Genomic DNA, 57,536 nt, shown 5'->3' on the forward strand with positions numbered 1-57,536 from the left:
CTGTATCATTGGTGATCGAATCAAAGGTCACGGTTTGACCGTCATTATCGGTGTCGATCTTGGTGTCAATCACCACGTTCTGGCTGGTGGTACTTTTGCTGTTGCCCGCTGTATCCTTAACCGTTGCAACAACAGGATAAGTACCATCTGCCAAAGCGCTGCCTGTGAGATTCAGGGTCCAGTTACCTGAACCATCTACTGTTAATTTTGAATTGAGGTCACTGGTGCTATAGGTCTTGTCACCGACTTTCACACTGAGGCTGTTGCCCTCAGCTAGATCTACCGTGCCTTTAAATAACAAGGTATTGTCATTGGTAATGAAATCACTACTGGAACTGCCAGTGTCATTGGTAATCGAATCAAAGGTTATTGTGTAGCTTGAAACATCTGCTTTGGCTGTATCACTATCATTCGCAGTATTGTCAAATTGATCTGAACCCACTGAAGTGACGGTGCTTCCATCTTTTACAGCCTCCATTCCAATAGTAACAACGCCTGTCACAGGATTAATAATCACGCCAGTTGGTGTACTGTCTAAACTCCAAATTCCACTTGCATCCTTAGTTGCCGTTAGAATCATAGGATTATTGGATTCATCCGTGTAGCTGATCACTTCTTTAACATTGTCCGCGCCAGGCGTGACTGTTACAGAACCACCTACCAGCGCCAATACATCAGGTTTATCTGCAATTAAATCTGTACCTTGAGGATCGGTCTCATCTGCTTTGGCCGTATCACTGTCTGTCGCAGTGTTGTTATACGCATCGCTACCGACTGACTTAACAATTGAGCCGTCTTTGACTGAATCTGGACCAAGCGCAATCAAGCCCGTTGCAGGATCAATTGCAACATTGCTAGGCGTTTTATCTAGACTCCATTTACCATCAGTCCCTTTTGTCGCTGTTAAAGTCACAGCATTATTGGTTTCATCTATATAGGTAACAACTTGCTTAACATTATCTGCACCAGGTTTTATAGCAACAGCACCTGTCGCTAAAGCAACAACATCGGGTGCATCTGCTGAAGTTGGAGTACTATCATCCACCTTAGCCGTATCACTATCAGTCGCGGTATTATTACTTGAGTTAGTCCCCGTAGAAGTCACTGTGCTGCCATCTTTCACAGCATCCATACCAATAGTCACCAAACCTGTTGTGGAATTGATGCTTACACCTGTTGGGGTTTTATCTAGACTCCATTTACCATCAACCCCTTTTGTTGCTGTTAAGGACACTGAATTATTAGATTCATCGGTATAGGTAATGACTTGTTTAACATTATTTGAGCCAGGTTTAACCGTAACTACACCACCATTTAAAGCCACTACATCAGGTTTGTCCGCAGATGGAGCTGGTGTACCACCTCCACCTCCGCCGCCACCTCCAGCAGCGGCTAAACCGACTAGAGGAATTAAAGCAAGCAACCAATATGGATTAAATTCATATGATGCAGAGGTTAATGGCTCACCGCCCAAGGCTTGTGCAACACTCACTTGATCAGCGAGCATACTGACTGCATGTTGCTGAGCACCTGTTTCAGGTACATAAGCGTAATAACTGCCATTTTCATGCAGACCAATCAGTAAATTGGTTGTCGTCCCATCAGTACCGTAATAACCCTGAATAACCAGATCAGGATCCAGCGCATTCGTACCATCATCTTCAAAGCTTATATATAGATCATTACCTACACGCTGAATTTTGATATTTTCTGGTGCAAATTGAGTTGCATCATCAATCAACTCATAATTAATCCCTTTTTGCGCCTGAATCGTTACAGGCTGATCGTGGCCTTTAGTAACTTGCAAAGCCGAAATAATGGTTTTCGCATCATGTAATTTTATAGTGACTGTTTGATTTGGCATTTTATTTATCCTTTTCTTATGACTCGATTGTTAAAATTGTGAATAAATACAGAGAGCAATGTTTATTCAACTTTTATTCCATAGGTGATAATTTCTACCCGTCTATTTGGAAAATCACATTGCTCACGTGCTGCCTTATCATTGGCATACTTCTGATCACAATCACTCACCACAAGTTCCTGCTCACCACGCCCTTCAACTAAAATATTCTTTTTCATTACTCCATTTTGAACCAACAGTGCTCGTACTGTTTCTGCTCTACGTTGTGCGAGTTGTTGATTCGAATTATCTGACCCAACAGGATCTGTATATCCAATAACAGCAATATGGCTAATAGCTTCTTGATCCTGAGTAATTTCAGAAGCGATTTCAGCAACTTCTTTACGACCTTGAGAAGTCAAATCATTTGGACCAGACTTCGCGTAATTAAATAATGTACTGGCTTGTAAAGTGTATTTTTTAAGTACTGTTTTGACTGGTACTTGAACATATACAGGCTGTGTACATTCTTCGGTCTCTTTGACACGCGATTTAGTCGCAACAGCTTCTTTAAGATCTGGCAACAACGCTTGCGCCTGAGTCTCTGTTAACTCTTGCACTTGTATTGCTTGATTGTTGCCTCCAACCAATCTGAAATATTGTGTAGTACCTTCTGTAAGCGATTGCGTAGAATTCAATCGACGGGCATTGGCATAGTTAAACGCACTTTGCGTATAAATTGCATTTATGTGGGTAGGACGTGAACATAACTGTAATGCTTTAAATGAACCAGGTAGTAATGACGTTAAATAATGTCCTTCAATGAAAACATTTGCTGCTGGCCCTTTTAATCCGTCTTTATCACGAATAAATACAACCTGAGTATGACCTTCCTTAATAACTTTAGGCTGTAAATAAGGTTTTGAACCAAATTGATTCCAATGTTCAAAAGGGGGCTTCTTATTCGTAGTTGAACATCCAATCCAGAATAATGAGCACCCAACCACCAATATTAATCTTTTAACATCCATAATACCCACCTCTTTTATTACTATTTCATTTTCCTAACCCTTAAATGAAACAAGGGAATTTATTTTTATTCCACAAAAGCCTTAAAAAAATTAAGAGTTTATGTGATGATTTTTTATAATGCTTTTTTAAAAGAATATAAAAAAAAGAAAAAAAAACAATAGCATTAATTATAAATTTTAAAATAACATGAACCAGTTCACATATTTTTCAGATAGATGAATTATATTTTTATATTAATTATTTTTGAATAAAAAATAGACAACAAAACTTTATAAACATGACATAAAAATCAATACCATATAATATACATCTAAAATATATATTAACTTATTAAAATAATAGAAGATTAACCCAATTCTGGTTCATTTATTCTAATAACAAAAACCCTATTAAAATATAGAGTTTCTGCCGAAAGAATACCTTTATCTCTCTTGTAAAGCCTGCTTCATTCGAGTGATTGGTTTTATTAAATATTGAAATATAGTTTTTTCTCCAGTCTTGACGTCTACACTGGCAATCATGCCGGGAATAATTGGCATGGTTTTACCATTTTTATCAGTTAGTGAATTCTGATTCGTTTCCACTAAAATACGGTAGTACGCCTCATCTGGATTTAGGTTTAGTTCACTTGGCCGTGTTTTATCTCTTAATGTGTCAGGACTAATTAAAGTTACCTTACCCTCTAAACCACCATACAAGGCATAGTCATAAGCAGTAATTTTGACAATCGCACCAAGCCCCGGATGTACGAATGCAACATCTTGAGGACGGATATAAGCCTCAACCAATAATTTGTCATTCAGTGGAACTATTTCCATAATGTCTTGTCCAGCCTGTACCACACCACCGACTGTATTAATCTTGATATTTTTAACAATACCTCTTAGGGGTGCGCGAATCAGTGAACGATCTACAGGATCAGCACGCATTGCCATATTTTCTTTGGCTTGTGCCAATTCTGACTCAACCCGTACCAATTCATTATTGGCATCCGCTGCATATTGATTGCGCTTTTCATTAATTTGCAAAGCCAAATCTGAAGATTGACGTCGCATACGTAGCAACTCAACTTCAGACATTACCCCTTCTGCGACCATAGGTGACGTAATCGAAATTTCACGATCCAACATGGCTTTACTGGTTTGCAAGCCTGCAACCGCTTCATCCACTGCACGACGACGTGCAACATATGCTGCGCGTTCACGATGTTTTAAAGATTCACTAATTCCATTAGGAAATTTGATTTCTGTTCCATAAGATTCAGCTCTTAAACGGGCGGACATTGCTTCAAGATTGGCAACTTTTGCCTCACTTTCCCTTAAGATTGCCGAACTTCGAGTATCATCTAACCGAAGTAAGATTTGTCCTTTTTCAACAATATCCCCTTCTTTCACCAGCATCTCTTTGATTGTTCCAGGGTCTAAACTTTGCAAAATCTGCTCACGACTGGTTGGAATAACACTACCTTGACCACGTGTCACTTCCTCTACATGACTGTGATAAGCCCAAAAAACAAACACAACCATAAATACAAATAACAACCCAATTGTCCAAAACAAGCCCGTATGCCTTTCCGTTTGTAAGGCAGCATTCAAGTCATTCAACAATTCCAAGTCTTTCGACTGAACCCGTTCTGCGGGTGGGTTTCGATATTCTTCCATATGCCTCACTTACGTTGATGTCGATTTGTTTGACACGACTACTCAACATTTATTTTTTCTAATTGCGTATTATTCGTATGATTTTGTACAGATGATGCATGATCTGGTTTGATCACGATGGTACGACCTTCTTTTTGCCCCGTGGTTACTGTCGAACTTGGTTGTCCTGTCGTAACCGTTGAGTTTTGTGTTGTTGCTGATTTCGCCTGCTCATTTAAAGCGAGTTTCTTCAGAACTTCATCTCGCGGGCCATCCATGACCACCTGACCTTGGTCAATCACCACAACACGACTCACAATACTCAGAACTTGAGTCCGATGCGTCACCACCAACAAAGTTTTGTCTTTACACCACTGATGCAATGCTGTCAGTGTTTGTCGTTCAGTTAACTGATCTAAACCATTGGTTGGCTCATCTAATAACACTACACGTGGGGAACGTAATGTTAATCGAGCCAAGGCTATAATTTGTTTCTGACCACCCGAAAGTCCTAAACCATCCTCACCTAAAGGCATATCCAAACCACGCGGATGATTTTGAATTAAACTGTCCAGACCAAATCGTTTCAATGCCAATAACAACTCTTGATCTGTAGAAAAACCATCTTGTCGTGACAAATCCAAGTTTTCACGTAATGTCCCCAGAAACAAACGGGGTGCTTGCCCTAAAAATGCGACCTGATTGCGTAAATAATTTGGATCTAACTGTCGTAAATCCACACCATCTAACGTGACATTCCCCTCTAGTGGCTCAAACATACCGCTGGCGAGTTTTAACGTAGTAGTCTTACCACTGCCAATTTTCCCTAGTATTCCTACCTTTTCTCCAGGCGCAATATTTAAATTCAATCCCTTAAGTACTGGAGGAATATCCTGTTGATATTTAAAACTCACGTTTTGAAATTTAAGTTCGCCATTCACTTGATCTAAGCTGATATATTGCCGATCTGGATGACGTTCAATTTTACGTTCAATAATGCTTTGCAGGCCTTGTAAACCAATTTTAGCTTGCTGAAAACGAATGGCTAAGCTTGAGATTTGCGCCAAGGGTGCCAAAGCACGCCCCGACAAAATCACTGAAGCCATTAAAGCCCCCATCGTAATTTTATGATTTGGGTCTGGACTATGAATTAAATAAGTTCCGACAATCACCAATATCACTGTGTTTAATTGCTGAATGGCAACAGAAAAATTAACCACAAAATTACTCAAATCTCGAGTTTTAGTACTCGAAGCAGCAGTCTTAGCCGTGTAATAATCCCACTTTTGCTGTGCCCAACTGGTTGCATTATTGGCTTTTAATGTTTCAATCCCTTCAATTGCCTCTACCGCCAAACCTTGACGTTGTGACGACTCTTTCATTGATTCGTTGATATATCGCGCTAAAGGTCTTTGTGAAAGCAGACCAACCAACATCACGATTGGAATTAAAATTAAAGGAACCATTGCCAACGTTCCACCAATCATCCAAATCACGGTAATAAAGAGCAAAAGGAAAGGTAAATCGACTAATACCAACAAACTTGCACTGGTCATGAACTCTCTGACAGATTCAAATTCACGTAGGTTATTGGCATAAGAACCCGATGAAACAGGACGCTCCGCCAAATCCAAACTCATCACACGACGAAAAATGGCTGAACTGATAATTAAATCAGCTTTTTTACCCGCTATATCTGTCAAATGCCCACGGATCATTTTTGCGGCAAACTCAAAGCTAATCGCCAAAATTACCCCAATACTGAGCACCCAAAGCGTTTCATAAGATTTGTTTGGAATAACTCGGTCATAAACATTCATGACATACAGAGAACTGACCAATGCCAAAAAGTTAATAACAAATGTCGCTAAAATCACTTGCGAATAGTAAGCTCGAAAACGCCAAATGACTTTCCAAAACCATGCTTTAGGCAAGTGATACTCCGGTAACTCAGAACGTAAGTCACTGGTCAGTTTTGGTTTAATAAACCAACTGTATCCCAAGTACAATGCTGATAGCTGCGAATGATCAATTCTTTGCTTTAAACCATCAATTTGTTGTAACTCATAAACCCGATCTGCTCCGCAGCCATGAATTTGAGTAATAACAGCAGCTTCATTTTGCTGCAAAACTATAACTACAGGCACAGCCAATGCAGGAATTTCATGTAGTGCTTTTTTACTTAGCGTATTTTCAAAACCATGGCTTTTTAATACTTCAATCAAAGAAGGATAGTTGACATTTAAATTTTGGTCATGCGTCACCTGCGCCATCAAGGTAGCTACAGGTAAAGGGCTTCCCAATAGTCGGGTTGCCAAAGCAATATGCTCTATTATGGATTTCATTCTCTTTATGTCATCCTATTCTAATAACTTGACCTTTAGGTCAATTACGCATGATCCACATCCGCTTTGGATCAGCAGTCTTTATTATTACTGCCTTGCCCAATTACTAATGTTGGCTTGAGCACGCAAATAAGCCAACGCTGCCATTCGATAATCATTCTGTGCAGTCACATAAGCCATTTCGACCCCAGCCAATTCGTTATAGGCATTGAGCACATCTATCAGGCTTTTACGTGCAATTTTAAATTGCTTTTCATTGTCACTGACCACCTTACGTGAAGCGAGAATTTGCTCTTGCGAAATATTCATTTTTAGCCGACTCTGAAACATATCAATTTCTGCAGTACGTGCCCGTTCTTCAATATCCCTTTGAATTTGATCAAGCCGTGCTTTTGCTGCTACAGCAGATTGCCCACTTTGTTCGACAGAATATTTCGCTCCCCGATTCAACAAATCCCATGACATATTCAGATACACTTGACGGTCTTCAGTAGTCACGTTCCCCTCCAAGTTAACACTTGGATAACGTTTTGCTTTACGGTACTTCACCTCAGAACGAATACTCTCAAGCTCGGCTTCCTGAGCCAAATAAGATGGGTGCTGTGTAACTTCGGTCAATTGATAACGCGATATAAATTCAGACGGCGCCAGACCAATAAATGGATCACTCAGCGTATCCTGATCAATCACTTCAGATGAATATTTTTTTAGATGACTCAGTGCAAAACCCAATTCACGCTGCAAGCTACTAATCGTGTGTTCTACCTGCATTTGACGAGCACGTGCTTGTGTGAGTTCAGAGCGGCGTCCTGCATCATATTGCACAATCACACTAATATCTTGCGTAAATTTATTGTGACGTTCCAAACTTCGCATCTGTACAGCAAGTGCTTCATGGACATTGAGTGCTTTCAAATATTCAGAACCGATGTTGTAGCCTAGCTCTTCCGCAGTCTCATCAATTTTCTGCTCAAAATACTCAGATTTTTTTTTATCACGATCTACCTGAGCAGTAATTGCACCAAATGAATAAAGGTTCAGACTGCCCTTAACCCCTGGTGTAAAATCTTCACTCACATAATCATATTGACTCTTATGAGATTGACCCAAAATTTGGTTGGCAGTCAAAGCTAAGGTTGGATAATGTAATGATTTTGACTCTTTTACTCTGCTTAATGCTGCTTCTTCATTTGCTTGTGCTTCCAACATCATTGGGTCTTGCTCCAAAGCTGTCTTTAACAACGTTTTTAATTGAACCGCATAAACTGAACTACTACATAATAATGTGACTAGTAAAGCAATTCTTTTATGCCAAGTCATTTCTTGCACTTTCTTATTTCGCATTCTCATATTTTTACTTTAGATATTTCTTATATCCACAGAACACTGTGGCTTATCTCTCACAGAGAATTTTAGCAATTAAATTCAATAATTTAACTACATTATTTCAAAGTACAATATAAATAAAATTATTAAGAAAATATTAATAATTAAAAAAATTTACAGAGATTTCTATGAGTAAATAAAATTTTAAAATCGATTTTGATTAATATTTTTAAATTAATCAGTATAAAAATGCGTACTGGTTAACTAAAATTAATATTTATTTATTTCATTATACATATATATATTCATTATTATTTATTTCCATCAATATCATTTTCCACAATTATTAAATAAAACTTAAAAACACATAAAACTGTACTTTAATATCTACATTATTTGTTACAAACAAACCAACTACAGCGCTCAACTTTAATACTAAGTACATCTCTGCTCTAGTCTTAAGTCTTTTCATTATCTTATACTCATAAATTAAAATTAAATTTTAAGAAGTACGACCTCTATTTGTAAGTATATTCACTTACCTAAAAATGCTTATAACATTACTTCCAAAAACTCAGTATATACAGACATTAAAAAAGCCACCTAAAAGGTGGCTTTTCTTTCAGCAGCGCTGAACATCAACAATTAACCAAGTTTCTTAGAAACATAGTCAATTGCAGATTGAACTGTAGTGATTTCGTTAGAATCTTCATCAGGAATAGTGATGTCAAAATCATTTTCGAAAGACATTACAAGTTCAACTAGGTCTAGAGAGTCCGCACCCAAGTCATCCATGAAAGATGCTTCGTTTTTGATCTCTTCTACTTTAAGACCCAATTGTTCTGCAACCGCTTGTTTAACGCGTTGTTCGATATCGCTCACAGGAATTCTCCTCATTGCTTGTGGCGTTTTTAAATGCCGTTAGTTTAATTGAAACTCTAATTTTTTGAAAGTTTATCCATCAGCTAATTAGCTCATGTATAAACCACCATTTACGTGTAAAACCGTACCTGTAATATAACTTGCCTTCTCAGAAGCCAAGAAACTTACAGCATTCGCGATATCTTGTGGTTCACCTAAGCGCTGAAGTGCCACTTGTTCGCTCATTTTTTTACGAATTTCTTCGCTTAACTGTTCTGTCATTTCTGTTGCAATAAAACCTGGTGCAACTGAATTCACAGTAATTTGGCGGCTACCCATTTCTTTTGCAAGGCTACGGCTGAACGCCTCAATGCCTGCTTTAGCAGCTGAATAGTTTGCCTGACCTGGGTTTGCGAAATGCGCAACCACAGAACTAATATTAATAATTCGTCCAAAACGCGCTTTGGTCATGCCTTTAAGAACACGTTTTGATAAACGGTAAACTGCTTTTAGATGAATGTTCAGAATATCATCCCAGTCATCTTCAGACATACGCAACAACAAATTATCACGAGTAATCCCTGCATTATTTACAAGTGCAAGAACTGGACCATAATTTTGTTCGATATCTGTAACCAAAGCATCAATTGCTGTGCCATCACGCACGTCAAGCACTTTACCTGCACCATTTTCGCCAAATGCTGCTGATAATTTTTCCGCACCCGACTCAGAAGTCGCAGTACCCACTACAAAATAACCGTCTTGAATCAATTGTTGAGCGATGGCAGCACCAATCCCTCGACTTGCGCCTGTCACTAAAGCGACTTTGCGTTCTTGTGTCATGCAATTTTTCCTTCTGCCACTAAAATGGCATTCAGTGCATCCTCCATACGACCTTTCGTATCGATTGGGAATGCTTTTTCTATATTTGGCAAACGTTTCGCAAGATTGGCCAGCACATTACCAGGACCACACTCAACAATAAATTGAATACCCTGATCTTGCACAGACTGCATCGTCTTGGTCCATTGCACAGATTGGTACAATTGTGCAGTCAATGCCTGACGTAATTGCGCCACATCTGTCGCGATTTCCGCGTTGACATTTTGTATTACAGGAATGCCAGGTAGCTCAATGGCAGTTTGTTCCAAAGCAAGTGCGAATTGCTCGGCAGCTGGTTTCATCAACGAACAATGTGATGGTACAGACACAGGAAGTGCAATCGCTTTGCCTGATTGTTCCTTTGCAATTGCCATCACCGCTTCTACAGCAGCTTTTTCACCCGCAATAACCACTTGGCCTTGCGCATTGTAGTTTGCTGCTTCTACCGAACCCTGACCTTGTGCTGTGACTTCAGCACACAACTCAAGAACTTTGGCATCTTCTAGACCCAAAATCGCTGCCATTGCACCTTTACCTTGAGGTACTGCATTTTGCATAAGCTTGCCACGCAAGTTTACCAACTTAACAGCATCGCCTAATGACATTGCACCAGCAGCAACCAAAGCACTGTATTCACCCAATGAATGACCTGCGAGGTATTTAGGCGCAACACCACCCAACTCCAACCACACACGCCATAAAGCGATACTGGCTGTAAGCAATACAGGTTGTGTAAATTCAGTTTGGTCTAAGCCTTCACCGCTTTGGGCAATATGCCATAAATCAAAACCAAGGGCTTCAGAAGCTTCCGCGAACGTGTCACGAATACCACTAAACTGTTCAGCAAGTTCAGCTAGCATGCCAGCTTTTTGCGAACCTTGACCTGGAAACACAAATGCAGTTTTTGTTGCTTGAGCTGCTTGTTCGAGTGGTCTAGCAGACATATAAAAAATCCTTTATGTAGTCACTGCTCATTCATGGAGCGGAAATTTAACACTTAATTTTGTTTTTGGTAATTGCGAAATACAACAAAAATCGAAGGCAAAAAAAAGGGAGCTTACGCTCCCAATTTTTTCATTAAGCTCATCACTTAATGCTTCATCAATTATTCAGCAGATACTTTAGCGAATAATTGACGACCACGGTAGATACCATCTTTAGATACGTGGTGACGACGGTGAGTCTCACCAGTAGCTTGGTCTACAGTTAATGCATTCTCAGTTAAAGCGTCATGTGAACGGCGCATGTCACGGCGAGAGCGACTTTTACGGTTTTGCTGAACGGCCATGATGGCTCCTTACAAATCGAAAAATATGGATCAGAACAAATTCAGTTGTCTTATACGGAAGAGTATAACACAAAAATTAGTTAAGTTTACCCTTCAAACTTGCCAAAACATCAAACGGGTTATCCCGTTTTTCTTCAACAAGCTCTTCAATGGCAGGTTGGTGCTTATGTTCACAAGCATCATGCTTAGGAGACAAAGGCATCAACAATAACAATTCATCTTCTATCAGAGACAGTAAATCAGCCGTCGCAGGCGCATCATAGCTACCTTTCGTCGTTGCTTCACTTTCACCTAAGACGATGAAATCAGCATCCTCATCCAAGCGCTCTATCAGTGACTCATCATCCACTAGAGCTAGATGAAAATCTGAAACGAGTTCAATACTAACCGCGTCTAAACAACGCTGACATTCCATTGGAACAGTCGTTTCAACGTGACCATCTAACCATACAATGCGATGATACGCATCCATTGATAGCTTACAGTCTATGTTAATCAATTGATCATCAATTGATCCAACAGCTTCACGAGCGATACGAGCAAAGCGAGACAATGGCAGGGTACCTGACCATGTAAAGCCTTGTTCAGCCCATTTAAACGGCTCAATCTGTGCCGGAAAGGTATTTGCTGACATAATTAAGGCGGCAATTCTACAAATTCATCAGTACTCTGTCAAAGATTAAGATACAATTTTGTACTTATTTAGACAGACCATTTTGGGTAACACAGTCATGCATCTGTTGCAGCCGCAAACAGAAGTGAATAAAAAATCACTTGTTAGCACACTTTCAACTGTTCATTTTGACATTTCACCAGACCAAGTGCAACGTTTGGAATGGGCGAATTTACAGTCAGAAACTGAACAAGTTGACTGGCTCATCTTACACTTTAATTACTGGTTTTCCCACCTTAATGTGAATTTGATTCGCGGCGAAGACGAACCTGAATATTTTCCAGCGACAGAGCAACAGCCCGCGCGTATTCAATTTGCTCATGGTTTCTTTAATAGTGCTTTACATGAAATTAGCCATTGGACGATTGCTGGTGAACAACGTCGCTTACTCCCAGATTTAGGCTATTGGTATGCTCCCGATGGTCGTACACAAGAACAGCAAGCTTTATTTGAACAAGTAGAAATTAAACCACAAGCAATTGAATGGATGTTTGCCAAAGCCTTTGGTCGAAAATTCCGGGTCTCGCTCGATAACCTGACTGGTGAAGGGGGTGATGGTTCGACTTTTAAAGATAATGTATATGCACAAGTACAACGTTATTGTTCTGGAGAAGTGGCGCTACCACGAGATGCAAAATACTTTATTGACTGTATCTGTGCGTGTACAAGAAGTGGCAAAACATTACAAAGTGACGAGTTTCAACGCGAAATGCTGGACTAATTACAGAAATTCATCAAAGTTACATGACAACATGTTGTAATTTCAGCAGATAATATCTAAAAAATCAGGAGAAAAATATGTTGCACTTAAGAATACATCCTGATAATCCACAACCGCGCTTAATCAGTCAGGCAGTGGAACGTATTCGCGCGGGTGATGTGGTGGTTTATCCAACGGATGCTGCTTATGCGATTGGATGCCAGATCGGAAATAAGAATGCAATGGAACGAATTTCACAGATTCGTGGCTTAGGGCCAAAGCATCAGTACGCGATTATTTGTTCAGATTTATCCGACATTGCTACCTATGCCAAAGTCGATAATGCCATGTATCGTTTACTCAAAAATAATACCCCTGCTGTGACCACTTTCATTTTACCAGCCACCAGCGAAGTACCTAAACGCTTGATGCACCCCAAAAAGAAAACGATTGGTCTGCGCATTCCAAGCAACCCAATTTGTCAAATGCTACTGAAAGAATTAGGTGAACCTTTACTCACCAGTACCTTAATCTTACCTGGGAGTGCTGACCCACTCGATGATCCCTATGAAATTGAGATGCAACTGGAAAAACGCATTGATGTATTTATTGATAGCGGCTTAGGTACCTTAAGCACCACCAGTATTGTGGATTTATCTGGAGACAGTCCTGTTGTCATTCGTAAAGGCGTAGGCGATGTCAGCGCTTTTGAATAAGTTGAACCATCAGGTGGCGAGTCTCAACTCAAGGCTCTCCCCTTGATCGAGTGATTCTGTTTTAAGCCTAATTATCTTATTTTATTGTTCTTTCATAAGCTTGCTCTCATCAATGCGAATAAAAGATAGCCTTGACGTTCATCACAAAAATAAATACTCAGTATTTATTTACCGCTTTTTTTGTTATTTGATTGGTCAAGTAATGTATTCATCACCGAATATGCATTACACTAAGGCCTATTAAAATTATGTATTTTTTAATCACCTCTACTTTCTCCCCTAAGTACTGATTCAAAAAGCACATAATCATGCCTTTGAAAATTCGCGTGGCCAATAACTGTAATGAATCAATCCGTCCATAATGCTATGGAAGAAACGCCGCACATCCGTGTTCTGGATGAATGGCAAGACTCCATCCCTGAGGATTTATATATTCCTCCTGCCGCATTTGAAATTCTCTTGGAGCATTTCGAAGGACCACTCGACTTTTTAATTTACCTGATTCAAAAAAATGGCTTCGACTTATTACAGTTAGACATTGCACCCATTGCAGCCCAATATCTTTCTTATATGGATGCCATGAAGTCATTAAATATTGAGCTGACTGCTGACTATATGGTGATGGCCGCTTTATTGGCAGATTTAAAATCTCGCTTGTTGCTCCCGAAACCCACCAGTATTGCTGTTGAAAAAGACCCAAAACAAGCGTTGATTGATCGCTTAGAAACTTATCTTCGTGTCAAACAAGCAGCTGAACGCTTGGGGCAAATGAGCGTGCTTGAGCGTGATACATTCGAGACGAATGTGAGTCTGGGCGATGTCGCAGTCCGTCATGAAGGCTTTTCCGTCAATCTTTTGCATGATGCTTTGTTTTGCGTGTTTAACCGCCCAGAACCAGTAACCCACAAAATTGAGCAAGAACCCGTATTGCTTGAAGAGCGAATTGCATTTATTGAAGAAAAGCTGCAAGCAGGTGAAGTTCTCGATTTTATTGAACTACTCAAACCTAGTCAGGGGCGTATGGGTGTGGTTGTGACGTTTATGGCTGTACTGGAACTGACCCGTCAACAACGTATTCAAATTGTGGGTTCAGGCATAGAGGCGCCTCTTAGTGTCCAAGGAGCACACGTATGAGTGAAGCTGATCTATTTTCTCAATCCGAAATTCAACATGAAGTGTTGATGCAACTGGAAGCTATTATTTTTGCGAGTGATGCACCAGTTTCTTTGGCACGTCTAAAAGAAGCCTTTCAAGATCAATACTCCAAGTCTGAACTTCGTCAACTGATACAACAATTAATGGTCTTACAACATGGTCGCTCTATTGAGTTGGTAGAAACTGCACAAGGTTTCCGCTTTCAAGTACGCGCCAAGTATCGTCAAATTATTAGTCAAACTTGGCCTGAGCGTCCAACCCGCTTGTCGCCTTCTCTGCTCGAAATCTTGGCGGTGGTGGCTTACCACCAACCCGTGACTCGTGCGGACATTGAACAAATTCGTGGAGTTTCTAATAATAGTCAAATATTAAGAACCCTATTTGACTGGAACTGGATTAAAGAATCTGGTTTTAGGGAACTCCCAGGAAGACCCGCGTTGTTGGTTACAACGCCACAGTTTTTAAATGCATTTGGCCTAACATCGATTGGTCAATTGCCTCCCCTACAGGATGCCAAGGAAGCTTTTATGGCTCTCGATGCGCAAGCACCGAAGTCGTAAATAGGTGAACTGTTGATGATAATTTCTAAGGTTATGCTGTCATGAGTGAAAAATTGCAAAAGGTACTCGCACGAGTTGGTCTCGGCTCTCGCCGTTATATGGAAGAGGTCATTGCTGCTGGTCGTGTGAGTGTCAACGGTCGTGTTGCTCAAGTGGGCGAACGTATTGAGCCAGGCGATGAGCTTCGCATCGATGGTCGTAAAGTGCAGTTCCAAATTGAAGATGAAATTCGTCGTCGTGTTCTGATTTACTACAAGCCAGAAGGTGAAATTTGTTCACGTAACGACCCTGAACAACGCCCAACCGTATTTGATAACTTGCCTAGCATTACCAATGATCGTTGGGTTATGGTGGGTCGTCTAGATATTAACTCTACAGGCTTGTTGCTGTTCACAAATGATGGTGAACTTGCAAACCGCTTAATGCACCCATCGAATGAAATTGAGCGTGAATACGCTGTACGTGTTATGGGCGAAGTTACTCCACAAATCCGTAACAACATGCTGCGTGGCGTGGTGTTAGACGATGGCCCTGCAAAATTTGAATCATTCTCTGAAATTGGTGGTGACGGGATTAACCGTTGGTATCAAGTGGTGGTGAAAGAAGGGCGTAACCGTGAAGTTCGTCGTATTTTTGAATCTCAAGGCTTGAAAGTTAGCCGTCTATTACGTACTCGTTATGGCACTGTCATTTTACCACGTGAATTACGTACAGGCCGTTGGATGGAACTCGATAGAGCTGACATCGACAATTTAACTAAATCAGTTGAACTTAAGCCACGCCAAGGTACAGGTCTATTCGGTATGGCAAAACGCCGTACTGAACGTATGCAAGAAAAACCAATGGCAGCACGTCGTGGCGGTTTCTTACGTCAGCAACGTCGTGACAATGAAGATGAAGGCCAACAAGCAAAGCCAGCATTCAACCGTGAACGTCGTGAAAACCCAAATGGTCATACGCACCGCCGTCAGGACAATGCACAAACAGGTTATGCTCAACGTGAACCACGCCATAACTCTGGTTATGCACAACGTGATAGCCGCCCAGAAAACTTTGGCAACAAAGGTTCATATGGCCAACGTGATACTCGTGATGAACAAGCTCCACGTAAGCCATTTGGCGTAAACAAAGGCTTTAAAAAGTTTTAATCATTCAAGTTAAAATTTGAGCCACTTTCGAGTGGCTCTTTTTATAGGTGATGTATGCAGTGTAATAAGACCGCTTTCAGTTATGGCGCACGAAGAATCTCCCAATCGCCCATAAAAAACGCCCAATCTAGTGAGCGTTTTAGTTATCCAAACTCAGTGATTGATTAAACACCCTTGGGTATAGCACTGAGCAAGCGTTGAGTATATTCATGTTGTGGCGACTGATACAAATCATCTGAATTGGCAATTTCGACGATATCCCCATGATTCATGACCATGATTTGATCAGAAATATATTTTACCACTGACAAATCATGTGAGATAAAAATATAACTCAAGCCAAATTCATCCTGTAAATCTTGCAGCAAATTCAAGACCTGTGCTTGTACAGAAACATCCAATGCCGACACCGATTCATCACAGATCAAAATTTCAGGCTTTAAGGTTAGGCAGCGTGCAATCGCAATGCGCTGTCGCTGTCCACCCGAAAACTCATGTGGATAACGATGATATGCCGATGCGGGCAAACTGACTCGCTCCAGCAGATCCAAGGCGATTTTTTTACGCTCAGCATCATTGGTGCCAATGCCATGCACCTGCATCGGCTCCAGTAGAATTTGTCCTACCGTAAAGCGCGGGTTGAGCGATGCATAAGGATTTTGGAAAATGATCTGGATTTTACGTTGAAACTGAGCAAACTGCTTGTCTGACATTGCCAAGATATCTTGACCATAAATTCGAGCCGTTCCACCTGTTGCTTGTTGCAACCGCATAAGTAATAGCCCAATGGTAGTTTTACCTGAACCTGACTCACCCACCAAGCCTAAAGTTTTGCCTTTCGCCAATTGAAACGAAACACCTTTGACGGCTTGAAACTCATCTTTTCCAAACAACCCTTTTCGACTATAAAATGATTTTTTTAAGTCTCGAACATCCAGAATGATTTCTTCATTGCCCTTTAAGCCCCGTTGTCGCTGTACAGGAGGCTTTTCAGTCACCACTTTTTCTATCCAATCCTGACCTTGTTGCTGCATAAAGTCACTGATCATCGGCAAGCGGAACGGGCGTTGTGACAGTTGCGGACGACATTGTAGTAAAGCACGAGTATAAATATCTTGTGGCTGCTCCAAGACTGATTTTACTGCGCCTTGCTCACGAATTTCCCCATGTCGCATTACAATCACTTGATCGGCAATTTCACCCACCAATGCCAAGTCATGGGTAATAAACAACATCGACATATTACGACGTTGCTGTAAGTCTTGTAATAAATCTAAAATTTGCTTTTGAATGGTCACATCGAGTGCTGTGGTGGGTTCATCCGCAATCAACAATTTCGGTTCACAGGCAATTGCCATCGCAATCATCACACGTTGTTGCTGCCCACCTGAAAGCTGACTGGGATAAGCATCTATTTTGGTTTCAGGAGAAGGAATACCCACTTCTTTCAGCAACTCCAAAGTACGTGCTCTGGCTTGCTTACGCCCCATTGCCAAATGTAGCCTGAGCACTTCTGCAATCTGATCGCCCACAGTAAACACAGGATTCAGCGAAGACATCGGTTCCTGAAAAATCATGGCGATGTCTTTGCCACAAATTTTTCGCATCTCTGCACGTGATAAGGTCAGTAAATTCACGCCTTCAAACACAATTTTACTTTCTGCCGAAATACGGCTTTGCTCTGGTGGCAGTAAACCCATAGTCGCGAGAGATGTTACCGATTTACCACTGCCCGACTCACCCACTAAGGCAACCGTGGTATGCGCTGGAATTTCAAAAGATATTCCCTTCACCGTTTCGGTGTACTGTTTATTTTCTCCCTTAAAACTGACCTGAAGATTTTCAACTTTTAATAAGATTGAATTTAGTTTTGATTCAGTCATGTTCATACACCTCTTATTTTAGTTTTGGGTCCAGTGCATCACGTAATGCATCGGTAAACATGGAAAATGCGGTGACCAAAACGGCCATCGCGATGGAAGCTGCCGCCAGTTGCCACCATTTACCTAAAATCAATTCACTTTGTGCCTCATTCAGCATACTGCCCCATGACACAACGCCCACAGGCACCCCAAAACCCAAGAAGCTGAGAATGACTTCGGACTTAATAAATGCCACCACAAGAATCGAGATTTGCACCAAAGCAATATGACTAACATTCGGGAAAATATGGACAAACATACGTCTAAAATGACTGACCCCAATGGCTTTGGCAGCCAGTACATATTCACGCGAGGTATGTTTCATATACTCAGCACGAATTAAACGATAAACCCCCGTCCAACCTGTTAAACCCAGAATCAATACTATCGAGACAATCCCTTTTTGCTGTAGTACCGCTGCGATGGCCAAAATCAGCAACAGATAAGGAATAGAAGTAAAGATGTTATAAAACCAGTTCAAGACATCATCGACCCAGCCACCAAAGTAACCTGAAATTGCCCCAAGCACCGTCCCAATCAGCACCGCCAATAACGCAGCCACAACCCCGACAATAATGGATGTTTCAGCACCTTTAATGGTTTTTTGTAATACATCCTGCCCCCATTTGTCCGCACCCAAAGGAAGAGTTTGTTTTAATTCAGCCTGTTGATCGAGCAAATGCCCATCCAATTGCTGATCGATCGCTTTCATGTCCTCTGCTAAGGGATCAACCACGCCGTAATAATCTATCGCGCCACCAGTACTTTGCTCTTTGGCAATTTCGGTATTGAGTTCACGAATCACATCTTTTAAAGGATCAACGGGATTTTCAGGCAAAGCCTGTGATTGAGTAGCGACTTTTTCGGTTGTATCACGGACAGCATCTGCCCCCATAAAGGTGGGTGGCGCATAGCTGACAGCGACTTCTTTATTCCAGTTGGAGGCAATTACCCCTGTCATGGACAGCAGTAACATCACGAAATAACATAGCACCACAAACAATGAGATCATGGCGATACGATCTGCCTTTAAACGGCGCATCGCCAGTTGCCAAAGTCCAGAAGAAGTGGTTTCTGCTGTATCCAGTGCTTTTCTTTTAAATATCACACTTAACATAGTCCACCTACTTCAACTGTACGCGAGGATCGACCAACTTATACACCAGATCGGCAATCAGGTTAAAAATCATGGTCGCTGCTGCCACATAAACCGTGATGGCTTTAATCACAGGAAAATCACTACGTTCGACTGCAATAATCACTTCTCGCCCAATGCCCGGAATACCAAAAAAGCGCTCAATCAAAAATGCCCCAATCAATAATGCAGGTAAGGTCGCCATAACATCGGTAATAATCGGGATAGAGGCATTCCGCAGGACATGTACGCCAAGAATACGACGTTCTCCAACCCCTTTGGCACGTGCGGTGCGCACATAGTCCTGATTCACTTCATCAAGAACAAAACTGCGGTAGAGTCTTAAGGTCGGTGCAATACTGACCACCAGCATGATTAAAATCGGCAGCAAGGCGTATTTAAATAGGTTTTCACTAAAACGATCACTCCAACCTTGCACGGGGAACCAACTGAGTTGATAAGCAAATACATACTGAAAAACAATGATATACACCAAAATACTGATCGACATGCCAATCGTACACATCATCATGACCATACGATCCGTTAGCGTGCCACGTACCGCAGACACCGCCAGTGCCAGAATGATCGAGATCACGGTTTGTAAAATGGTGAGTGGAATGAGCAGCGTCAACGATGGACCTAACCGTGTGGTGATAATCTGTGAAACCGACTCTCCTGTACTCCAACTTAGACCATAATCAAAAGTCAGAATCTGTTTAATGAAAATCCATAACTGTACATAGTAGGGTTGATCCACCCCCAACTGTTGGCGAATATTTTCAATCTGTTCTGGATTGGACATTTTACCCGCCAGAATATAGGCAGGATCGCCTCCGACCCAGTTAAACAGAAAGAAAATTAGCAGCACGACTCCAAGCATGGTCGGAATCATTTGCCATAGGCGACGTATGATATATGCCAGCATCTTGATGCCCCCCTATTTAACCCGTTGACCGGTAATTTCATCAAAAAAGGCTTTGTTGTCGGGTTTGCGACCCAAGAAATCTTTCACCAAGTCTTCCGCAGGTTTCTGGCCGCCTTGAGATAAGATGGTTTGGCGATAACGTTGCCCCACTTCTGGATTATTCAAATTCTTGCCAAAAGCAGAAAGCATGTCTAAAGCAAGCACTTCAGACCACATATAGCCGTAATACCCCACTTGATAGCCGCCCATGATGTGCCCAAACTGCCCAGGAAATTCCGTGTTGGGTACATAGCCGAATGCGGTTGAGCCTTCCATTTTCTTCCAGACATCTAAGGGCTGTACCTTCAAAGCATTACTGCCATGTAGTGCCATATCATATTGGGCGTACAAAGTTTGACGGGCATAATGCAGGCCACGACCATAACTGTGTACTGCATTCAGTTTGGCAATCAACTTATCGTCAACTCGTGGACATGCAGGTTGGCAATAATCTGCCACTTTCGACAATGTTTCTTTGCGTCTCGCCCACTCCTCATACATTTGCGAAGGGGCTTCAACAAAATCACGTTCTACCGATGTGCCTGATTGGGCTGAATAGCGAGTAGTCGACAAAATGCCATGCAAGGCATGTCCGAACTCATGCACAAAGGTTTCCAGTTCATCACTATTTAAGCCTTTGCGGTTAAAGTTGGTGACCAAGGCTGAAATCGGTTTACGCCCCGTTAAGCTGCTACCCCCATATACCCCCCATACAGCAGCATGTCCGTATTTTCCTTCACGTGGGAATTTATCGACATACAATCCGCCTAAGAGTTGCCCAGTTTTCTGATCGGTCACATCGTAATATTCAACTTCGTTTTGCCAGACATCAACTTTGGCAGGTTTAAATTCAATACCATAGAGATTGGATGAAATAGCGAATAACCAGTCCTGTGCGGCTTGAGTTGGGAAATATTCCCGCATTTTTTCTTGGTCGATCTGATACTTAGCTTTACGCAGCTTTTCACTCCAATATGCCTCACTCCAACGCTCTATTTTGGCTTGCGCTAAGGGGATATTTAAGGTTTTCGCTTGAAACTCGCGCAGTGTATTCACTTCTTTTTGTTCTAAAGGTGCAACCGTCGCATGTACATCTGAGAGAAACTTGTTCACAGCTTCCGGCGTTTCTGCCATACGTTTATGTAACGCCCACTCCGCATAACTGGATTTACCAAACAATTGTGCCAATTCATAACGCAAGTCCATGGCTTGTTTCAGCAAGATCAAATTACGCTCACCCCCACGGCGAGTATAGGCAATTTGATAACGCTTACGAGCAGCATCGTTGTCTGCCAATTCCATGAAAGGACGATATTCTGGATATTCAAAACCGAGTAAATAATTGCCTTGGTCATTTTTCTTTAAGGCATCGATATAGCTTTGCGGCAATCCTTTTAATTCGGCAGGTGTAAACTCTAGCTTTTGCGGATTATCACGCACATTACGCGCATATTCCTGCTCAATCTTCGTCAGTTCTGCCAAAATAACTTTTAAACGTGTTTGCTTTTCGGCACTTAACTGAATCCCTGTTTTTTCAAAATCATTGAGTAAATCTTCCCGAAACTTGCTATCAATCGCATCCTTAGCTTGGGTGTTTTTAATTTGTTGATACAGTTTCGGATTTTGATAAATATCGGTCTGGAACTGACTAATCTTGATTTCACAATCTTCAGCCGCTTTACGCAAAGCTGCATCTGGAGAAACATTGCTGTATAAGCCAATAGGCCCATAAAAATCTTCAAACGAAGCAAAAATACGATCCCATTCTGCCAGTACAGGTGCGGCATTGTTCTGTGCTGACATCGGCTTAGCTTCAAAGTTTTTCAACTGCTTTTGAATGTCTTTAATTTTGGCATCACACAGGGCAGGAATATCTTGGGCTTGAAATTGCGGCAAGGTCTGACGCGTGGAAGAGTCTGCAAAAGTGAACTGCTGTACAGCGAGGGTCAAAACACTGAGTGCGGTCAATTTAAAGATCGGGTGATTCATCATTACTCCAGTTTTATTTAATTTCTATTTCTTCATGTCAATATCGATGTACATCCATTCCGCAGGCAAAATCGGATGCTTTTTAAAACCAATCACGCGGGGCTGAGCCAAGACATTACGATAACGCGCACCAATAATTTGTACGGGCATATACACTTCGAGCAACCGTGACATTTTCCGATACAATGCATCTCGTTCTGGACCAGGCGGCATTGTTTGAGTTTGTTCATACAAACGGTCATATTCAGGAATTTTGACGCAAGCATTGTTGGTCACGTTGATATTTTTGCCATAGAACAACTGCATAAAGTTGTCGGCATCTGGATAATCAGCAATCCAAGCCGAACTTTTAAACATGGTCTTGCATTGCTTTTCTAACTTCAATGCTTCTGCAAATGGTAAGGACTGGGTGCTCATTTTAATTTTGATACTATCCAGCGTTTTCTTCCAAAATTCTGCCTGTTGTTGACTCCGCGCACTATTACCCGAGATCGTCATATTAATTTGCAAAGGTTTACCATTCGGCAAAGTGCGCCAACCATCTGCACCGACTTTATAGTGATAGCGGTCTAACAGTAGATTGGCGGCTTTAACCGAATAAGGAATACTGCTTTTATAGTTCGGATCATAGCCCACCACGCCATTCGGAATGGGAGCTTGTAGGCGTTGTGCATCGCCTTTTTGTAAAATATTGATGTAGTTATCTGCCGAAAAGGCCATCGCCATGGCACGACGTAAAGCGATTTTGTCTTTACTCATACCGCCCACGACTGGGTTTTGCATATTCCAATAATGGTAATCAATCGAAGGGTCTGTAATCCGTGACAGGTGTACGCCTTTTTTTGCCAGCTCAGGTTTGAGTTTGCCATTTTGCAAAGCTTGAACGGTTAATTCTCCATCCAAAGCAAACAAATCAATTTCATCTTTAATAAAAGATAACCAACGTGATTGCCCTTCTTCCATCACCTGAATATCAATCACGCCAATTTGTGGCATTTTTTTGCCTTGCATGGCTTTGACGATTTTCTGGTCTTCTGCCTTAGAAGCCTTAAAGTTCCAGACAAAACTACGAAAATCAGGATTGGCTTTCAAAATAATGCGGGAACCAGGCGTCCAACGGGTCAGCAAATACGGCCCCGTACCCACAGGATGTCCCATGACAAATCCTGCTTTATCTCGATATTTTTCGATGACTTCACGTGCCACGGCTCCCGCAGGTTGATGTGCCAGCAACATCGGAAAGTTTTGATCAGGACTGGTTAGCCGAATGACCAAGGTATATCGGTCAGGCGTTTGCAAACCTGCAACGGGTTGATCGTAATTAAACTTGCCTGTTTTAGCAGCCTGCTTCAACACGGCATCCATTCCCAAAATACGTCCATCCAGTAACCAACTGTTCGGAGAATGCAAGTTCGGATCAATTAAGCGTTTAAAGGTATACACATAATCTGCCGAAGTTAATTCACGCTTTTTTCCCTTAAAGACTGGATCCGCAGCAAAATAAATGCCCTTTTGGATACGAATGGTATAAGTCAAACCATCGGCACTGACTTCAGGTAAAGTGGCTGCGGTACGTGGAACCAACTTTGCAGGCGATGCCAAATAATCGTAGGTAAACAAAGTTTCAAAAATTGAACCGTTGACATGTGCCGAGTACAAATCATGCACACCTGCGGGGTCAAACCCTGTTTCAGCGACAGGGAATACATAACGTAAAACTTTATGCGGGTCGGCAGGGCTTTGTGCCAATAAACTCATAGAACTTGAGATTAAAAGGCCACCGACCAATACCTCTTTAAGCCAATACCGATTTTTTTTATTCAACTGTTTCATTCTTTGTCCAAGCTTATTTATTTTTTACAGGCTGTATATCTAAATATTGCCAGTTGGTATTCATCATTGGATGGGCTTTGAAACCCTGAACCTGTGAATGCAACAGCCAGTTGCGAATACGGCTACTATGAATAATCCATGGATTATCCGCTTCGATTTGACGGCTTAATTTTTCGTAATACGATAAGCGTTGCTGTGGCGGTAAAGCTAACATTTGCTGATACAGCGCATCATAACTTTTGGATTGATAACAACTTAAATTGCCCTGTGCTGAATTCGGCCCATACAGCAACTGAGCAAAATTTTCCCCTTCGGGATAATCAGCAATCCACGCTCCTCCCCACAGCATATATTTGCATTGGGTTGCGGCTTTTAAGTTGTCGGCAAAATTACTGACCTGAAAATCAACGCGAATACCTATTGCATCCAGATTCTTTTTCCACAGTTCAGATTGCACCACGGAACTGGAACTATTTTCCGTCATAAACTTTAAAGTGAGTGCTTTGCCATTGGGTAAAGTCCGATAACCATCTGCACCTTTTTTATAGCCAAAACGATCCAGTAATTTATTGGCCAAGATAGGATTATAGGCGAGGCTACTGCGATAATTCGGATTGAAGCCCTGCACACCGTCTGGAACCAGCATTTCAGACCGAACCGCCTGTCCCTTATAGAGTTGTTTAATCGCTTCGTCTTGATTAAATGACAAAGTGATTGCACGACGTAAAGCAATTTTATCTAGACCAAACCCACCAACAGTGGGATCTTTCATATTGAACATGGTGTAGGTAATTTCGGGGTCTTTATTGGGGTAGTGCTGAATCCCTTGCTTCACCAATTCAGGTTTGAGCTTCTGACCATCCAGTGCTTGCGGCACAGCATTCGAGGTTAATTTGTCAAAGTCGAGCTGCCCTGTTTTAAATGCCAGCCAGCGCGATTGTTCTTCTTCAATAATACTGACCTCAACTTTACCAATTTGCGGCATCTGTTTGCCTGACATTTCTTGTACCAATCGATTATCCCAAGCACTACCTGTCGATTTGAAATTCCAGACAAAACCACGGTAATATGGGTTAGCGGTCAATTCAATTTTACTCCGCGGCACATACTTACTCAGTTGATACGGTCCAGTCCCGACAGGATGCTGTGCAATACGATCCCCATAATATTCAACTACTTCACGTGCTGTGGCACCAAAAGTCACATACGCCAGAATATATTGAAAATTATAATCAGGACGGGTCAAAGTAATTTGTAAAGTATAGGGATCAAGGGCTTTTAAGCCTGCAATTGGAGCATCGTAATTAAACTTTCCCGTTTTCTTGGCCAGTGCATTGGCTTGATTGCCGCCTACAATTTTTCCATCAATGAATGAATAGGTAGTCGAACGATTTTTCGGGTCTAAAATACGTTGAATGCTGTAAATATAATCTTGTGCTTTGAGTTCACGACGCTGCCCCTTAAACGCAGGATCGGGAGAAAAATAAATTCCTGGCTTAATCTTAAAGGTATAAACCTTGCCATTTTGCTCAATGCGCGGCAAAGTCTGTACCGTATTCGGCACCAACTGTACAGGGCGAGCTAAATAATCGTATTTCAGCAAAGGTTCAAAAATAACCTCAGCTATTTTTCCACTGTAAAAATTGTAGGTTTTGACCATATCAAAACCATCATCAGGTGCTTCTATCGCCACGTGTAAAATCTTGTTGGGCTGTGCAGCAGCCTTGGCTTGCACCATACAGCCCGATGAAATCAACAGGGTTAAAATGGCTATTCTTAATTTTTTGGCTTCCAATTTTTACCTTTCCTGTGCTGCTCGCTTAAGCGCTGCGTCATGCATTATTTTTAAACTGATGTGTTTATTGTTATCCATATTCCATTTAAGCAAATTCTATGTCATCCGTCCTCTGCTTAAATCATGAATCCACAATGATTTGAGGCTAAAGCGAATTTCGTGCCATCCTGAAAAACTTGCCAGTGTTTAAAAAAATCACATTATTTAAAGTTATTTTTTATTAGATATTTATCGTATTTTTATCTAACTATTTTTTACATCTCATTGACCAAAAAGTACAACAACCAGACCTATAACGAACACTTACATAACGCACAAAAAAAACCCACATATGATTCATAATAGCTCATTATTGATTTTTTTATAACAAAAAATATATTTAGGATATTGTTTTATATATATTTTATTATTTATACGTTTTATGAAAATAAATTATCATTTAAATAAAAATATGAAGTTTCGTTTATTTTTTACACAAAAATTAAAAATACCAAAAATTCACCCTGACTTTTAGTTCCAAATTGACGCATTTTTACCCACACACTATTTTTTGCTTAGCCTACTTATATAGCTAATAAAAGTTGTGAGTAAAATCACTTTTTATTTTTATAAAATATTTAAATTTCAAATATTTAAATTTTAGTCAACTTTTAAAAAACAAATTGGCATCTGAATTGCTTAAACCTAGCCAGCAATCTCGCTAAATACAAAAAAAGGATTACTTTTACGATGATAAAGAACAAAAATGCTAAGGTGGCGGTCAAGCCGTCGGTTAGCAAAGCAATTCTTAAATTAAGTACGCTCAGTTTAAGTATGATGTGTTTGTCTTTAGCTCATGCTGAAGATACAGAAAACACAGAAATACCAGAACAACCCGTAAAAGTTGCCAAAGTCACAGTAACGGGATCTTCCATTAAAGGGGTAGCCGCGCAAAGCACCTCTCCAATTACAATTATTAAAGGCGAAGACTTAACCAATCAGGGGATTACCACCGTCGAAGAAGCATTGACCAAGGTCAGTGCCAACCAAGCGGGCTTTTCGACCTCACAGAACGTAGGTGCAAGTAATACCGAAGGCGCATCGGCCAACCTTCGTGCCTTAGGGACTGACAAAACCCTCGTTCTACTGAATGGTCGTCGTCTGGCCTATAGTGCATTTAGTACCTCCACCACCAACCTAAACATTATTCCATTGGCAATGATTGAACGGATTGAGATTCTGCGTGATGGTGCTTCTGCCGTGTATGGTGCCGATGCCATTGCAGGGGTCATTAACTTAATTACCAAAAAAAGCTACGAGGGATTCAGCATCAGTGGTGGTTTTCTTCAACCTGAGCAGTCAGGCGGAGATAAACAAGACGTCCAAATTTTTGGTGGCTACGGCGATTTAGATGAACAAGGTTTTAACATCTTTGGTGTGGTCGATTACCGTCGTTCTAATGACATTATGGCCAAAGACCGTAAAGTCAGTAAACGCGGTGGAATAATACCTGAGCTCGGTATTGATGCCAGTTCAGCCAATGGTTTCCCCGCAAACTTTTACGACCCGACCACAGGAACATTAGGCAATCCTTATGGCAATAGTAACTGTAATAACACCCCAAATGTCGTCGCAGATGGTGGGCTATGTTATCTCAACACCCAAGCACTGATTGGTATTGCACCTGAAACAGAAACCATTTCGGCAATGGGTCGCGGTACATTCAAACTTAGTGACACCTTCAATGCAATTGGTGAATATATCTATTCTCACAATGAAGTCACCACTTCCATCGCACCCGATGTCTATAGCCGTTCCGTGACCCTGCCTAAAACCAGTCCTTATTATCCTGGTGAAGGCATTACACCATCTGTGGATGGTTTGAGCGGTGTGCCATTACAACTGTATTTACGCTCCCAAGCAGGCAACCGTGTTTCTCAATCTGTCAATGAGTCGCACCGTGCTTTCGTTGGCATTGAGGGTGAAGCCTATGGATGGGACATTAACGGTGGCGTGACCTATGCCAAAAGTGAAGCGACTGACAGTTTTGTCAGTGGTTATTTAAACCGCAGTAAATTACAAGCCGCTTTAGATGATGGCTTGATCAATCCTTTTGGTGCCAGTCCAGACTCAAGTTTATGGAATTCTTTTTCGGTCACAGGCGAATCGAATGTTGCTTCATTAGATTCCACTACAGTCGATCTAACTGTGAGTCGTCCAATTTATACCTTACCCGCTGGGGATATTGGTCTAGCACTCGGTGGCAGTTTCAGTAAACAAGAATGGGAAGCTAAGGTTAATTCAGACATTGTGAGCCAAGTTCCAGGCAGCGGTATCGACCCGAATAAACCCCTCAGCCAAGGTGACCGTGATATCACTGCCTTCTTTGGTGAGTTACATATTCCAATCACCAAAACCTTAGAGGCGCAACTGGCGGCGCGTTACGATGATTATAGTGACTTTGGCGATACCTTTAACCCCAAAATTGCTTTCCGCTGGGAACCACTCAAACAACTGATGTTCCGTACCTCCTATAGTACAGGTTTCCGCGCACCAAGCTTATATGACATCAATGCACCACAGAGCGAAACCTACACTGGAGCAAAATATGATGATCCAGTACTCTGCTCGGGCGGTAAAGATGCAACTCCTGCTCAATATAAAACTGAATGTAATGTGCAGTTCAAGCGTATGCAAGGAGGTTCACCCGATTTACAACCAGAAGAATCCACCTCATATACTGCGGGTTTTGTGCTCGAACCCATCAAGAATTTAGTGTTCACGGCCGATTACTACAACATTGAAATTGATGGTCTGATCGACACCATTAGTGATGCTATGATTTTTGCAAATCCAACTAAATATGCGGACCGTTTTGTGCGTGATGCTGAAGGTCGGATTAAATATGTCAACACAACACTGGTGAATATGGGTGGGATTAAAACCGAAGGGATTGACCTAACCCTAAACTATTTAACGCCAATGACCGCAACAGGTCGTTTTGGTTTCGGCATCGATGGCACCTATATCATCAAATATGACAAACAAGAAGAAGCTGGCGGTGCTTGGGAAGGCAAAGTCGGAACTTATGATGACCCTGCAATTCTGCGTTGGAAACACGTTGCCAACATTAACTGGAGTTATGAAAACTGGAAGATGATGTTTGAGCAAGAATTCTACCGTGGCTACAAAGACCAAAATGCCATTGGCGATGATGCTTATGACCACCACAAAGTCAGTGACTACACCCTCTATAACGTTTCAGGGACCTATAAAGGCTTTAAAAATCTAGAGCTAACAGCAGGCATTAAAAACCTATTTGATGCCGAGCCTGCCGCATCGAATGTGATGGATAACTTCCAATACGGTTATGACCCACGCTATAGCGACCCAACTGGACGCGCTTACTACCTGCGAGGGACGTACAAATTCTAATTGATGTTCTGTCCATACTGTCTTGAGAACCTCCAGCCATACAGTATGGACAAAACTTTTAATCCTTCGTTTAGCCAAACAGCAAATACCGTCAATCGGTCCATCTTTCATAAGCAGTGATGCTTGAACGATTTATTGTTTGTCTCAAATTTCAGGAGTAACCATGGGCACAAGTTTCACAGCATTAGAAAACAATTCAGCCAAACGCCTGATTGGTATTGGGGCAGTCATCTTTCTGCATCTTATTATTTTCTATGCCCTTATGGCGGGTTTATCCAAAACCATACATAAGCCCGAAGAACCCACTGTGGAATTGATGATTATTCAAGATAAACCACCTGAACCCGAAAAACCAAAACCCAAAGAAATTCCACCTGAACCACCCAAAATGGTTAAAGAGGTCGTAAAAACCCCTGTACCCGAAAAGCCAGTGGAAAAAATCGAACCTGTACAAAAAACAGCGCCCGTTAGCCCAACTCAGCCTGTAAAAGCTGTCACACCGACACCTACCACAGCGCCTTCACCAAGTCCAGTGCCCGCCCCTACACCTGTTACGGCAGCAGCGACACCTGCCCCTGCACCTAAACCTGCGGGTGTAACTCGCGGAGCATCGCAAGGTCAAGGAGGCTGTAAACAACCAGAAATGCCGCGTGAAGCACAAATGAATGGTGAATTTGGTGCAGTGACCATTTCGGTACTGGTCGGTACGGATGGAAAAGCCAAACAAGTCAAAGTGAAAAAATCCAGCGGTGTGAAGAGTTTAGATAAAGCAGCCTCAAAAGCTTATAGCTTATGCACCTTTAATCCCGCATTAAAAAATGGTGAACCGCAAGAAACTTGGTTTGAAATTCCTTATGAATTTGCACTGGACTAATAAATTAAGCAAAAATTGGAGCATATAGATGAATAAAATGATTAATCCTGTAAAAAAAATGGCCACTGCTGGCTTACTTGCAGCAAGTACCCTTCTTCCGATTCATTCTGCATTTGCTGAAGATACTGCCCCAGCAACGACGACAGCAGTAACTTCGAGTAACATCACCACAGCACCGCAACCACCTGCCAAATCAGAAGCCCCTGCATACAACCCTTATGGCTTGGAAGCCATGTGGAAAGAAGGTGATATGGTCGCCAAAACCACGCTATTTATTTTAGTCATGATGTCGATTGGCACGTGGTACATCATGATTACCAAACTGCTGCAACAATCAAAAATCAAAGGACAAGGTCGTAAAGCCGATGCTGAATTCTGGGATGCCAGCACACTCGAAAGTGCAACAGATAGCTTAGACAAAGACAGTGTTTTCCGTTTTATTGCGGAAAAAGGCATTCACTCGACCAAAAACCACGAAGGAACTTTACTAGAACGTATCGACTTTAACACGTGGGTGACCATTTCCATTCAACGCGCCATCGACAAAATTCAAAGTCATTTGAGTGGCGGACTAGCATTTCTGGCAACCGTTGGCTCAACTGCACCATTTGTAGGGCTATTTGGGACAGTTTGGGGAATTTATCACGCACTCACCGCTATTGGCATGTCGGGTCAAGCATCGATTGATAAAGTTGCGGGCCCTGTTGGTGAGGCTCTGATTATGACCGCGATTGGTCTGGCCGTCGCAGTGCCCGCGGTGCTCGGCTACAACTGGCTAACCCGTCGCAATAAAGCGGTGATGGAAAATGTCCGTACTTTTGGCTCTGATTTACACACGGTCTTACTCAGTGGAGAAATCAGCACTAATCCAAATCATAAAAAAGTCGTGAATAAATAAAAGAGGACATCCACCATGGGCATGATGGTCAGTTCAGATGACAGTGAAGACGATGTAATCGGAACCATTAATACAACTCCACTGGTTGATATCATGTTGGTTCTGCTGATTATTTTCCTTATTACGGTGCCTGTTGCCATTCATACAGTACCCGTAAAATTACCCGAAGAGAAAAATACACCGTATGCCAATAAACCTGAAAATATTCAACTTGCAGTCAATAAAAATGGCGATGTGTTCTGGAATGAAAAATATATCGGAGACAAAGCCACACTAATGACACGCCTAAAAGCTGAGGCACAAAAACGTCCACAGCCCGAAGTGCATATTCGTGGTGATCAACAGACTCACTTTGATGCGATTGATCAAGTGATTAATGCAACCAAACAAGCTGGGATTGGTAAAATTGCTTTTGTCACCACTCCCCCAGTTTCACCGTAATTGGGTCTAAAGGAGAAAGTTATGGGTATGAATGTTGGCTCAAATGATGACGATGATGTACTACTCGATGTCAACATGACACCATTAATTGATGTCATGTTGGTGTTGATTATTATGTTTATTATCACTATTCCAATTCCAAATAATGCCATCAATATTAATTTGCCGAATGGTGCTCCGCCACCACAAAGCAATGAAAAACCACCTGAAATCATCAACCTCAAATTAGATGCACAAGGAAAAATTTTCTGGAATGGTCAACCTGTAGAGAATAAGCAAGCTTTAGAAAACTTATTTATGACGGTGTCAAAAAAGTCCGAACAAGACCAAATTAAATTACAGCCTGACCGTATGACTGAATATAAACAAGTCGCAATGGTCATGGCGATGGCACAACGTCTAAATATCACCAAAATTGGAATTGAGAGTAACGCTTCGCTTTAATCTTGTCGAAAAAAAATCCGCATTTCATTTTCTATAAAATGCGGATTTTTTTGTTTGTAAAATCGACTTATTCACTGGTCAATTGGCCATTAAAATCCAGTATGAAAACACTCGGCATTCAAATACTCTGATTAATCTCATGAGGCATTTTATAAGTCATCATATATAAGAATAAAAATTATTCACCATACAGACCTTTCTGTATATAATCCATTTCTAACTTTAAAACTTAATAATTCAATAATTTAAAACCTAGAGTCACACAAATGAAGAAATTTACAACTTTAGCACTCTCTATATCTATTACAGTTTTAAGCGGATGTGGAGGGGGATCTGGTGATTCCACCTCCTCGACACCCCCATCCACTTCAAATTCAAGTTCTGGAGGATCGACCACGTTAACATGTAATCAAGGAATTCTTTTAAATTCCCAAATTACTGGAACTACTATTTTTGATGAGCCTTTATATGTTATCGACTATGACTATAAAGTTGAGGAATCCGTCCCCCCTCAAACTGGCTATAATGTAACTGATCAATTGTATAGCGATGAAATTAAACTCAAGGGGCAAATGTTATATATCAACTACAAGCCGCTTTATAATATCAGCTTAGAAGAACTCGAAAATAATATGATGGATTTCACCACCAATCATAATATCTTAAATTCATTTGGTCTATTTACGCAAAAATCTTTTAATAAGCAGAATGAAGGTTGGCCTTTAGGTTATCTTTCCTCATCTAAAGGGTTAAATATTTCAACTTCACAATTTAATGACACATGTAATTTTAATGCAGGAAAATTAAATTATGACTTTGAAAAATTTGATCTTTCAGGGAAAAAAATAGCAGATATTTTGCCTAGCAATATCTCAACAGACTACCCAAAAGTTCTAGATTATATTTTCATTAGTGATCAAGTGGGTGGCATTCTCAAAAGTAATGTCGATGCTTTTAAAAGCCTCTTAAGCAGTAATGCCACGTTCCCTGCTGGTTCATTTGTATATGTACCAAAAACAGTCATCTATGATGAAAACCAATTTTATTTTTGGAATAACAATATTTCGGAAGCCAAAAGCTTAATGGAATGGGTACAAACGAATTATCCACAAAGTAGTCAACAATATAAAATCAAAAAAGTGTTTAATCTGAACGTTGCTTATACTGTAGATACCAATGGTAATGACATTTATACGGGTGCAGATCCAGCAATTGAAAAAGACGGCAAAATTTATGATGGTGAGTGGGACATGAAAGGTGACATCATCTCACCAAATTACGGGGAAAAGATTGGTACTTGGGTCAATTATGAATCCAAAGGTAGTTATGCATTATTTAATAAAGCTGGTCATGATTTTATTACCCAACAAATTCTAGCTTATTATCACTAAACGAATAGACTAAATGCATAGCACTATTACAAGGTTTCATCAAACTCGATGAAACCTTGTTTTTAAATGGTCACAGCACAGGAATATCAATCCATTGTGCTTCTGGAAAATGCTTAGCTAAATAAGCTTTCAGATATTCAGAAGTATCTTTGGAAATTAACGAATCTTGCGATTCATCATTTAAGTTATACGCCAACGCATATAAAGATAAACCTCGTGCTTTGAGTGCTTCTAGGCTGAGTAAAGTATGGTTAATACTGCCCAAACGCCCAGAACTGACTAAAATAACAGGAAACTTTTTCTGTTCAAGATAATCAATGGTCAATAACTCTGTGGTGAGTGGCACCATTAAACCGCCAGCACCTTCCAGTAACACCACCTCAAATTTTTCTGCCAATTGCTGTGTTGCCGCTTCAATCTTGGCAAAATCAATGTCACGACCATCGAGTTTGGTGGCTAAATGTGGTGATGCCGGATAGCTAAAAATTTCAGGCATGGTCAGTTTACTTTCATCTTCTGGCAACCAACCTGTCCCCATAATTTCACGGTGCTGCTGAATATCTTCAGAGACATCGACATTACCCGTTTGAATCAATTTTTGCGTGATAACCTGCTGACCTTGCGCATTCCATAACTTTGCCAGATATCCTGTGGTATAGGTCTTGCCAATGCCAGTATCAATCCCACTGATAAAATAGATGTCTGCCGTCATGTTGTTCTCCGTGCAATGCAATAAATCGGGTGATAGCTGAGTGTATACTGTGCTCGCCCCTGCGGATCCATCTCCGAAAACTGCTGATAATCTTGATAAAACTGTTGTAACGAATGCTTGGTCCAACGATGTGAAGCACTGGTTGCCGTCACACCCGTCGCTTTTAAATGCTGTAACACTTGCTTGGGATGTGAAAAATGCAAGGTCTTGATCTGTTCACTCAGATGTAACACGTCAAAACCTGTTTGCGTTAATACCTGTTGCAACTCAGACAAGGTATGATATTCAAGCCCCTGCCCCGTTAAGGCTTTAATTTCCTTTAAGTTCTGCTGACCAAAAATAGAAAAACAGAAAAAACCTTGTTGCACCAAAGCGCACGCTATTTTGCTAAAAACGGCCTGTAAATCGGTCATCCACTGCAAGGCAGAACTGGATGTGACCAAGTTTAATTGTGTGGGAAGTTCAAGCTGTTCGATATCGCCAATTCGCCACTCAATCTGTTGCTGCTGTGGGAAATGGCGCTGAACTTCAGCATAAATGTCATTCAGAATCAGCCGATCAATTTGCAAATGTTGCAATAATAGATGACTCAAATTGCCAGAACCACAGCCGATCTCCAAGACACGTGCTTGATGTTGGGTCGGCAGATGATCCAGCATCAATTGCATCAGATGCTGGCAAATTTGCTTTTGTGCGATGGCATGTTCGGTATAGCTTTGTCCCGCTTGTGCAAAACGCAGCGCCACACGAGACTTATCTATTTGAGATGGATTCAACGCTAAAACTCATAACAAAGCGATAAACTGATCCAGTTCATCTTGCTGAAATTGGGTATTTAAACAGATACGTAAACGCGAACTTTGTACAGGTACTGTTGGTGGACGCACAGGCATAATATAAAAGCCCGCTTGCTGTAACTGCGCAGCCGTATCAACCGTTTTTTGTGACTCACCAATAATGACAGGTACAATATGACTGGTCGCCGGACAAGCATATCCCTTTGTCTGTATCGCTTGTTGTAAATAACTGCTTAATTGCTGTAAATGCTGACGACTGGCATTCATGGTGAGCTGCTTTTTGAAGATAAAGTTGGTCCATGCCATACAAATGGGTGGTTGCGCAGTACTAAAAATTAAAGACCGCATCCGATTAATCAGAAACTCACGGATAATCGGATGGCAAATCAAGTAACCACCGACTGATGCCATTGCCTTACCAAATGTCCCTACCAAGAAGTCAATCTGCTCAATTACTTGATATTGTTCAGCACAGCCTAAACCTTGTTCACCACGTACGCCAATGGCATGTGCTTCATCTACATACAGCATGACTTTGGCAAATTGGGATTTAATCCGTACCAATTCTGCCAAATCTGTTTCATCGCCATCCATACTAAAAATGGATTCAGTCACCACAATAATGCGCTCAAAAGCCTCATCATCATGATATTTTTGTAGCAACTGCGACAGATGCTGTAAGTCATTGTGGCGATAACGTACATACTTGGCAGAAGAAAGACGAATCCCGTCAATCATACTGGCATGCACTAACTTATCTGCAAGAATAAGCGTCTTGGCATCACTGACCGCAGGTAAAATCCCAATGTTCATGTGGTAACCACTGTTAAATAACAGCGCGGCACGTCCAGCAAAAGCCTGACTTAAACTGGCTTCGAGCTGCTCATATTCAGGAAAATTCCCTGTCAATAAACGCGAAGAAGATGAGCTCATCAGACGATGTACATTCGGGGTTTCATCAAAAAAATGTTCGCGTAAGCTCAGATTAGAAGCCAAGCCCAAATAGTCATTTGAAGCTAAATTCAACATACGGCGTTGCTGAATTTCAATCCACTTCCCCTGTTGGGAGTTTGAAGTAAATTGACGTAAATTGCCCTGCTGTTTTAGCTCATCCAACTGTGCAGCGTAATGGTCTAACAAATTCATCCGGCTTCCTCTTGCATATGGCGAACCACATCTACCAGTTCAGTCAATAAAGTATTCAACTGCGTTTCAGAAATGACATACGGCGGCATGACATAGACCAACTTACCAAATGGACGGATCCAGATGCCACGTTTTACAAATTCTTGTTGTAGCGTTTTCATATCGACATTAAAGTTCAGCTCAACCACACCAATCGCGCCCAATACACGCACATCCTGCACGTAATTGAGTTGTGCTAATGGGGCGAGATGTTGCTGCAATTGGTTGCCAATACGCTGAATGGTACTTTGCCAGTCTTGAGACACCAAGAGCTGTGTGCTGCGTAATGCCACTGCACAAGCCAATGGATTAGCCATAAAGGTTGGACCGTGCATAAATACGCCCGCTTCACCTTTAGAGATGGTTTCAGCCACATGCTTCGAGGTTAAGGTTGCAGACAGCGTCATATAACCGCCTGTTAAGCCTTTGCCGATACACATGATATCGGGTTCAACTTGTGCATGCTCCCAAGCAAAGAGTTTGCCTGTACGCCCAAAACCAGTTGCGATTTCATCAAAAATGAGCAGGATGTTATATTTTTCACAGAGCAGTTTAGCTTGGCGCAAATACTCAGGATGGTAGAAACGCATTCCACCTGCACCCTGCACAATCGGCTCAATAATCAGACCTGCAATGCTGCGGTGATGCTGTTCCAAGGTTTGTGCGAGTTCAGCAATATCCGCTGGGTCCCAAGTCTGATTAAAACCGACTTGTGGTGCAGGAACAAAAATTCGATTGGGCAAACTGCTGCCAAAAATCTGATGCATGCCCGTCACAGGATCACATACCGACATCGCATTCCACGTATCCCCGTGATAGCCCGAGCGCGGCGTCACAAAATTGGTCTTTTCGATATTGCCTTGCGAAGTCCAATATTGCACTGCCATTTTTAGCGCAACTTCGACTGCAACTGAACCTGAATCGGCATAGAAAATTTTGTCTAAACTGGGTGGCGTAATGTCTAATAATAGTTTACCCAGTTCAATCGCAGGATCATGGGTTAACCCACCAAACATAATATGCGACATATTTTGCAACTGATCGGTCACCGCCTGATTTAAATCTGGATGGTTATAACCATGAATTGCACACCACCATGACGACATACCATCAATCAGTTGTCGTCCATCATCCAGTTCAATGACTGCCCCATAAGCTTTCTTTACTTTGAAAGTTGGCAGCGGATTGGTCATAGAGGTATAAGGATGCCAGATATGTTCAAGGTCAAATAAATCAGTCATCCATAAACTCCTGTGGTGTCGTATTTTTTGCAATGTGGGCTATCTTAAACCTGCAAGTTTCTAAAAAACATTGCGAGAATGGTCATTCCTAGACAGCCTGAAGAGGTTGCTTCAGAAAATCTTCAATAATTTGCATAGTTTGTTCAACTTGGAAGCAAGGGAAACCATGCGAAGCATGTTCAATACTTACAACTTTTACATTTTCTGCAAGTAATTGCTGCATATTTTGAATAATTTCGCAAGGAACCAGAGCATCTTTCTCGGCAAACACATGCAATTGCTGCCCTGTATAATGCGCCAAAGTTTTGGCTAAATTCAACTGCTCTAATAGCACTAAACCTTGTTCTAATAGTGAAATTGGTTGTGGCTTAATCAGTTTTTGCATTTGAATAAAATCTTTCTTGGCAGAATCTGCTCCTTGACACACCAAAAATCCAAAGCGCTTGAGCGTTGCCACAGCATCTTGTTGGAAGGACTGTTTGAATTGCTTAAATGTTTCTTGCGGCATTGCAGTTGACCAGTTTGGTTGTGCAACAAAACATGGATTGGACGCCAAGCTGATCAAGATTTTTTGTTCTGAAAACTGTTGTTCAAGCTGCTGTACTAGCAGTGTGGCAAGCTGTCCACCCAATGACCAGCCGATAATCACATCAAAACGACGCGCCAGTTCCACATGGTGTTGCAAGGTTTCAGCATCGAAAGCATTAAAAATATTAATTAGCTCAACGATATATCCCTGTTGTTGTAGCTTGTGTTGTAAAGGCTCTAACAGTTGTGTACCACCACCCCAACCCGTAATCAGTAAAATACTTGCGTTCAACGTTTTGCTCTAAAAATAAAACTTTGCACAGCAGTATAACTGCTTTTATTTTGCGACTGAGCTGCATTTCCTATCATTCTCAAACTACAAAGTCACACAGTTCCGCCTTATAAAGTCATCTCACATATGGTTCAGGCTTTAATCCCTCTCACCAAGCACCACACATAGTCGTTCTGGAATTTTGTTGTACGGGTGATAGCAATAGTTTGCTAAGATAAAGTTTCCTTAGCATCAAAAAATTAGAAGAAAATGGCTTTAAATCAATTACTCCGTGTCAGCTTAATGGGGATAACCTGTAGTTTCGGGACTTACCATTTAACTCATGCCGAAACTTCGATTTTTTCTTCTTCCACTGCAAGCCAGAAACAATGGGTTGGACAGGCAGCACCTAGCTTTAAATTACAAGATCAAAATGGCAAATGGCATGAGTCCAAACAATATCGTGGTCAGTGGATGGTCTTGTACTTTTATCCCAAAGATGACTCTCCTGGCTGCACTCAAGAAGCCAACCAGTTTAAAGCACTGTATCCTCAATTTTTAAAAGCAAATGCCGTCGTATTGGGCGTCAGCCTTGACGATGTTAAATCCCATCAAAAGTTTTCCAGTAAATTGGGACTCCCTTTTCCAATTTTAGCCGATCAAAAACAACAACTGGCAGGTCAGTTCGGCATAGTCCGTAATTTTGGTGTAGCTCAAATTGCCAAGCGTGAAACTTTCTTGATTGATCCTAAGGGTACTATTGTCTATCACTACAGCAGTGTGAACACACAAACACATGCCAAACAGGTTCTGGCAGATATTCAAAAATTTTCTAAAAAGTAAAAACATACAGCATGAAAAAAGGTTTTCAAACTGAAGTCTGAAAACCTTTTTTCATTGCATTCTGTGCTTACATTTGCGACTGAATATAATTTTGTAAGCCAATCAATTCAATTAAACGCATTTGCTTTTCTAACCAGTAGGTATGGTCTTCTTCGGTGTCGGACATTTGCTGACGCAACATATCGCGCGTCACATAGTCACCCTTTTCTTCTGCCAGTTTCACGCCTTGTGCCAATTTCTCACGTACATGATATTCCAGTGCCAAGTCTGCCTTTAAACAGGTCACCACGTCTTGCCCGACATGAATATCATCACGGTTCATATTCGGTGTGCCTTCTAGAAACAATACACGACGAATTAAGGCATCTGCATGAGAGGCTTCTTCTTGCATTTCATGATCAATACGCTCAAAGATTTTACTTAAGCCCCAATCTTCATACATACGTGAATGAATGAGATACTGATCGCGAGCTGCAAGTTCCCCACCGATCAACATATTTAAATAGTCTACTACTTCTGGATTGCCGCGCATCTCGTTATACCCCATACCTTTTTAAAATATTATGGCGACATTTGAAAAAGATTGCAAAAGTTAAATTTTGTAAGCTTATGATTTTTATAAAATTAAAATGAGAAACATACGCATTTGCAGTTTAATTTAAGCCATTTTCCGCATATAAAATAAGCCTTTGCAGTATTTTGCATCTTAGGGCAAAGGCGATTTCATTCAAAATTTTGCTTATTTTAAAATTTGTAACTATTTAAAATGGTCCTTATTTCACCACGTCTTTAAAACATCACGAAGTGAAAATTATCACACCATGATTTTTTTATTATTAAAAATAAAAAGTTACTCTCAATTTAGAACAGCGAGTCTCCACTATTAGATAGTAAGCGTTAAACACACCTCCCAATAGTTTTTATTGATCATGTTGTCTATATGGGCTAATCAAGTCGTCTTTACCTCGATCAATTTTGTTTGATGACGTGCATCAACATCTCCGTAAATGACGCATAAGTTAGAAACCTGTTTCCCATAAGCAAAGACTTTCATCACATTCAGGCTTACACTATGCCAATACTTAAAACAACAACGGTTGATCTATGACAAACTTAGCAACACAAGCACCTGTACTGGTCACAGGTGCCTCGGGTTATATTGCCAGTTGGGTAATTCAAAAATTATTAACCCAAGGCTATACCGTACATGCCACTGTCCGTGACCTGAACAAAACGCAAAGCTTCGCGCATTTATCTAAAATTGCAGAAAGCAGCGCAGGAACACTCAAACTCTTTAAAGCCAATTTGCTCGAACCAAATTCATTTAAAGAAGCCATGCAAGGCTGTGAAATTGTGTTTCATATGGCGTCACCTTTCGTCGTTACTAACTATAAAGATGCGGTGAAAGACATCATTGAACCTGCTGTTTTAGGTACAGAAAATGTTTTAAACACCGTCAATGAAACTCAGTCAGTCAAACGTGTCATCCTCACTTCGAGTATTGCATCGACATATGGCGATGCCGTGGATATTTTAAAAACCGATCATAATACTTTTGATGAAAGTCACTGGAATACCAGCAGCTCAGAAACCCATCAGCCTTATCCATATTCTAAAGTGATGGCTGAGCGTAAAGCTTGGGAAATGGCCGATGCACAAAACCGTTGGCAATTGGTTTGCATTAATCCAGCGTTGGTCTTTGGTCGTTCATTAACCCCAAATACCCAGTCAGGATCAATTGAGGTCTTACAACAATTTACCAATGGCTTAACTCTCGCGGGTGTTCCACCTATGTGGAATGGTGTGGTCGATGTTCAGGATGTCGCTGAAGCACACCTACAGGCTGCATTTAACCCCAAAGCAGCTGGTCGTTACATCGTCAGTAGCGATACTTTAAGTTTGCTTGAAATTGGTCAATTACTTAAAGCACATTTTGGTTGGAAGTTTCCATTTCCACGCAACGAACTGCCAAAAGCGGCCTTTAAAGTGATTGGTCCGCTCATTGGTTTTAGCCGTGAATTTGTTGAACTGAATATGGGTTACCCTATTTATTTTGATGCGAGCAAGAGCCAAAAAGAATTAGGTTTACAATATCGTGATGTCAAAGAAAGCTTGATTGAGCATTTTCAACAATTGCTCAACGACGGTGTGATCAAACAATATATTCCTTGAAAATAAATAAAAGGCATAATGCTCGTCAATTTCATAGTTGACGAACATTATGCTTTTTCTAAATTGATGAGGGAATATGAGACACGAAATGTCATCAGCAACTGTTCGAGACAACACTACATTCGAAAAAAATGTTTCTGCGACAATTTTATTCATTGATAACAATGAACGAGTTTTGCTGATGACTAAAGCCTTTGGTTACTTTGAACTAATCCAAAGTAACATACAAACTTCAAGCATTTGATGCTAATTCGGTAAGACTCCGCTGTGGCCCCCTCATCATTAAAAGTCGTTTTAGTCGTGCTTTAACTGAACAGTATATTTTTGATCCAAATCCAAAAATCTAAGCCTGTAACTGACCATAATCTTGCATCAGTTGAATAAACTCACTTTCATTCATCACATGAATACCGAGCTTTTCAGCTTTTTCTAGTTTGGAACCAGCTTTTTCGCCTGCGACCAAGCATTTGGTTTTGCTGGAAACACTGCCACTAACACGCGCACCCAATGCTTGTAACATTTGCGTTGCTTCATCACGTCCCATTTGGCTGAGCGTACCCGTAATCACCCAGCTTTCACCATTAAAAGGTTGGCGTGTTGGAGCGACAGGTGCATCCCAGTGAATGCCTGCTGCCAACAATCGATCCAAAACTTCAAGGTTATGTGGTGCTTGGAAGAAATCGACAATCCACTCTGCCGTAATATCCCCAACATCTGGTGTTTTCTTTAAAGCCTCAATATCTGCTACCCGCAGTGCATCAAGAGTTTGAAAAGTATTGGCTAACATTCGTGCTGTGGTTTCCCCCACTCCGCGTATTCCGAGCGCATAAATAAAAGCTGCCAATGTGGTTTTTTTGCTGTTTTCAATCGCATCAAAGAGATTTTGAACCGACTTTTCGCCCATTTTTTCAATCGTGAGCATTTTTTCACGATGTTCATGTAAGTGGTAAATGTCTGCGACATCTTGAAGTAAATCTAGATGCAACAATGACTCTACCCATCGATCACCCAAGCCTTCAATATCCATGGCTTTACGTGATACAAAGTGACGAATTGCCTCAATACGCTGTGCAGCGCAATATAAGCCACCCGAACAACGTGCTAAAGCTTCACCTTCAGGCATCACTACAGGTGATTCACAAACAGGACATTGTTCTGGTAAATGCACTTCCTGAGTATCATTTGGACGGAATTCGGGCCAGACTTTTTCCACCTTCGGAATCACATCACCACTACGATACACACTGACCGTATCACCAATACGCACATCTAAACGATGAATTTCCCCAATATTATGCAAAGTCACATTCGATACCGTGACCCCACCGACGGCCACAGGATTTAAGCGTGCTACAGGGGTTAAAGTTCCAGTTCTTCCCACTTGCCAGTCAATATTTTCAACTGTTGTAAGCGCAGCCACCGCAGGAAATTTATAAGCCGTTGCCCAACGGGGTTCTCGACTTAAAAAGCCCAATTGCTGTTGCTGTTTTAAATCATTGACCTTAACCACCATCCCGTCAATTTCAACGCTTAAATCTGGACGTTCCTGATTAATTTTTTCATAGGCTTGCTGTACTGCTTGAATGCTGTCGCAAATGAAATGACGCTCACCGACGGCAAAGCCAAACTCTGTTAACCAGTCCAGACTCGCAGACATGGTGGCTAAGCCATGATTCGGTTCACACTGTGCAATACCATAGGCATAAAATGCCAGTGGGCGTGCAGCGGCAATTGCTGGGTCAAGCTGTCTTAAACTGCCCGCAGCGGCATTACGTGGGTTAGCAAAAGTCTTTTCACCCTTGGCTTCATTTTCGGCATTTAACCTTTCAAAACCAGACTTTGGCATGAGTACTTCGCCACGGACTTCCAGTAAAGTTGGAACCACCCCAGAGGCATGCGTTAAAACTTTCGGTAAGTTACGGATGGTTTTAACATTCTGGGTAATATCTTCACCCGTTTCACCATCTCCACGAGTTACGCCACGAACGAGCACCCCATTTTCATACCACAATGAAATTGCCAAACCATCGAACTTCAATTCGACATCGTATTCAATCTTCTGATTCGGTAAACGTTCTTCAATGCGTCGCGCGAAAGCAAACAGCTCCTCTTGATTAAACACGTTACCTAAGGACAGCATCGGCACAGCATGGGTCACCGATTCAAATTTTGCCAATGGCTTACCACCCACTTTATTGGTCGGGGTATCAGCCTGAACGCATTCTGGATATTGTTGTTCTAATGCCTTCAGTTGGTGAAATAACTGGTCATACTCACTGTCGGCAATGGTGGGCTGATCCATCACATAGTAGGCATGATTGTGCTGTGCCAGAATCTGAATCAGTTGACGCATTTGTGCGACAACAGTGTTTTGCTGAGTCATAGTTTCACCATAAAAAAGGGCGGTTTCTCCGCCCTTTAACAATCTTGTCTGCCTATTATAAAAGTCAGACTCTCATTTTCAATTTGATATTATACCGTTGCCTGTTGACCTGAACGATAGTCAATTGCTTGATGACGCCAGAATTCACGCGATTGAGCCGTCATTTCCTGTTGATTCTGGTCGTAAATTGTGCCATCAATTTCACGTGCAATCAGGTTAGAAATACTCACCATGGTGTCAAATGCATTCTGAACATCGTTGTGTGGTAAAGCCAAGAAAAAGGCTAGACCTTTGACTTGTTCATTGGCCAGAGTTTCTAAGTCAAAGCCAGCAGGCCCTTCTTCGGTAATCTGTAAAACAGAAAATGAAAGCTTTTCATGTTCTTCATCATAACGATGGAAACATGCCATTTCACCATAACGAAGACCGTATTTAAGTAATACTTTTAAAGTCTTGTCACCCGTCAATACACGGCGTTCTGGATAAATGTTGAAAACAATAAATTCTTCTGCCGTTTGTAAAACACTTTCTTCATCGACACGTTGTTGTTCGTGTAAGTGCTCATCTAAAATACTGCTTTCTTCATTGAATTCAACAATTTCTGCTTTTTCAATATGATGTGCATTTAAATGTAAGCTTTCTTCTGCATCCGCTACTGGTGCAGTTTCTTCTACTTTGACTGTTGTCTTTGCCTCAACCTCAGTCTTTGTTTGTGTTGCTTCAGTTGTCGCTTCAGCATCTGTATTGACTGCTATCTCTGTAGCTTGTTGTTTTTCCGTGGCAACGTTAGGGTCCTGCTTTTCAGTGCTCTCTGCAACCACTTCAGCATCATTCAGCGTTGGCTCAACGCGTTCTGCTGTTTCAGTCGAAGTCTGCAATTGGTCGCGTACATGACGCGGAATAATTGGAAGCTGACTATCTGAATTCACCTGCAATTCACTATCGAGTGAAGGCGTTGCACTCGCAGGTTTTTTAAACAGCATGAGTAAACCAACTAAAATAATGATAACGGCAATAACAATACCGACTATTGTTGTGACTTCCATATTATGACTCCGCGACTAAACCGTATTCTTTTGCCTGTTCCAAATTTACGCTAACAAGTTTTGATGTCCCGGGCTCTGGCATCGTTACCCCCAATAAGTCTGTTGCCATCGTCATTGCTAGCTTATTATGTGTAATGTAAATGAATTGCACTTGTTCAGAAAGCTCTTTTACCAAATTACAGAAACGACCAACATTAGCATCATCCAAAGGCGCATCAACTTCATCCAGTACACAAAATGGTGCTGGATTTAAACGGAAGATAGCAAAAACCAATGCCAACGCGGTAAGCGCTTTTTCACCACCCGACAGCAATGCTAGTGAACTGTTTCTTTTGCCTGGTGGGCGTGCCATGAGTTTGACCCCAGATTGCCAGTCATCTTCCAAACTTAAGCTTGCTTCACCACCTTCAAAGACTTTCGGGAATAATTCTTGCAATTCAGCATTGACCTGATCAAACGTAGTCATAAACAATTTACGTGTTTCTTGGTCAATACTTTTCATTGCAGCTTGCAGTTGTGCCACAGTCTTTTCGAGGTCTTCAATTTGATGGCTGAGTTCATCAAAACGCTTGGAAACTTCTTCATATTCTTCCGAAGCCGCCAGATTGACTGCCCCCAATTTGGCAAATTGCTGCTGAGCTTTTTCTAGTTTTGCTTGATGCGCAGGTAAATCAATTTCAAGACCTGTAATTAAGTCACTCCCCATCGCTTTTAACTGCTCAGAATAATGCTGAAAGTCAGATTTGGCTGCTTGCCATGACAACCGTTTTTCTTCCAGTTGCGTGCGTAAACGCTCATCTTGTTGCTGCTGTTGATGGCGTTGTTCAGTGACTTGCTGCTGCTTCTGTTGCACGCTATTCAGTTCAAGTTGCCACGCATTCCACGTTTTTTGTAATTTTTCTGTTTGTTGAAATTGCTCGGCAAATTGCGATTCCAAACTCGGAAGCTCTAATTGAACTGGATCAACAAACTTCTTCGCCTGTTCCATCTGCTGACCAATTTGCAGATTTTGCGTTTTCAGGAAAGAGCTATCTTTTTCCAATAATTCAATTTGCTGTTGGGTTTGGGTGTTTTGACGGCGCAATACTTCCAACTCTTGCTGCGACTGTAAACTTTGTTGCAGTGCCAATTCTAATTGTTCAGTCAACTCATCCAGTTGGAATTGCGTGGTTTTATAGTGGGGTAAAACCTGTTCCAGTTTTAAGGTCAATGCATGCAAATCAATTTCAAGATCATCCTTTTGCATGGCATCTTCTTCAAGTTGTTCATCTAACTGTTGCAACTGGTCACGCAATTGTTGTTGCTGAATGGCAAAAGCCTGCGCACTGCTTTGTAACTTGGCAATGCTCACATCGAATTGTTGTAGTGTTTGTTGCTGCTGTTTGAGTAATACTTGCTGTTGTTTAAGCTGCACCTGATGTTGCTCAATCTGTTGCTGCAAGTTAGGTAATTGCTGATCTGCCAGCTCATATTGTGTTTGTAAATGACTCAGTGCAATTTCAATACTTTCTAAACGAATCCGATGGCTCAATGCCCCCTGACCTGCTTGACTGCTTTCATCATAAAGCAGACCAATCACCCAATCTGCCGCAACATGATAACCATCCAAAGTTAAAATCGACTGACCGTGCTGAAGCTGAGATTGATAAGACAAAGCTTCACTTAGTGTCGTCGCAATAGCAACCTGATTCCACAATGAATGCTGTGCAGAGGCAATCCAGTCTGCCAAACATGGCAACTGAGCCAAAGCCAGTTTACCAGCACCAACGCTCATTTTAAGTTGACGCGCAATACTGTCTTGAAATTCGGCCTCTGCATCCAAGACTTCCGCCGAAAGCCATTTGGCAAGGAATTTCTCGATTAACTGCGCATGCGGTTTACCTTGTTCAGTCAACTTCAAGGTTTGCATCAATTGCACATTGGCATTATGAGACTCAGGACTTTGCTTGACCAAAAGTTGGGTCAAATTTTTCTGTTCAGACTGCAACACCTGTATTTCAGATTTCAATTGCAACACTTGAGTTTTTTGCTGCGCAGATTGTTCCTGCACCTGTTCTAGCTGCTGACGCTGCTGCTGAATCATGTGCTCGGATTGTTCAATCTGTATCTGGAGCAATTGTTTGTCTTGTTCCAGTTGTTGAATATCTTCTGATTGTGCTTGAGTTTGGATCTGAGTGGCTTGGAGTTGTAAGGTTTGCTGTTGCTGCTCAATACGGACGATATTTTTACTCAATTGCTCAGACTGCGCCAACATTTGCATTTTCTGCTGTTGCTGCTTTTCCACCTGAGCTTTGATTTGTTCAAACTGTTGCTGAACTTGCTGCTGTTGCGCTTTTAAATCTTGATAACGTTGGCTTTGCTGTTGACTCAAAATGTCTTGTTGCTGCAACTGTTCAGTCTGAACTTCCTGTTGTTGTAATAAGGTTTCAAGCTGTAGTTCAATCAGTTGCAAACGCTCTTTGGTTTGTGCCTTTTGCTGTTCGAGTTGCGCCAACGTTGAGGTATTTTGCTGAAAGAGCGATTGTTTTTGCTCTAAAGTGACTTTTAGTTCAGCCAGCTTTTTCTCAGCTTGTTGCCACTCATTTTGCAATGGCGTCGATTGTTGAATCAAACGCTGAAATAACTCACTGGTCGAACTTAAATCATGCTCCAACGTAGTTAAATCCGAGCGAACCAATTTAAATTGATCACCCAATTCATTCATTTGTACCGTATATTCTTGCTGCAAACGGCTGCTTTGTTCGCATTGGAAAGACAATACTTCGACTTTAATGCTACGAATGGTTTTTTCTAATTCTTTATATTGAATTGCCGTTTCAGACTGGCGCTTCAAGGTTTTTAATTGCGATTTAAGCTCTTGGGCAATATCTTCCAAACGAGATAAATTTTGGCTGGTATGGTCTAAATGTAATAACGTTTCACGTCGACGCGCTTGATAGCGAGATACCCCTGCCGCTTCTTCAATAAATACGCGCATTTCTTCGGGCTTAGCATCGACCAAACGGTTAATCATGCCCTGTTCAATAATGGCATAAGACCGTGGACCTAGGCCTGTCCCCAAGAAAATATCGGTAATATCCCGACGGCGGCATTTGGTGCCATTTAAGAAGTATTCAGACTTGCCATCTCGATTGACCTGACGGCGAACCGCTAATTCATTATAAGCGTTATAAGCACCGCCTAATTTACCATAAGTATTTTCAAAGCGAAGTTCGACACTGGCCATCCCTACAGGCTTGCGCTTGGCTGTCCCTGTAAAAATGACATCCTGCATACTACCACCACGCAGTTGGCGTGCATTGGATTCGCCCATGACCCAACGGATGGCGTCAATCACATTGGATTTACCGCAGCCATTCGGTCCCACCACCGCACTACGGTTGGCTTTGAATTGTAATGTCGTGCTGTCGGCAAAAGATTTGAAGCCTGAAAGTTTTAAACTGCTTAAACGCATAATGTCCTGTTAACGTCGTGAACGACGCGCCCATGCTAATTCGATTTGTTTCATCCGTGTTAGAGATTCCAACACCAAGTTACGCAAGTGTCGACAAAAATCGTCCATAAATAAAGTGGCTTGTTGTGATTTTCGGATTAAAATTGCATCACTCACCAGTTTAAACAACTCAAACGACTCTTGTAACTCTCTACGCGAAGTATTTAAGGTTAAGAAATAGCTGCGACGTACCGAAGGCAACAACTCCTGATAGAAATTCATCAAGTAAGGATTTGCCACCATCTCTTGCTGTCGTGCCAAATACTGAAAAATTAAATCATAAAATTTTTCAGTATGCCCATGACGGCATTCTTCTTGAATTTGCTCCATTAACTTTTGAAATTGCTCTGCTTCATGCTGACGCCAAGTTTCCGCAATGCGTTGCACAATTTGTCCAGACAGCATGGCACAACTGTCAAATAATGCCCGCACCTGTTGTGCCGACATTTCAGAAACAATCGCACCCCGTCGCGGAAAAATCTGAATCAAATGCGTACGCTCTAACAGCAGCAAAGCTTCACGCACAGACCCCCGACTGACATCCAGCTCTTTGGCGATTCTTAATTCCTGTATTCGCTCACCTTCGACCAGTTCGCCACTAATGATCTGCTCACTAATATGCTTGGCAATTTGCTCTGAGAGGCTCTCTATTTCTTCTTGTTGCATACTTTTCCTATCTTGTTTTTATAAGATGCAATCCACAATACATCACATGACTCATGGAACAGTTTTAACTGATTTCATCCCTTCCACGCCATGTCATTGTCAGACAATATTATGTCTAAAAAGCCAATTTAAACAGCAAAAGTCATCATAAATCTTTAGAATAATTTTGAAAATCCTTGGTAAATAAAATAAAGACCTACGGTGGTGAGCAAGCCTGCGAAGCATCGCTTTAACATTGCAGGTGACAATTGATGAGCAACTTTCGCACCAAGTTTAGCTGTGACAAAACTCATCAAACTGATGCCTAAAAATGCATAAACATGAATATAACCAATGGTATTCGGTACATCGACCTGTGCTTTGGCACCAAACCACATAAAGCCTAAAGCACCTGCCACAGCAATCGGTAAACCACAAGCTGCCGATGTGGCAACCGCCTTTTGCATGACCACTCCATGACGGTTTAAATAAGGTACCGTTAGGCTGCCACCTCCAATCCCAAAAATCGCTGAGGCAATTCCAATACCACTACCTGCCAGCATCTGCTTTGCTGTCGAAGGAAGCTGCTTCGAGGTATCCACTTGAGCTTTTGCCCCTTTGAACATGCGATAAGCCACCCAAAGTGCAAAAAAGCCAATGATCAGTTGCAAGCCCTGACTTGGCAGTAAATCTGCAATCCCTGCACCTAAAAATGACCCTAAAATTAAGCCAGGTGCCAAGTGACGGAACACCGACCACAACACTGCACCTTTCTTATGATGTGCGGACACAGAGCTGAATGAGGTCACAATAATAGTCGCCAAGGAAGTTCCCAATGCCATGTGCATAATGACCGATGGATCATAATGAAGTTGGGTAAATACAATATAAAGGATCGGCACAATAATTAAACCGCCACCAACACCAAATAATCCTGCGGTAAATCCTGCGATTGCACCAATCAGTAAATATATGATTAACTCCATAAATATTTTTCACTATACTCAGATTCAAATGGATGTAGAAACTCGCCAACTACAACAACGACTTCAAGCGGCTCAACAACTTCCTGAAGTCCTGATGCTCAAACCGACCACCGCATCAACCAATGATGATGTGCGTGAAATTGCACAAAAAGGTATACAAAGTGCATTGGTGTGTAGCGCCCAACAAACTCAAGGCCGAGGTCAGCGACAACGCCAATGGGTGTCACCCGAAGGAAACGTGTATTTAAGCACATTGCTAAATACTCGAACAGCAATAGATGGGCGTTTGGCCTTAGAAGTTGCCTTGAATATTCTACATATGCCTAGCCTAGAGCAACTGAATTTACAGATTAAATGGCCAAATGATTTGTACAGTGTACAAGGCAAATGGGGCGGCATTCTGATTGAGCCGATTACCCCAAACCAAGTCATTGTCGGTGTTGGACTCAATCTTGCACCTGTTACGGATGCGAGTATTGATCAACAAGTGACATCACTCACAGAGCTAGGACTACAAGGCACTTCACGCATTGATTTGATTGCTGAACTTTATCTGGCGATTCACTGTGCTGGAGAATGGTTTGATCACCAGAGCTATAATCTGGCTGCTCGCTTTAATCGTTATGCCGCTTTTCAGCAACAAGCCGTCGAGTTTGAACATAGTACAGGGAACTGCGCTGGAACCTTTATCGGTATTCAAGACGATGGTGCGGTACTACTTGAAACCGAAGCAGGTATTCAAAGCTTTTACCAAGGTCGTTTACGACTCAGTACAGCAACCCAATAGGATGACATAATGAAAAGTTTATGGCTTGATATTGGTAATACCCGACTCAAATATTGGATTACGCAACATGACCAAGTTGTGGAACATGCGGCTGAGTTACATCTACAATCCCCTGCCGATTTACTTCTCGGGTTAATTCAACATTTCCAAGGCTTGAACATTCAACACGTTGGGGTTTCTTCAGTTCTAGACTCAGATAATAACCAACGTATTCAGAGCATTCTGAAACGCTTAAGTGTACCTGTGATCTTTGCCAAAGTGCATACCGAATATGCAGGCTTAAAATGTGGCTACGATGATCCTACACAGTTAGGGATTGACCGTTGGTTACAAGTCTTAGCAGTTGCCAATCACGCGAATCAGAATTATTGTGTCATTAGTTGTGGTACGGCCCTGACCATTGATTTAGCAGATGGATTACAACACCTAGGCGGCTATATTCTGCCGAATTTGTATTTGCAACGTGATTCCCTGATTCAAAATACCAAAGGCATTAAAATTCCAGATGCGGCCTTTGAAGAACTCAGCCCAGGCAGAAATACTATTGATGCGGTGCATCATGGCATTTTATTGGGTTTGCTCAGTACCATTGAACGCGTCATGCAACATTCACCTCGACAGTTGGTACTCACAGGCGGTGATGCTGAATTGTTTGCCGAACATTTACAGCAATATCAGCCAATTGTTGAAGCAGATTTACTTTTAAAAGGTTTACAACATTATATTCATCATCAAACTGAAAGCATCAAAGGCTGAAGGATCTGCTGCAAGAGTGCAAATTCACTAAAACCATCCTGCTGAGTAAAGTGCCTTGCCTGTTTCACTTCCTGCAATTGCGCATTCATAAAATGTCCAAATTGCAGCGCAAGTGGAGGTGGGACAACGGAGTCGTTATTAGAAAATAATGCGATTCGATGTGCAATTTGACGGTGTAACACACGACTTTCTAGCTTTGCTTGTTGGATAAATGAATTAAGCTCAGGCTTATGTGGCGTCACAGATTTAAACCCTGCCACACAAATAAGCGCCTCAATTTTTTGATGGTTTAAATGCTGACTCAAATAATGGGCGACAGCTAAGCAACCCAAACTATGTGCTATTACAATACTGTGCTCATTCAAGTTTGACATCTGCATATCCAATGCTTGTTGCCAAAGATCGAACTCAGGAACATCTGCATCAGGTAAAAAAACCAATTTCGCTATACCGTGCATAGCTTTGACCTGTTGTGCCAACCAAGAAAACCAATGATCTTCGGGCGAAGAATTTTCACCGTGCACAATAAAAACAGTTTTGGGCTGAATCGACATAACTACATTTCTTTTTATTCATTTTCGATCAAATACTAATCACAACTTTTATGGTTTTATATTGATCTTTTGTAGTTCCTTAAAAATCCAAGACATAAAAAAATAGGTGCATCACGCACCTATTTTTTATTAAAGATTCTTCAATTATTTTTTTTGATCATTGTTACCAAAGAGTGGTCCCATACCACCACCGCCACCGAATTGCTTTTGCAAGCCACCCAATGAACGCATCATTTTTGCCATGCCCGATGGGTTAGCAAACTTCTTCATCATTTTCGCCATTTGTGCATGTTGTTTGATGAGTTTATTCACTTCAACCACATCCATACCACAACCTGCTGCAATACGCTTTTTACGGCTTGGGTTCATCAGGTCTGGGTTACGGCGTTCTTTAATGGTCATCGATTGAATAATCGCTTCCATTTTCTTCACTTGCTTTTCAGGATTTGCTTGCGCAATTGCATCTTGAATCCCTGAATTGCTCATGCCAGGCAACTTGTCCAAGAAGCCCATCATGCCGCCCATTTTGTTCATTTGCTCAAATTGCATCAGCATGTCTTCAAAGTTGAAGCTGCCACCTTTTTGCAATTTTTTCGCCATTTTTTCGGCTTTTTCTTTGTCGATTTTGCGTTCAACTTCTTCGACTAAAGAAAGGACGTCACCCATACCCAAAATACGTTGTGCAACACGTTCTGGATGGAATGGCTCTAAGGCATCAAGCTTTTCGCCCATACCCAAGAATTTGATTGGCTTACCCGTAATCGCACGAACAGAAAGTGCTGCACCACCGCGTGCATCACCATCTGTCTTAGTCAGGATCACACCCGTTAATGGTAACGCATCGTTAAAGGCTTTGGCTGTATTTGCCGCATCCTGACCAGTCATGGCATCAACCACGAATAAGGTTTCAGTTGGCTTAATCGCAGCGTGTAGCTCTTTGATTTCATCCATCATGTCATCATCGACATGTAAACGACCCGCAGTATCGACAATCAAAACATCCGCAAACTGGATCTTGGCTTGTTCGATAGCACGATTGGCAATATCAATTGGCTTTTCATTGGCATTCGATTCAAAGAAAATCGCACCAACTTCACCAGCAACCGTTTGTAACTGCTTAATTGCCGCAGGACGGTAAACATCGGCAGAGACCATTGCCACTTTTTTCTTTTGGCGTTCTTGTAAGAAACGCGCTAATTTTGCCGCAGTGGTAGTTTTACCAGCACCTTGCAAACCTGCAAGAAGCACAACCACTGGAGGTTTTGCTGCGAGGTCAAGGCTTTCATTGGCCTCACCCATCATCTTGGTTAATTCGTTATAAACAATTTTAACGAAGGCTTGCCCAGGGGATAACTGTGTCATCACTTCCTGGCCTAATGCTTCTTCCTTAACTTTCGCGATGAATTCACGAGTTACAGGTAACGCAACATCGGCTTCAAGAAGTGCCATACGTACTTCACGTAACGTATCTTTAATATTATCTTCGGTTAGCTGCCCTGAGCCAGTAACATTTCTTAAACTCTGCGTGAGTCGTTCTGTTAAGGTATCAAACATTGCAAAATCCGCTTAAAATAGCCAGTAGCAAAAAAATCTTTCTTAAAATAGAAAATTTATGCATAAGATGCTATAGGATACTGTAGTTCGAGTCGAATTTATATAAATGAATATTCATCATCCTGAAAAAGGTTTGACATGATTAGTCTCCCCTTGGTTTATACCATTTTGGCTTTAATTGCCTATACCACCTCTTTTTGGTATTTATTCCTGCATTTAATGTCGAAACGTGAACCAAACCATTGGTTTATTGGCGTAATTTTGGGCTTGGGTCTACTGCTGCATGCAGGAGTGCTTTACCACGATATGATTACGCCGCTTGGGGTCAATTATGATGTTTTTGTACTCATGTCCTTTACCTCAGGTTTAATGCTCCTACTGAGTTTAATTTTTAGTACCTATCGCCCCATTCTGGCATTAAATTTAATTGGTATTCCTGTCGCTGCGACAGGGCTGATTTTAGGTTTCGCCTTTAGTAAGCCTAATCAATTTATTGAACAGCATTCGGTTAGCCTAGATATTCATATTATTCTGTCTTTATCGGCCTATGCTGTCTTGCTGATGGCAACCATTCAAGCGGTAATTTTATGGTTTCAAAACCGTGAGCTAAAAAACAAACAAAAGAAGCGTATTTGGGTTAATTTGCTTCCCTCTTTTCAAGCGATGGAATCGTTATTGTTTGATTTAATTCAAACAGGCTTTATTTTACTGACCACAGCATTAGTGTTTGGTTTCTTCACCATTGAAGATTTCTTTGCTCAGCATTTAGCTCATAAAACTGCGTTCAGTATTATTTCATGGTTTGTCTATGGTTCTCTGTTGATTGGTCACTACAAATTTGGTTGGCGTGGGCAAAAAGCCATTCGCTTTACCCTGATCGGTTTCTTCCTTTTAGCTGTTGGTTTTATTGGTTCTAAGTTTGTACTGGAAATGATTTTAGGAAGATAGAGGCATTTTTTTAGTTTGGCTGATTAACGATATAGTGCATTTTTCATCAGGCAAATAAGGAACATCAAAATTCAATAGCAAAGCTCAGTTTGTCTAAATTGGGCTTTTATTCAACCATCAACCTATTGATTATAAATGACTTAAATAATGCATTTCGTATAAGGTGTATTATGTTGATTTTAGGAAAATTTAGGATTACTCACTAGGTAATTTAAAATTAGGATCATAAATTATTCTTAATTCTTCGAAAATCTCTATTAAGTAATGTCGATTTTCCTTACCAAATGGATAAAAGATCATTTATAAAAAATAAAACTTACACAAAATAATTTAATAGGCTCTTATTTTATAGTGTTAGCATTTTCACAAACTAAATTAAGCATAGCTAAATCATTACCACTATTAACTTTCACTATTTCACCTTTTTTATCACTCTTATACTTAACTTCACCATTATTTTTATCACCGATCATAAAGTCTAAAATCTGCATCGTTTTATGTGAACAGTCAAAAGCCATGTGGTATTGTGCAATATTATCTTTTTCAAATTCACCTGTATAAAATTTTGTTTCAGGTTCACCAACTAATTTTCTAACAACAGTGATTTCAAATTTACTTTTACTCGATGGATAAAATTCAATTGAATCTAGTTCAAAAGCATAAGCTACATCATCTTTTTGAAAATAAATTTCTTCAGCTTGAATACTATTTGAAAAAATAGTACAGGTAACGAAAATTACGCTAAAAAATGTTTTTTTCATTTACTAAAACTCATACATTATTTTTTGTTGTATGATTTTATATAACTACAATATCCGATCATAGGTGAAATTAAAAAATATATACAAGTCTAACACCTACAGGTATTTAGCATAAAATATCTTCTGCGAATCAAAAAAGGAAGCTCATAGCTTCCGTTTTGTATTCCTTAGACATTACTAATATACTTTCCATCTATTGTCTCAACATATTTTTTCATCGTAAAAATTTTAGATAATCCTCATAATTTTCAATTGTTGAAAGAGATAGTCAGTTGATGCAAAGAGTTTCAGCCAATTCTTTTTGAGAAATCTCTGATTCTTCACGAACCAGATAAAGCCGATTTTCTAGTAATAACTCATCAGCCATTTGTTGAATACGTACTTGACTCTCTGGAGAGCAGCTAGCCAATAATTTTTGTAAGTTCTAAGCCATCAAATTATTATCCTGAAGTTGAGAGATAGATCAGTATAGTCTCCAAGTCCCTTATATTCTGTACACTTTAGTGTTCAAATTTCAATTAAATTAAGACACATCATAAAAACGTATAAGTCAAACGATATTTTTATAGGTCATACAGTAATAACATATAAGTTATCAATAAGTTACAATACTCTATATTTATAAAAATCCAAGATGAAATAAAATTACAATGCTTGATTTAACCGATAAAAATTCTCAGGTTTCCAGTCAGACATTAATTAACCCGAATCCTGCTTAAGCCCTATTTCCACAATACGAATCACCTGCTTATTTCGTTGAGTTAATTGATATGCGCATAACGATGCGTAAATCCCACTTAGAAATCCATGAATACTACGTGCTTTACTCGTCACTAAATTGTATTAACCTTTCAATAAGCTGAATAACGTTTCTATTTTATTATGCTGTTTTAAGTGATATTCATCTGATGCACAGAGTTGAACAGACTGCATATTCTTTCGATGAGAAGTAATCAAATCAATACTTTGACTTTTTAATCTGCTTTTTAATTCTTGACTAATATAGCCACGATCAGCATATAGTTTGGCAGTCATTCCTTTGACGAACTGTTCAAACATTTTAATATCTGCTGTATGTGCATTCGATAAGGCTGTACTGACAATCTTTCATCAAGGCGAAATGTAAAGCATGCAGTGCCAATTGATGTGCTCCGATGAGATGAACCATTCGTTGGTAACACGGTAAATATCTAAAGAGTTGGCTTTGATGTTGCTTTAATGAAAAGAAGAAGGTTTTGAAATTATTGAAATGAGAACACTTATACCAAATGGCGATGAACACGATTTCTGAGAGTTTCAATTGAGAAGACCGCATCCTCAAATGCTTGTTACTGTCTTTTAAAAACGTCCAATAAATTGCTTCAAATTTCTGAAAAAATCATCAATCATACAAAAGAAATATGTAAAACCGAACATGGTCGCTGAAGGCGTAGGTGGTGTGGTAACTTCCTAATAGTTTTAAGCCACCTTTTTTTCAAGTTAATTTCTTGTCCGCGATTCAGGTTAATTACTAAAAGTTGTGATAATTAAAATCATCACAACTTTTCAGTCGGGATTGTTCTAAGTTTTGGGTAAGTACTTAATTTTTATTTATCCATTTCATTAAGAACCTGAATCATTTCTTTTGTAGGTTTTAAATGACCTAGTTGCCATTGTTCAGGTGGATGTTCATCAATGCGAATCCAAATATGCTCTCTAAAAGCAGCTCTTCCCTTACCTTCAATTTCCACAAATAAATCTGTTAAACGCTTAAAAAGCTCAGCTTTACTGTCTTTATCAAGTAAACCTTCTATTGTTTGTACATGAATGAATGGCATATTATTATCTCAATTAAGTCTAGGTCTATATTCAAGACTCAGATTAAGCGGAGTTCTCCTGAATGTCAAATCAAATATCTTTGAGTCACAAGTTTTCTTCCGAAGCCTGTGGAATTGTTAAAATTGCTGAAATTCTAAATGACCGATGGACCATTCTCTTATTAAGAGAAGCCTTTTATGGAGTAACTAAATTCAATGATTTCATGAAAAATACAGGTATATCCAAGCAAATCCTATCCAATCGATTAAAGCATCTTGTTGAATTAAATATATTAAAGTTGTCTTTATACAAAGAAATGGGAACAAGAGAACGTCAAGAATACTTACTCACATCAAAGGGAAAAAGTTTGAATGTGGTATTACTGGCTATGTTAGAATCTGGTGGTCATTTTTTATCAGAAGAAGAGCCTGTCGTTAAAATTTTCCAAAAAGATCAAGATGTAGCGCTTAGATTGAAACTTGTTAATGAAAATAATCAAGTGGTTAGTATTAACGATGTGGAATTAAGAACTGTTTCTAATTCTAAAAATTAGTTTAGAAAAGCTAATCAGACTTCTTTCATCAATTACTTTCTGCTTAGCTCTAAATTTTGGGCGCCACTGCATAAAGCTCAAGAACGTTCTGTAATGAAAAAGAGTTATACAGAAATACTTCTACCTTAAAAGGGTAATAAAACTATTAATATCCTATCAGAAAATTCTTTTTTTACTCTTTTGCAAAGCACTGATTTCTTATTCCTCTTTAACATAATCGTGCTTATACAAAATAGATTTTTAAGATTACCT

General features: G+C 40.8%; 48 protein-coding genes and 2 pseudogenes. 17 read left to right on the forward strand and 33 right to left on the reverse strand.

Features of this window, described 5'->3' with window-relative positions:
- From F4W09_RS15165 to F4W09_RS15210, 10 genes are all read right to left on the reverse strand, one after another.
- On the reverse strand, positions 1-1,864 hold a 1,864-nt coding region (locus F4W09_RS15165; RefSeq protein ID WP_151505275.1), incomplete at its 3' end, for an Ig-like domain-containing protein.
- Positions 1,865-1,926: 62 nt separating this feature from the next.
- The gene (locus F4W09_RS15170; protein ID WP_151505276.1) at positions 1,927-2,874 is read right to left on the reverse strand and encodes an OmpA family protein; all 948 of its coding nucleotides are present in this window, start codon (positions 2,872-2,874) and stop codon (positions 1,927-1,929) included.
- A gap of 423 nt (positions 2,875-3,297) precedes the next feature.
- Positions 3,298-4,536, reverse strand: coding sequence for an HlyD family type I secretion periplasmic adaptor subunit (locus F4W09_RS15175; RefSeq protein WP_151505277.1), 1,239 nt, complete (start codon positions 4,534-4,536; stop codon positions 3,298-3,300).
- Positions 4,537-4,574: 38 nt separating this feature from the next.
- On the reverse strand, positions 4,575-6,860 hold the full coding sequence (locus tag F4W09_RS15180) for a type I secretion system permease/ATPase (RefSeq protein WP_151505278.1): 2,286 nt from the start codon (positions 6,858-6,860) through the stop codon (positions 4,575-4,577).
- Positions 6,861-6,947: 87 nt separating this feature from the next.
- Positions 6,948-8,204 carry a TolC family protein gene (locus F4W09_RS15185; RefSeq protein ID WP_171492449.1) on the reverse strand — a complete coding sequence of 419 codons (1,257 nt, stop codon included), beginning with the start codon at positions 8,202-8,204 and terminating at the stop codon, positions 6,948-6,950.
- Positions 8,205-8,831: 627 nt separating this feature from the next.
- Positions 8,832-9,068: an acyl carrier protein gene (acpP, locus tag F4W09_RS15190; RefSeq protein ID WP_016166057.1), complete on the reverse strand. Its 237-nt coding sequence runs from the start codon at positions 9,066-9,068 to the stop codon at positions 8,832-8,834.
- Between the two features lie 87 nt (positions 9,069-9,155).
- Entirely contained in the window at positions 9,156-9,890 is a 735-nt protein-coding gene (gene fabG / locus F4W09_RS15195; RefSeq protein ID WP_016166058.1) for a 3-oxoacyl-ACP reductase FabG, read from the reverse strand.
- Positions 9,887-10,873 (reverse strand): ACP S-malonyltransferase, encoded by a 987-nt coding sequence (gene fabD / locus F4W09_RS15200; RefSeq protein ID WP_151505280.1) that lies wholly within the window; start codon positions 10,871-10,873, stop codon positions 9,887-9,889. The genes fabG and fabD overlap by 4 nt, the downstream gene beginning before the upstream one ends.
- A gap of 161 nt (positions 10,874-11,034) precedes the next feature.
- Positions 11,035-11,217 carry a 50S ribosomal protein L32 gene (gene rpmF, locus F4W09_RS15205; protein ID WP_151505281.1) on the reverse strand — a complete coding sequence of 61 codons (183 nt, stop codon included), beginning with the start codon at positions 11,215-11,217 and terminating at the stop codon, positions 11,035-11,037.
- A 76-nt stretch (positions 11,218-11,293) separates the two neighbouring features.
- A complete protein-coding gene (locus F4W09_RS15210) occupies positions 11,294-11,851 on the reverse strand; it encodes a YceD family protein (RefSeq protein ID WP_016166060.1) in 558 nt (185 codons plus the stop codon).
- A 97-nt stretch (positions 11,852-11,948) separates the two neighbouring features.
- Between F4W09_RS15210 and F4W09_RS15215 the strand changes: the two genes are divergently transcribed.
- The 5 genes from F4W09_RS15215 (at position 11,949) to rluB (ending at position 16,169) form a co-directional block, all read left to right on the forward strand.
- Complete coding sequence (locus F4W09_RS15215) at positions 11,949-12,611, forward strand: elongation factor P hydroxylase (protein ID WP_151505282.1); 663 nt, start codon at positions 11,949-11,951, stop codon at positions 12,609-12,611.
- A gap of 77 nt (positions 12,612-12,688) precedes the next feature.
- A complete protein-coding gene (locus tag F4W09_RS15220; RefSeq protein WP_016166062.1) occupies positions 12,689-13,306 on the forward strand; it encodes an L-threonylcarbamoyladenylate synthase in 618 nt (205 codons plus the stop codon).
- A gap of 342 nt (positions 13,307-13,648) precedes the next feature.
- A complete protein-coding gene (locus F4W09_RS15225; protein ID WP_016166063.1) occupies positions 13,649-14,440 on the forward strand; it encodes a segregation and condensation protein A in 792 nt (263 codons plus the stop codon).
- Positions 14,437-15,021 carry an SMC-Scp complex subunit ScpB gene (scpB, locus tag F4W09_RS15230; RefSeq protein ID WP_016166064.1) on the forward strand — a complete coding sequence of 195 codons (585 nt, stop codon included), beginning with the start codon at positions 14,437-14,439 and terminating at the stop codon, positions 15,019-15,021. The genes F4W09_RS15225 and scpB overlap by 4 nt, the downstream gene beginning before the upstream one ends.
- 41 nt (positions 15,022-15,062) lie before the next feature.
- Positions 15,063-16,169 (forward strand): 23S rRNA pseudouridine(2605) synthase RluB, encoded by a 1,107-nt coding sequence (gene rluB, locus F4W09_RS15235; protein ID WP_151505283.1) that lies wholly within the window; start codon positions 15,063-15,065, stop codon positions 16,167-16,169.
- Between the two features lie 164 nt (positions 16,170-16,333).
- On the opposite strand, the gene F4W09_RS15240 is transcribed toward rluB, so the two are convergent.
- The 6 genes from F4W09_RS15240 to F4W09_RS15265 are packed head-to-tail and all read right to left on the reverse strand — an operon-like array spanning position 16,334 to position 25,753.
- Positions 16,334-18,052 (reverse strand): ABC transporter ATP-binding protein, encoded by a 1,719-nt coding sequence (locus tag F4W09_RS15240; protein ID WP_151505284.1) that lies wholly within the window; start codon positions 18,050-18,052, stop codon positions 16,334-16,336.
- A 13-nt stretch (positions 18,053-18,065) separates the two neighbouring features.
- Positions 18,066-19,208: an ABC transporter permease gene (locus tag F4W09_RS15245; protein ID WP_151505285.1), complete on the reverse strand. Its 1,143-nt coding sequence runs from the start codon at positions 19,206-19,208 to the stop codon at positions 18,066-18,068.
- Positions 19,209-19,215: 7 nt separating this feature from the next.
- Complete coding sequence (locus F4W09_RS15250) at positions 19,216-20,154, reverse strand: ABC transporter permease (protein ID WP_044739329.1); 939 nt, start codon at positions 20,152-20,154, stop codon at positions 19,216-19,218.
- Between the two features lie 12 nt (positions 20,155-20,166).
- Complete coding sequence (locus F4W09_RS15255; RefSeq protein WP_151505286.1) at positions 20,167-22,182, reverse strand: M3 family metallopeptidase; 2,016 nt, start codon at positions 22,180-22,182, stop codon at positions 20,167-20,169.
- A 24-nt stretch (positions 22,183-22,206) separates the two neighbouring features.
- Positions 22,207-24,015, reverse strand: a complete 1,809-nt coding sequence (locus tag F4W09_RS15260; protein ID WP_151505287.1) for an ABC transporter substrate-binding protein — start codon at positions 24,013-24,015, stop codon at positions 22,207-22,209.
- Positions 24,016-24,028: 13 nt separating this feature from the next.
- Positions 24,029-25,753, reverse strand: a complete 1,725-nt coding sequence (locus tag F4W09_RS15265) for an ABC transporter substrate-binding protein (RefSeq protein ID WP_151505302.1) — start codon at positions 25,751-25,753, stop codon at positions 24,029-24,031.
- 786 nt (positions 25,754-26,539) lie between these two features.
- On the opposite strand from F4W09_RS15265, the gene F4W09_RS15270 reads away from it, so the two are divergent.
- The 6 genes from F4W09_RS15270 to F4W09_RS15295 all read left to right on the forward strand — a co-directional run bounded on the left by F4W09_RS15270 (position 26,540) and on the right by F4W09_RS15295 (position 33,272).
- Positions 26,540-29,224 (forward strand): TonB-dependent receptor, encoded by a 2,685-nt coding sequence (locus F4W09_RS15270; protein WP_215899326.1) that lies wholly within the window; start codon positions 26,540-26,542, stop codon positions 29,222-29,224.
- A gap of 163 nt (positions 29,225-29,387) precedes the next feature.
- Positions 29,388-30,098: an energy transducer TonB gene (locus F4W09_RS15275; RefSeq protein ID WP_016166073.1), complete on the forward strand. Its 711-nt coding sequence runs from the start codon at positions 29,388-29,390 to the stop codon at positions 30,096-30,098.
- A 28-nt stretch (positions 30,099-30,126) separates the two neighbouring features.
- A complete protein-coding gene (locus F4W09_RS15280; protein WP_016166074.1) occupies positions 30,127-30,996 on the forward strand; it encodes a MotA/TolQ/ExbB proton channel family protein in 870 nt (289 codons plus the stop codon).
- A 15-nt stretch (positions 30,997-31,011) separates the two neighbouring features.
- Positions 31,012-31,437, forward strand: a complete 426-nt coding sequence (locus F4W09_RS15285) for an ExbD/TolR family protein (protein ID WP_016166075.1) — start codon at positions 31,012-31,014, stop codon at positions 31,435-31,437.
- A gap of 21 nt (positions 31,438-31,458) precedes the next feature.
- The gene (locus tag F4W09_RS15290) at positions 31,459-31,881 is read left to right on the forward strand and encodes an ExbD/TolR family protein (RefSeq protein ID WP_016166076.1); all 423 of its coding nucleotides are present in this window, start codon (positions 31,459-31,461) and stop codon (positions 31,879-31,881) included.
- 266 nt (positions 31,882-32,147) lie between these two features.
- Positions 32,148-33,272 (forward strand): hypothetical protein, encoded by a 1,125-nt coding sequence (locus F4W09_RS15295; RefSeq protein WP_151505288.1) that lies wholly within the window; start codon positions 32,148-32,150, stop codon positions 33,270-33,272.
- A gap of 70 nt (positions 33,273-33,342) precedes the next feature.
- Here the strand turns inward: F4W09_RS15295 and bioD are convergent, their stop codons facing one another.
- From bioD to F4W09_RS15320, 5 genes are all read right to left on the reverse strand, one after another.
- Positions 33,343-33,984, reverse strand: coding sequence for a dethiobiotin synthase (gene bioD, locus F4W09_RS15300; RefSeq protein WP_151505289.1), 642 nt, complete (start codon positions 33,982-33,984; stop codon positions 33,343-33,345).
- Positions 33,981-34,760, reverse strand: coding sequence for a malonyl-ACP O-methyltransferase BioC (gene bioC / locus F4W09_RS15305; protein ID WP_151505290.1), 780 nt, complete (start codon positions 34,758-34,760; stop codon positions 33,981-33,983). Before bioC ends, bioD begins: the two co-directional genes overlap by 4 nt.
- 9 nt (positions 34,761-34,769) lie before the next feature.
- On the reverse strand, positions 34,770-35,927 hold the full coding sequence (locus tag F4W09_RS15310; RefSeq protein WP_151505291.1) for an 8-amino-7-oxononanoate synthase: 1,158 nt from the start codon (positions 35,925-35,927) through the stop codon (positions 34,770-34,772).
- Positions 35,924-37,207, reverse strand: coding sequence for an adenosylmethionine--8-amino-7-oxononanoate transaminase (gene bioA, locus F4W09_RS15315; protein ID WP_151505292.1), 1,284 nt, complete (start codon positions 37,205-37,207; stop codon positions 35,924-35,926). The genes F4W09_RS15310 and bioA overlap by 4 nt, the downstream gene beginning before the upstream one ends.
- 88 nt (positions 37,208-37,295) lie before the next feature.
- Complete coding sequence (locus F4W09_RS15320) at positions 37,296-38,027, reverse strand: alpha/beta fold hydrolase (RefSeq protein WP_016166082.1); 732 nt, start codon at positions 38,025-38,027, stop codon at positions 37,296-37,298.
- 282 nt (positions 38,028-38,309) lie between these two features.
- On the opposite strand from F4W09_RS15320, the gene F4W09_RS15325 reads away from it, so the two are divergent.
- Positions 38,310-38,849, forward strand: coding sequence for a peroxiredoxin (locus tag F4W09_RS15325; protein ID WP_228130558.1), 540 nt, complete (start codon positions 38,310-38,312; stop codon positions 38,847-38,849).
- A 67-nt stretch (positions 38,850-38,916) separates the two neighbouring features.
- On the opposite strand, the gene ftn is transcribed toward F4W09_RS15325, so the two are convergent.
- Positions 38,917-39,381: a heteropolymeric bacterioferritin subunit Ftn gene (ftn, locus tag F4W09_RS15330; RefSeq protein WP_151505293.1), complete on the reverse strand. Its 465-nt coding sequence runs from the start codon at positions 39,379-39,381 to the stop codon at positions 38,917-38,919.
- A gap of 572 nt (positions 39,382-39,953) precedes the next feature.
- Here ftn and F4W09_RS15335 point away from each other — a divergent pair.
- Complete coding sequence (locus tag F4W09_RS15335; RefSeq protein WP_151505294.1) at positions 39,954-41,021, forward strand: SDR family oxidoreductase; 1,068 nt, start codon at positions 39,954-39,956, stop codon at positions 41,019-41,021.
- 343 nt (positions 41,022-41,364) lie between these two features.
- Here F4W09_RS15335 and ligA read toward each other — a convergent pair whose 3' ends face one another.
- The 5 genes from ligA to F4W09_RS15360 all read right to left on the reverse strand — a co-directional run bounded on the left by ligA (position 41,365) and on the right by F4W09_RS15360 (position 49,574).
- Positions 41,365-43,404 carry an NAD-dependent DNA ligase LigA gene (gene ligA / locus F4W09_RS15340; RefSeq protein ID WP_151505295.1) on the reverse strand — a complete coding sequence of 680 codons (2,040 nt, stop codon included), beginning with the start codon at positions 43,402-43,404 and terminating at the stop codon, positions 41,365-41,367.
- A gap of 89 nt (positions 43,405-43,493) precedes the next feature.
- A complete protein-coding gene (locus tag F4W09_RS15345) occupies positions 43,494-44,450 on the reverse strand; it encodes a cell division protein ZipA C-terminal FtsZ-binding domain-containing protein (protein ID WP_151505296.1) in 957 nt (318 codons plus the stop codon).
- Position 44,451: 1 nt separating this feature from the next.
- On the reverse strand, positions 44,452-47,904 hold the full coding sequence (gene smc / locus F4W09_RS15350; RefSeq protein WP_151505297.1) for a chromosome segregation protein SMC: 3,453 nt from the start codon (positions 47,902-47,904) through the stop codon (positions 44,452-44,454).
- A 9-nt stretch (positions 47,905-47,913) separates the two neighbouring features.
- Complete coding sequence (locus tag F4W09_RS15355) at positions 47,914-48,609, reverse strand: GntR family transcriptional regulator (RefSeq protein WP_016165310.1); 696 nt, start codon at positions 48,607-48,609, stop codon at positions 47,914-47,916.
- A gap of 155 nt (positions 48,610-48,764) precedes the next feature.
- The gene (locus F4W09_RS15360; protein WP_016165311.1) at positions 48,765-49,574 is read right to left on the reverse strand and encodes a sulfite exporter TauE/SafE family protein; all 810 of its coding nucleotides are present in this window, start codon (positions 49,572-49,574) and stop codon (positions 48,765-48,767) included.
- A gap of 28 nt (positions 49,575-49,602) precedes the next feature.
- On the opposite strand from F4W09_RS15360, the gene F4W09_RS15365 reads away from it, so the two are divergent.
- Both F4W09_RS15365 and F4W09_RS15370 read left to right on the forward strand, forming a co-directional pair.
- On the forward strand, positions 49,603-50,361 hold the full coding sequence (locus F4W09_RS15365; RefSeq protein WP_151505304.1) for a biotin--[acetyl-CoA-carboxylase] ligase: 759 nt from the start codon (positions 49,603-49,605) through the stop codon (positions 50,359-50,361).
- 9 nt (positions 50,362-50,370) lie between these two features.
- Positions 50,371-51,117, forward strand: coding sequence for a pantothenate kinase (locus tag F4W09_RS15370; protein ID WP_151505298.1), 747 nt, complete (start codon positions 50,371-50,373; stop codon positions 51,115-51,117).
- On the opposite strand, the gene F4W09_RS15375 is transcribed toward F4W09_RS15370, so the two are convergent.
- Both F4W09_RS15375 and ffh read right to left on the reverse strand, forming a co-directional pair.
- The gene (locus F4W09_RS15375; protein ID WP_151505299.1) at positions 51,093-51,671 is read right to left on the reverse strand and encodes an RBBP9/YdeN family alpha/beta hydrolase; all 579 of its coding nucleotides are present in this window, start codon (positions 51,669-51,671) and stop codon (positions 51,093-51,095) included. The genes F4W09_RS15370 and F4W09_RS15375 overlap by 25 nt on opposite strands.
- A gap of 144 nt (positions 51,672-51,815) precedes the next feature.
- Complete coding sequence (gene ffh / locus F4W09_RS15380) at positions 51,816-53,225, reverse strand: signal recognition particle protein (RefSeq protein WP_016165315.1); 1,410 nt, start codon at positions 53,223-53,225, stop codon at positions 51,816-51,818.
- A 138-nt stretch (positions 53,226-53,363) separates the two neighbouring features.
- On the opposite strand from ffh, the gene F4W09_RS15385 reads away from it, so the two are divergent.
- Positions 53,364-54,173, forward strand: coding sequence for a cytochrome C assembly family protein (locus F4W09_RS15385; RefSeq protein ID WP_016165316.1), 810 nt, complete (start codon positions 53,364-53,366; stop codon positions 54,171-54,173).
- 341 nt (positions 54,174-54,514) lie between these two features.
- Here the strand turns inward: F4W09_RS15385 and F4W09_RS15390 are convergent, their stop codons facing one another.
- From F4W09_RS15390 to F4W09_RS15405, 4 genes and pseudogenes are all read right to left on the reverse strand, one after another.
- On the reverse strand, positions 54,515-54,934 hold the full coding sequence (locus tag F4W09_RS15390) for a hypothetical protein (protein ID WP_151505300.1): 420 nt from the start codon (positions 54,932-54,934) through the stop codon (positions 54,515-54,517).
- A gap of 167 nt (positions 54,935-55,101) precedes the next feature.
- Positions 55,102-55,343: pseudogene (locus tag F4W09_RS15395) on the reverse strand (transcriptional regulator).
- A 290-nt stretch (positions 55,344-55,633) separates the two neighbouring features.
- Positions 55,634-56,323, reverse strand: a pseudogene (locus F4W09_RS15400) (transposase).
- A 197-nt stretch (positions 56,324-56,520) separates the two neighbouring features.
- Positions 56,521-56,751 (reverse strand): tautomerase family protein, encoded by a 231-nt coding sequence (locus tag F4W09_RS15405; RefSeq protein WP_016165318.1) that lies wholly within the window; start codon positions 56,749-56,751, stop codon positions 56,521-56,523.
- Positions 56,752-56,813: 62 nt separating this feature from the next.
- Here F4W09_RS15405 and F4W09_RS15410 point away from each other — a divergent pair, with 62 nt between their 5' ends.
- Positions 56,814-57,284, forward strand: coding sequence for a winged helix-turn-helix transcriptional regulator (locus F4W09_RS15410; RefSeq protein WP_151505301.1), 471 nt, complete (start codon positions 56,814-56,816; stop codon positions 57,282-57,284).
- The last annotated feature ends 252 nt before the right edge of the window (positions 57,285-57,536 follow it).

Source organism: Acinetobacter tandoii, assembly GCF_008867985.1.
GTDB lineage: Bacteria > Pseudomonadota > Gammaproteobacteria > Pseudomonadales > Moraxellaceae > Acinetobacter > Acinetobacter tandoii.

Excerpts from the sequence above, each read along its gene's own strand:
- F4W09_RS15170 (WP_151505276.1), bottom strand. The coding sequence starts at position 2,874 with ATGGATGTTAAAAGATTAATATTGGTGGTTGGGTGCTCATTATTCTGG.
- F4W09_RS15175 (WP_151505277.1), bottom strand. The coding sequence starts at position 4,536 with ATGGAAGAATATCGAAACCCACCCGCAGAACGGGTTCAGTCGAAAGAC.
- F4W09_RS15180 (WP_151505278.1), bottom strand. The coding sequence starts at position 6,860 with ATGAAATCCATAATAGAGCATATTGCTTTGGCAACCCGACTATTGGGA.
- F4W09_RS15185 (WP_171492449.1), bottom strand. The coding sequence starts at position 8,204 with ATGCGAAATAAGAAAGTGCAAGAAATGACTTGGCATAAAAGAATTGCT.
- fabG (WP_016166058.1), bottom strand. The coding sequence starts at position 9,890 with ATGACACAAGAACGCAAAGTCGCTTTAGTGACAGGCGCAAGTCGAGGG.
- fabD (WP_151505280.1), bottom strand. The coding sequence starts at position 10,873 with ATGTCTGCTAGACCACTCGAACAAGCAGCTCAAGCAACAAAAACTGCA.
- rpmF (WP_151505281.1), bottom strand. The coding sequence starts at position 11,217 with ATGGCCGTTCAGCAAAACCGTAAAAGTCGCTCTCGCCGTGACATGCGC.
- F4W09_RS15210 (WP_016166060.1), bottom strand. The coding sequence starts at position 11,851 with ATGTCAGCAAATACCTTTCCGGCACAGATTGAGCCGTTTAAATGGGCT.
- F4W09_RS15215 (WP_151505282.1), top strand. The coding sequence starts at position 11,949 with ATGCATCTGTTGCAGCCGCAAACAGAAGTGAATAAAAAATCACTTGTT.
- F4W09_RS15220 (WP_016166062.1), top strand. The coding sequence starts at position 12,689 with ATGTTGCACTTAAGAATACATCCTGATAATCCACAACCGCGCTTAATC.
- F4W09_RS15225 (WP_016166063.1), top strand. The coding sequence starts at position 13,649 with ATGAATCAATCCGTCCATAATGCTATGGAAGAAACGCCGCACATCCGT.
- scpB (WP_016166064.1), top strand. The coding sequence starts at position 14,437 with ATGAGTGAAGCTGATCTATTTTCTCAATCCGAAATTCAACATGAAGTG.
- rluB (WP_151505283.1), top strand. The coding sequence starts at position 15,063 with ATGAGTGAAAAATTGCAAAAGGTACTCGCACGAGTTGGTCTCGGCTCT.
- F4W09_RS15240 (WP_151505284.1), bottom strand. The coding sequence starts at position 18,052 with ATGACTGAATCAAAACTAAATTCAATCTTATTAAAAGTTGAAAATCTT.
- F4W09_RS15245 (WP_151505285.1), bottom strand. The coding sequence starts at position 19,208 with ATGTTAAGTGTGATATTTAAAAGAAAAGCACTGGATACAGCAGAAACC.
- F4W09_RS15250 (WP_044739329.1), bottom strand. The coding sequence starts at position 20,154 with ATGCTGGCATATATCATACGTCGCCTATGGCAAATGATTCCGACCATG.
- F4W09_RS15255 (WP_151505286.1), bottom strand. The coding sequence starts at position 22,182 with ATGAATCACCCGATCTTTAAATTGACCGCACTCAGTGTTTTGACCCTC.
- F4W09_RS15260 (WP_151505287.1), bottom strand. The coding sequence starts at position 24,015 with ATGAAACAGTTGAATAAAAAAAATCGGTATTGGCTTAAAGAGGTATTG.
- F4W09_RS15265 (WP_151505302.1), bottom strand. The coding sequence starts at position 25,753 with ATGGTGCAAGCCAAGGCTGCTGCACAGCCCAACAAGATTTTACACGTG.
- F4W09_RS15270 (WP_215899326.1), top strand. The coding sequence starts at position 26,540 with ATGATAAAGAACAAAAATGCTAAGGTGGCGGTCAAGCCGTCGGTTAGC.
- F4W09_RS15275 (WP_016166073.1), top strand. The coding sequence starts at position 29,388 with ATGGGCACAAGTTTCACAGCATTAGAAAACAATTCAGCCAAACGCCTG.
- F4W09_RS15280 (WP_016166074.1), top strand. The coding sequence starts at position 30,127 with ATGAATAAAATGATTAATCCTGTAAAAAAAATGGCCACTGCTGGCTTA.
- F4W09_RS15285 (WP_016166075.1), top strand. The coding sequence starts at position 31,012 with ATGGGCATGATGGTCAGTTCAGATGACAGTGAAGACGATGTAATCGGA.
- F4W09_RS15290 (WP_016166076.1), top strand. The coding sequence starts at position 31,459 with ATGGGTATGAATGTTGGCTCAAATGATGACGATGATGTACTACTCGAT.
- F4W09_RS15295 (WP_151505288.1), top strand. The coding sequence starts at position 32,148 with ATGAAGAAATTTACAACTTTAGCACTCTCTATATCTATTACAGTTTTA.
- bioD (WP_151505289.1), bottom strand. The coding sequence starts at position 33,984 with ATGACGGCAGACATCTATTTTATCAGTGGGATTGATACTGGCATTGGC.
- F4W09_RS15310 (WP_151505291.1), bottom strand. The coding sequence starts at position 35,927 with ATGAATTTGTTAGACCATTACGCTGCACAGTTGGATGAGCTAAAACAG.
- bioA (WP_151505292.1), bottom strand. The coding sequence starts at position 37,207 with ATGACTGATTTATTTGACCTTGAACATATCTGGCATCCTTATACCTCT.
- F4W09_RS15325 (WP_228130558.1), top strand. The coding sequence starts at position 38,310 with ATGGGGATAACCTGTAGTTTCGGGACTTACCATTTAACTCATGCCGAA.
- ftn (WP_151505293.1), bottom strand. The coding sequence starts at position 39,381 with ATGCGCGGCAATCCAGAAGTAGTAGACTATTTAAATATGTTGATCGGT.
- F4W09_RS15335 (WP_151505294.1), top strand. The coding sequence starts at position 39,954 with ATGACAAACTTAGCAACACAAGCACCTGTACTGGTCACAGGTGCCTCG.
- ligA (WP_151505295.1), bottom strand. The coding sequence starts at position 43,404 with ATGACTCAGCAAAACACTGTTGTCGCACAAATGCGTCAACTGATTCAG.
- F4W09_RS15345 (WP_151505296.1), bottom strand. The coding sequence starts at position 44,450 with ATGGAAGTCACAACAATAGTCGGTATTGTTATTGCCGTTATCATTATT.
- smc (WP_151505297.1), bottom strand. The coding sequence starts at position 47,904 with ATGCGTTTAAGCAGTTTAAAACTTTCAGGCTTCAAATCTTTTGCCGAC.
- F4W09_RS15355 (WP_016165310.1), bottom strand. The coding sequence starts at position 48,609 with ATGCAACAAGAAGAAATAGAGAGCCTCTCAGAGCAAATTGCCAAGCAT.
- F4W09_RS15360 (WP_016165311.1), bottom strand. The coding sequence starts at position 49,574 with ATGGAGTTAATCATATATTTACTGATTGGTGCAATCGCAGGATTTACC.
- F4W09_RS15365 (WP_151505304.1), top strand. The coding sequence starts at position 49,603 with ATGGATGTAGAAACTCGCCAACTACAACAACGACTTCAAGCGGCTCAA.
- F4W09_RS15370 (WP_151505298.1), top strand. The coding sequence starts at position 50,371 with ATGAAAAGTTTATGGCTTGATATTGGTAATACCCGACTCAAATATTGG.
- F4W09_RS15375 (WP_151505299.1), bottom strand. The coding sequence starts at position 51,671 with ATGTCGATTCAGCCCAAAACTGTTTTTATTGTGCACGGTGAAAATTCT.
- ffh (WP_016165315.1), bottom strand. The coding sequence starts at position 53,225 with ATGTTTGATACCTTAACAGAACGACTCACGCAGAGTTTAAGAAATGTT.
- F4W09_RS15385 (WP_016165316.1), top strand. The coding sequence starts at position 53,364 with ATGATTAGTCTCCCCTTGGTTTATACCATTTTGGCTTTAATTGCCTAT.
- F4W09_RS15390 (WP_151505300.1), bottom strand. The coding sequence starts at position 54,934 with ATGAAAAAAACATTTTTTAGCGTAATTTTCGTTACCTGTACTATTTTT.
- F4W09_RS15405 (WP_016165318.1), bottom strand. The coding sequence starts at position 56,751 with ATGCCATTCATTCATGTACAAACAATAGAAGGTTTACTTGATAAAGAC.
- F4W09_RS15410 (WP_151505301.1), top strand. The coding sequence starts at position 56,814 with ATGTCAAATCAAATATCTTTGAGTCACAAGTTTTCTTCCGAAGCCTGT.